Raw genomic sequence first — 46,502 nt, 5'->3', positions numbered from 1 at the left:
CTCTGGCTTCGACGGTTAGTCCGTTGCTTAAGTCGCCTTCGGCGAGGCGTTCGAGTTTTTCGCCTATGGTGTTGAGTGTTCCTACGAGGTCTTTTCCTACGGCTTCGAAGGCTTTTATGAGGGCTCCTATTTCGTCGTCTTCGATGTAGTGGATTTGGTTGAGTTGTTTGTTGACGTCGCTTAATCTTCCCTCGGCGAGGGCTTGCGCAACATTCCTAAGCTCCTCAAGCGGCCTGAGTGAGTTTGACACCATCTTGTACGAGACTCCTATGAGCGCCGCTGAGATTGCGAGAATGAGGATGCTGAGCATGAGGGCGGAATTCGCGGTGGTCTTCTTGGTGTCCTCTATGACTTTGATCACTCCGGCGCTTACCTCGCTGACCGGGACCTTGGCAAAGACGTACCACCCGGTGCTGGGTATCTTGACGCCGGCCGCAACAGCCTGGACCCCGTTGAATGTGTACGTCACGACGTCCCTGTCTTTGCCGCCCTTCACGATATCCGCGATCGGCTTGAGGCTCGGCTCGTTGAAGACGTTGAGGTTCATTATGTAGTCGTGATTCGGGTGCATGTATATGGTTCCGTCCGTTCCAACGACGTAGGCGTAGCCGGTGTCGCCGATGGTGACCCCGTCTATCCTCTTCGTCAGGGTATCGATGAAAACGTCCAGTCCGATGACACCGACGAGCCTGCCGTTGTAGTGAACGGGAATTGCGTAGGTAATAACCCACTTCCCACTTGAGGCGTCCTGGTACGGCTCGCTCCACGTCGGGCCGTTCCTCTTAACGGCCTCCTGGTACCACGGCCTGACCCTCGGGTCGTAACCCTCGGGAAGTTCCTGTTTGGGATATATGAACATGTTGCCATTCGCATCGCCAAAATATACTGCGCTGAGGGAGGACTCGGAGTCGGCTATGACCGCGAAGTGCTCCATGAGAAGCGGCCGGAGTTTGTCGGCGTAGCCGGGATCGCCGAAGTCTATTCCATCCAGCTGGAGCTGTTTCAGGGACAGCTCAACGGAGCCTTTAGTGACACTGCCGAGGGATTCCACGGTGCTGAAGAATCCCTGGAACTCCGTGGCTATGGCGGTGGCCTGGGCCATTACGGCCTCCTGGGCCTGTTCCTCCACAACCGGTGCCATCTTTGTTCCGATCAGTTTGGCTGTATTGTTGCCGGTGTACAGCATCATTCCTCCCGCTATCACTGTTACCAGCAAGAGCGCCACAACCACGATGCCTATTACCTTTTTCTTAAACTCCATCCGTAACCCTCCCGACGTTTCTCAGGTTGTCAGTACACCCTCTCAGTTATCTGTCCGTTGGAGACGCGCCTCATTCTAACCTTGCCAGTGGATAGGTCGAGATAAATCGTCCTTCCGCCTTTCCCGCCGGTATCCTCTGCCACTATCTTTATCCCGTGCCGTTTAAGCTCTCTTTTTGCGACTTCGACGTTTCTCTTGCCTATCATGAGTTTCTCCGTGGTGACGTTTGTGAACATGTGGGCGCCGCCGAATATCTTGGCCTCAGCGCGTCGGGGGTTCCCTCCCATCTTCCGGATGTCGGATATGAGGAGTTCAAGCCCGGTATCCACGTACTTCGCCGGATTTCCCTTGTTGCCGTAGTAGCTCGCCTCCGGCAGGAGGGCGTGGAGCAGACCGCCTACCTTCGTCAGGCGGTCGTAGAGGGTTATGCCAACGCAGCTACCCAGGCCGTAGGTGCTGATTATTCCGGCCTTTTTGCCCACGGCGTAATCTCCGATCCCAACCTTTCTCTCCCCCAAGACTCAACCCTCGCCGGAACCGTTTTCCTCGGGGTCGGTATTCATCCCCGCTTCCGCCCCCTCGCTCCCGGGGATGTCCCCCTTCGTTCCAATGCTTTCTATCTGGGCTTCGAGTCTGCTCACAAGCTTGTCAAAGGCATCTTTGGTTGGAACCAGGTAAAAGAAGCTCTCCACGTCGGTGTTGGCCTGGTAGAACCTTGTCTTGAACGCCAGCACCTCGGTGACATCCCTGAGGTCGGGTCTTGCCAGCTCCATCTCGGCATCGTACAGGCTCTCCACGGGTTTGGGCGGGCTGAGCGAGACGGGTTCTCCGATGAGCTGGGCGAGTATATCGGTGTAGACGGAGATAAGTATGTTGCCTATCTCCATGATGGCGGAGCGTCCCATCTCGTCCATGCCCTCGTCCTCCGGGTCCATTCCGAGCAGGAGCGATACCAGCGCCCTGACGCTCTTCTTCGGGAACTGGAGTATTGTGAGGCCGCTCAGTCCTTCCGTTATGTCGAACATCACGACGAAGCTGTCCCGAATACCCCTGCTGGCGATCATCGCCAGAAACTTTGCCCGCGGCAGTACCTCCACCGTTGGGGGTTCCATCTCAATCTCGCCTATCATGTTTGAGAGTGCCGTAAGCGCGTGGCTCATCGCTATGTTCGACGCTTCCCTAAATATGTCCTGATACCACTCCGACGACCAGCTCTTGTGCTCGCTCATGCAAATCCCCCCAGAAGGGTTTCGATAATCTTCTTCATGGAAGCGGGGTGGGGCAGTATCATGAAGTGCTCCTTGAATTGGACTGTTTCCATGTGGATGGTGGTCTTTAAGAGCATGGTGTAATCGCAGTACTGGCCGATATCTGCGAGTGCGAAGTCCAGTATCGCAGGGGTGAAGTCAACCGCTATATCTGGCGGTGTCTGGTCTATCCCCTCCCCGAGGAATTCACTGAGGGCGTTGGCGAAGGCGGAGATCAGGATGTTGCCTGCCTCCATGACTGCGGACCGCACCATCTCGTCGAACTCCGCCGTTGAACCCGGAGGCATTCCTGTCATTAAGTCAAACATCCTGAGTGCATCCTCAAAATCCAGAAAGAAGAAGGCGTGGCCATCAAAGCCACCGCTGAGTCCGATGTAGACAGCCACCTTTACGTCCTCTCCCACCCTTTCAGGCACGCTCTTGATGGATACTATCTCTATTTCCGGTACGGTAATGTTGACGGTTAGACCCGTCATCTCGCTGAGGACATCCGCGGCCTTGGAAGCACCTATGTTGAAGGTTTCGACCAGCGCGCTCTTGGCGAACTCATCGAGGTCTTTGATGTACTCCCCGTAGTTCTCAGAGTCCACCCCTACCACCACCGAGCAGTCCGTTTATCTCAATGATTAAAACAACACTACCGTCTCCGAGTATAGTGGCGCCGGCGAAGCCGCTGATGTGGGAGAGCATCTTTCCGAGGCTCTTGATGACTATGTCCTTCTTGTGGAGGAGCTTGTCAACGCCGACTGCGACCTTCTGTGCGCCGAGGTCTATTATTATCGCCGGGAACTCGTCCTTCTCAGGAACCGGCAGTCCAAAGAGTTCGTGGAGCATTATGACGGGTATTATCTCGCCGCGGAGCACTATTACCTCCTTGCCGCCTATGCTCCTCAGGTTCTCACGCCTGATCTCTATGCTCTCGAGTATGTTGTTTATCGGAACCGCGTAGACCTCTCCCCGGACCTCAATGAGCAGCGCCTGGATGATGGCCATGCTCACAGGCAGCTTTAGAACGAACGTACTCCCCTTCCCAACCTTGCTCTGGACGGATATGCTTCCGTTGAGGCTCTTGACGACGTCCTTGACGACGTCCATGCCAACGCCCCTTCCGGAGACGTCCGTTACCTGCTCTTTGGTGCTGAACCCTGGAAGGAATATCAGGTTTATTGCCTCCTCGTCGCTCATCTCCATGGCCTGCTCGGGGGTGATGAGGCCCTTCTCCAGCGCCTTCCTCTTTATCTTCTCGGGATCGATGCCACGACCGTCGTCCTTTACTATGATCTCAACGTGGCTTCTCTCACGCCTGGCAATGAGTTCGAGCCTGCCCGCGCGTGGCTTTCCAAGCTTTTCCCTCTCCTCCGGCGCCTCTATTCCGTGGTCTATGGCGTTCCTCAGGAGATGGACGAGAACATCACCGAGTTTGTCGAGTATCGTTCTGTCCACCTCTATATCCGCGCCCTCTATGACAAACTCGACCTCCTTGCCCATCTTTCTCGCCAGCTCGCGAACCATACGCGGGAACTTGTTGAAGACTTCCGCCACCGGCGTGAGGCGCATCTCCATGATCTCGTCCTGAAGCTCGGTGAGGAGCCTTGAGAGGGTTGAGAGGGTCTCCAGGAGTTCCCTGTCGCCGAGCCTCTCCGCTATCTGCTCCAGCCTGCCCTTCGTGATGACCAGCTCACCGACGAGGTTCATCAGCCTGTCCAGATGGCCGACGTCGACCTTGATTATCTTGGAGACCTTCACCTTGGGGGTCGAGGGAGGTTTCTTCTTTTTGGGGGTCTTGGTTTCCGTAGTGCTGGGAGCTTTTTCTTTTGATGGGCTCTCCTGGACGGGCCTTTGGGCATCGATGACATCGCCCTCGGTGATTTCAACGTCCTGAACATCGGGATGCTTGAGAACCGTCTTGGATATCTCCTCCTGAGAAACGTTCGAGACGAGCAGAACCCTGAAATAGTGCCCGTCGATTAGCTCTCCGTTCTGAATCGCAATGGGGTCGGGGATGGTTCTCTGAACGTCCCCTATCTTTTGAAGATCCTGGAGGACCAGATACGAGCGCACCCCTTTGAGGGGGGCGTCTTTCTGCACGTACACTGTGACCGTGTACGTTTTCGCACCCTCGCCTGCGGCCTGTCCCTGCACCTCGACCTCGGCATCCTTGACCTCGGGATGCCGGGTCACGATAGTTTTTATCTTCTCGGGGCTCTCTTCGGTCGCGATTACGAATTCAAGTACATCCACATCGGCTTTTCCGTCTTCAATGACGCTCCGATCGGGGGTGGTCTCGAGGACTTCGCCGATGCCTTCCAGGTCGGAGAGTATCAGGAATCCCCTGATGCCCCTCAGCTGGGCGTCTTTGTGGAAGTGGACTCTAACACGGTATACCCTGCCCGGGATGCTTCCCTCAGGGGCCTCACTCCCGGGGGCTTCGCCTCCTCCCTCGCTCTCCTCCCCTGTGGGAGGTTCCGCAGGGGGTGCCGCCTCCTCTGCGGGGCCACTCTCGCGTTTGGCACCTTCTCCTCCGCCAAAGAACCTCTCCGCCTTGGCGAACAGCTCCTCTACGTCAAAATCTCCCTCGTTGCCGTTCTCCTCTATGCTGTCGACCATTGCCTCAATGGCGTCGAGAAACTCCAGAAGTACGTCGATGAGTCCAGGCGTCGGCTCCACCTTTCCGCTCCTCACGAGGTCAAAGAGGTTCTCCATCTTGTGGGCAACCTCGCTGAGCTTCATGAAGCCCATCGTGGCGGCCGTGCCCTTTAGTGTGTGGGCATCGCGGAAAATCTGGTCTATCATGGCCTTCTTCTCTTCCTCGCTGCCCCCGTCCCTGACGATTTTCTCCAGCGTTAGTATGGCGTTGCTCAGGCTGTCTATCCTATCCCTCGCGTCGGCGAGGAACTCATCTAGATACTGCGAAAGATCTTCCACCGGCACCACCCCGGTTAACTTTGTTTACTGCCATCACCACAGTCTCGGCGATTTTATCCAGGGGGACGACATGGTCCACCATGCCGGTCTCTATGGCTGCCTTGGGCATTCCGAAGATTATTGAGGTTTCCCTGTCCTGCGCTATCGTGATGCCCCCTTTCTTCTTGATGGCAATGATTCCCTGGGCACCGTCCTTGCCCATTCCGGTCATGACGACACCGACCGTCCTGCGCCCGAACACCTCCGCGGCGGTTATCATCATGGGGTCGGCGGCAGGCCGCACGCCGTGTATTTTCGGTTTCTTGTTGAGCGTTATGACGGGCTTTCCTGCCCTCATCTGCACCTCCATGTGGTAATCCCCGGGCGCCACGTAGGCCTTCCCTTCCTCTATTGTATCCCCGTCCTCCGCCTCTTTGACGTCTATCCTGCTCAGACTGTCGAGTCTCTTCGCAAAGGACTTTGTGAATCCGGGTGGCATGTGCTGGACGAGCAGTATCGCGGCTTTCAGGTTCTCGGGGAATTTTGGAAAGATCCTCAGCAGAGATTGCGGGCCCCCTGTGGAGGACGCTATGGTGACAACGGTCTTTGCCGGGACACTGGGTTTTCTGGTTTTGACCTTCTGTGACCTGAGCAGTCTCATTCTTCTGAGCTCCAGGAACCGTCTTGGAACTCTGGCGGCCTCTTTGATCTTCGCCGTTATCTCGTCCCGCATCTCTTTCATGTTGATGGAGATGGAGGAGCTCGGCTTGGGAATGAAGTCTATCGCCCCGTACTCCAGGGCTTTGATGGTGGCCTCGGCGCCCTCCTGGGTCAGGGCGCTCACCATTATGACCGGGAGGGGGGTCTGCTTCATTATAACCCGGAGGGCGTCGAGGCCGTTCATCTTGGGCATTTCAATGTCAAGCGTCACGACGTCCGGCCTGTGGAGCTTTGCCAGACTGATGGCCTCAATACCGTCCCTGGCTTCGCAGCAGACCTCCAGCTCGGGATCCGAATTTATGATGTCCCGGAGTATCTTTCTCATGAACGCGGAGTCGTCGACGACCAGTACCCGGATTTTTCGAGAGGGGGAGCTCAGTGGCATCAAAATCCACCCTCAGCTGGACAGTACTCTGGCTATCTCCTCGAGCACCTTGGGGGCCTGGAACGGCTTGACTATGTACCCCGAAGCCCCTGCCTTGAGGGCCTCCATGACCTTTCCTTCCTGCCCCACCGCGGTGATCATTATTATCTTGGCGTTGGGGTCGAGCTTCTTTATCTCCTGAACCGCCGTAATGCCGTCCATCTCTGGCATGACAATGTCCATGGTGACCACGTCCGGCTTCAGTTCCTGGTACTTCTGGACCGCTTCCTTTCCGTTGCCTGCCTCCCCAACGACCTGGTGGCCGCCCTGGGTCAGTATCTTCTTCAGCAACATGCGCATGAAAGCGGCATCATCCACCACCAAAACCTTTGCCATGTTTTTTCACCTCCAGATTTTTGCGATAGATCCTTGCAACGAGGTCATACAACCTAAACATCCTGGCGGCATTGCCGAGGATCGTCTCGGTCTTGCCGAGTACGAGATACCCGTGATCCTCCAGCGAATCATAAAGTTTGGCAAATATCTCCTCTTGGGCGTCCCTTTTTATGTATATGAGCACGTTGCGGATGAATATAATATCGAACCCCTTCGGGTACGTGGTGCTGAAGAGGTTGAACTGCCGGAACTTGACCAGGCGTTTTATCTTCGGTGAGACCCTGTACCGCTCGTCGCTTACGCGGGTGAAGTACTTCGGTATCATGCTCCTGGGTATCTGCTTCTCAATGACATCCACGGGGTATTCTCCCTTCATGGCCACCGACAGGGCCTCCCTGTCTATGTCCGTCGCCAGTATGCTGACCCGGAATCCGTCGAGGTTTTCGCCCAGCGTCTCGTACAGTGTCATGGCGATCGAGTACGGCTCCTGTCCCGTTGAGCAGGCCGCACTCCATATCTTGAGGGAATTGCTGTGAATCTCCCGCTTGTACTCGACCAGCTCGGGCAGGATTTTCTTTTCGAGGGTTTTCCAGACCACCGGGTCTCTGAAGAACTCCGTGACGTTGATGGCCACGGTCAGCAGGAGCTCGTCGAGCTCGCTCCTGTTTGCCTTTATAAGTCTGTAGTACTCGGTGTAGCTTGCGATTCCCAGTTTCCTCATCCTTGCCCGTATGCGTCTCACGAGGTACGTGTCCTTGTAGGCGTCACTACTAACTTTGAGGTGGCGGAACAGCTCCCGCTTGATCCTTATATAGCCGGGATCCTTAACATCCATCATTTACCTCACGCATCCGTTGGGGGGTCTCCCAGGTGTTGGACTGGATATTGCAGACTCCACAAAAGCCTTGCGCTTTTGGCATAAAAAATCTTTGTGTGTAGATGGTTGTGTAGGTGCATAGGTATATTGTTACGACTTCCCCGGTTATTATTGTAACGCGTATTAAGGGTTATTACCTACATGCGAAACTCTTTTATCTCCCTGTCTCCATGGTTAAATAGTGCTGCTGGGAGGTGTGGCCAGTGAACCGCATCGTTGCCATAACGGCAGTTGGCTCAATCCCTCTGATAACCCTCGCCGGCACCCTGGTGGCTCCATCCGTGGGTCTCATTCTGGGTCTGGGTGCATCCGCAATCGTTGGCGCGTACGTCTCAAAAACGAGGGATAACTCCCTCCGGATTCTCGGGGCGGTTGAGGACATCCTGGAGGGAAGACATCCCGATGTAGGGGGCATCGATGAGGAAATTGCAGCCCGTCTCATCTCCATCGAACACAAGGCTGAGGCCCTAAGAAAACGCAGGGTGACTGTTTCACAGCCCTGTTCCTTCGAGGGGATGGATACCGCCCTGAAAAATCTTGAGAACGTCCGGGAAAAGATTTCCTCCCTCCTCCCCATGTTGGAGATGGATGCCTCGGCGGATCCCGATTCCCTGGCCAGTCTGGTGGAGAGGGAGCGCTCCAGCATCGCCGAGCTGGGGGACTACATCCAGACCCTCACCGCGGGGATAGAGGAGATGAACACGCAGGCCCAGGCGCTGACCGACTACGCCCTCGAAACTGCTGACATGGCCGAGAGGGGTAAGAAGATTTCCGACAACGTTGCCCTGAACGTGGCCAGCATAACAGAGGTTAACCAGGACATGGAGCGGGCGGTCTCCATTCTCGTCGAGCACTCCAAGCGCATCGGGGAGATAGTTGAGGTCATAGGGGGCATCGCTGACCAGACCAACCTTCTGGCACTCAACGCCGCCATTGAGGCCGCCAGGAGCGGGGAGCACGGCAGGGGCTTCGCGGTTGTTGCAGAGAACATCCGTGAGCTCGCCGACCAGTCCAAGAAGTCCACCGACCAGATAACCGAACTCATCAGGGATATGCAGGAGAGCATAGACACCGTCGTCAGCTCCATCAAACAGGAGTTCCGTGTCACGGAGGAAATAAAGGATGCCGTTCAGGAACTCATAGCCGCCTTTGACGACATCGCCAGGCGCGCCAATGAGACCGCGGGCATGATAAAAGACCTCTCGGACAGCATAGACGGACAGGCCCAGTCGGTGCAGATGCTCATGGACACCATAGACGGTGTTTACGCCATCCAGAACGACATCTCGGACGTGATGCTGCCCCTCGTGGACTTCCTCTCAACGCTCCAGCTGCGTTTGGATGAAATACGAAAGGGTCTTAAGGCCCTTGAGGAATCTATAGACGAATCCAGAACCCTGCTGGAAAACGTTAGGAGTGCCCGGAGGTGAGGTGAATGGCCGAAATTCAGGTAGTGGCTTTTATGGTTGGAAACGAGGAGTTCTGTCTGGATATCTCGAAGGTCAGGGAAATCAAGGAAATGATGCCCATAACGCGCGTGCCCAACTCCCCGGACTTCGTTGAGGGCGTCATAAACCTCCGCGGTCAGATCACCACCGTCGTCAACCTCAAGAAACTCCTCGGGTATTACGACATGGACGAGGACCTTTCCACGAAGAAGATAATCATCGCGGAGGTTAAGGACGAGATTATCGGCATTATAGTCGACTCCGTCTCGGACGTCATAACCCTGACCGACGACCAGATCGACCAGCCACCCAAGACCCTCACAAGCCGCGTGGACATCCGCTACATAAAGGGCATAGCGAAGATAAACGATGGAGAGAGGCTCCTCATAATGGTCGACCTTGACAAACTCCTGGGGGAGGAGTTCTAATCCCGGGACTCACAGCAGGTTCAGCTCTTTCAGCAGGTCTTCAACGTCCCGGTCTTTCGTGTCTTCCGTCTCCTCTTTCTCCGCGCCGAGCTTCAGCATGAGCCTCTGGACCTGTTCTTCCAGCTTCTGCAGCTCCTCGAACTGGTGCCGCAGCTTTTCGTAGAATTCCTTCTCAACCGGGGTTACCGGTATCGGCTCCTGGAGTCCCTCTGCTATCCTGTCCAGCTCCCCTGCCAGCTCGTAGACCGCCCGGTGGATGTAAATAAAGCTCTTCTCCGGGTTCAGCTCTTTCTCCTTGCCGTCCCTCACAACCCTCATTGGCAGATCGAGGCGCTTCACGCGAACCACTATCTCGTTGAAAGTGGAGTAAACGCTCTCATCCGGAACCGAGACAACCGCGAGTTTGCGGAGGTTCTTGAGGAGTTCTATGAGGTTCTCTTTCAACCCCCGGAACTCCCTCTGCCCCTGCCCGGTGAGCACGTAGACCTTGGCTATATCCCGCATTGAGAGGAGGGCCCGTTTCGCCTCGGCCATTCCATCCTTGAGCTTCTCCGGCTGAAGCGTCACGGCGGCCGTTATAATCTCCAGGAACTCCTCAACTTCGGACTGCTTCCGTCTCTCAATGACGTCCTCCAGGTGTTCTATCTCCTCCTCAAGCTCCGCCAGAATCTCCCTTTTAAGCTCCTCCTTAAGCTCGTCCTTTGTGGCCATCACCGCGTCTTCCAGCTCCTCCACCCTGCGCCCAGTTCTGTCCAGCTCCCTCTTCAGGCTGCCGATTTCGTAGTCCACCCTGGTTTCGAGCTTCTGGAGGTCCCTGAGCCCCTTTTCCACTCCCCTGAGCTTCTTCTGGAGTTCGTTCAGCTTCTGGATGAACTCCCCGCGTACGTCCTCCTCCCCGGAAGAAACGTTGGTTCGAACCTCCCGGATCTCCGATTCAAGCTCCTCTTTGAGCTTTGAGAATTTTGACTCCAGCTCCCCGAGTTCTTCCTTCAGCTCGAAGTGCCTGGCCAGAACTTTGCTGGTGACGTCTTTGACGTAATACGCCAGAACCACTGCGACCGCCGCGGTGATTGTCACTTCGACCAGCATTACTCTCACCTGACTTCAACGTACTCCAATTTGTTTCGATGGTATTTAAGATTTTATGAATGTTCTCCGGCTGGAGGGGGCGAAAACCTTTGTCCGGATTGCCGTCTGTTGGATAATTTTCAATCAATTGGATTCTTTGTCCGTTAGCCCGATTTATACAATTTTTGGGTGGGGATTCTACAAATGGGGCAAATTTATGCGGAATTATACCCAGGGATAAACCAAAAACGTTATATATTCTACAACTCACATCTAATATACGGGGCTACAACCATCCCCTGCACATGGAGGCATTGATATCCAGAGGGGTTTCAGTGGCTGCCTTGCTATAATCACAGTGATTGATCCTGGAACCACCGACTTTGGGAGGGGGGAGTATGGACACAGTAATCGTGGATCCGCAGGTGTTGCGCTCCCTTCATCGTAGCGAACTCAGGAAGAAGATACTGATGTACCTGAGCGAAATATATCCGTCAGCGACGTACCTTTCTGAGATCGCCAGGGTCGTCAGTTCTGATCCATCCAACGTTAGGGGGGCACTGGTTGGTTTGGGTAACAGGTACAACGGAGAGAGTTCCCTTGTTTACCTGGGTCTTGTGGAGGAAGTCTCAAACAATGGCTTTAAGTACTACCGTCTGACGGACTACGGTAAAAAGGTCGTGGATTATCTTAAGGAGTACTATCGCTACTACCGGAGGTTCATGTGAGGTGTGGTGCCATGAATCCCGCCGATATCGTCGATGCCAACATCGAGCAGATGGTCAAGTTTTCCGTGCTCCAGATAATCGGACTCGGAACAAAGCACGGCATATTTCCTCTGCTCTCCAGGGCCCCAACGGTGCAGGAGCTGGTTGACCACGTGGGCCTGCCCAACAGGCGCCTTCTTCTGGACTTTATCGACACGCTGGAGCGCCTGGGAATAGTGGCCGAAAAGGGCGGCAGGCTTCACCTCAACGGCTTTACGTACACCGTGCATGTCCCAGGTGAGAGGTACGACCTCCTGATTCATGACTGGGTGCCCGTTCTGGAGGAGATATACCGCATGGTTGACTACGCTTTCATAACCCCGGTCCATCCGCACGTTCTCATGGACTTCGATAAGGACGCCGACTTCTGGGACATGCGCATGAGCACCCGTTTCTCCGCGGTGTACCGCAACGCCATGGCCCAGGCCGCTGGCCTAAGGCCGGGTATGCACGTGCTCGACATCGGTTGCGGCTCGGTGTCTCCTGTCCAGTTCGCCGAGATGATAGGCTACAATGGCTTCTATCTGGGAATCGACTACTCTCCGGCGCTTCTGGAGATAGCGAGGGCCAGGGTGGAGATGAAAAACCTGCCCGTTGAGCTGAAGGAGATGGACGCAAAGCTCATCCGTCCGGTTAACGAGTACGACGTGGTCCTCATGAGCTTCGTCCTTGAGTACGCCAAGGATAGGGAGAGGGTTCTCAGGGGTGCCCTTGAGACGCTCAAGTCCGGTGGGAAGATGGTGGTGCTTGAGCCGTTCAGGGACGCCTTTGCCCACATTCAGGCCCTCGAGTTCTTTGAGAGCCTCAACAAGGACTTCATTGGCTTCCCCTCTGCGGCGGAGATCAGGGACGTTATCCTGGAGGAGGGCTTCGATGTCGAGATAACCCGGCCCGCCAGGAGCATAATGGTCATCAGAAAGAGATGAGAACTTTCCTTTTCTGTTTCTAATTTCCGATAGCTTCGGGTTCTAAGCCCTCAGGTTCTCAAAAATTTCGGAAAACCTGAAAAATTGGGGCTTGAGGCCCTCATCCGAGGGCCTCTTCCAGTATCCTGACGGCCTTCAGCATCTCCAGGTACGCCCTCCTGAGCGGGGCGAGTATCTGCGGGTTGTTGAGGTTCTGGAGCACCGGGCCGAACTCCTCCGCCTTTTCGTAGTACTCCTCGGCCAGCTTCCTGTGCTCCAGGGCCGCGGTTAGGGTCTCATTGTCCACGCCCTTCCGCAGGGACTCGTTGTACAGCTCCTCAAACCTCTTCGAAAGCATGTGGTAGTACATGTAGCCGATGTAGTTCATACGTGTGACCGCTGTGCCCTTGCTCACCTTCGGCGCGGGGGTGACCCGAACCTCAGCGGACAGTTCGTTGTTTGTCTCGTTGCTCTCGACGATGGCGTCATCTCCGTCTGCGGTGGCCCTGAGGATGTAGGTGCCGCTCTTGTCCGGCGTCCACGTGAACTTCACCGTCTTCTCCTCTCCGGCGCCGATCCCGCTGACCCTCTCGGTCTTCACGAGGGTGTCGTTTGCGTAGAGGGACACCGTGAACTCCCCATCAACGGCCCCGCCATTGTTGACCAGGGTCACGCTCACCTCTGTCTCCTTCCCGGCCACAGCGTTCTCCGCGCTTATCCCGACCACCCTCAGGTCCGGCAGCATGACGCCCAGGCTGTACTCGCTGAGGTGGCTCACGTTGGCCCAGGCGTAGTTGTGTACCGGGTCCCTTCCGAAGCCGAAGACCGTTATGTTGCCGTAGGGCGAGTTGTCAGGAATTGTCTCTCCGACGTGCTTGCTGAGGTCAATCCACTCGCTTCCGTTCCAGTAGAGGAGCGTCACGGCGTTCTCGCTTATGCCGAGCCTCCTGAGCATCTCGTCGCTGTAGGTCAGGTTGAGGATTACCCACGAGTACTCTACCGTCCCGTTGGTCTCGACCTTAACGTACTTGAGGTCTTCGTAGCCTTTGGCCGTCATCTTCACCCTCGCGCTCTCGTTCTCAACGGCCGAGGCGACGGTGATGTTCATGGCAACACTCTCGTTTTGGGCTGGGGCAACCACTATCCGGGTCTGGTTGGCCACGTTGAGCTCGTGGGTCTCGTTGGCGGTGAGGTTGAGCTCCCTCGTCTCGACGGCTTTGCCGTAGAAGTTGACCAGCCTGGTCGAGACGTGGCCGGCTTCATCAACCGCCGTAACGTTCAGGATGTAGTCTTCGAGGCCCCTTACGGTGAAGTTGAACCTGTGCACGAACCCGCTCGTCGATACGTTGAAGCTTTCCGCCCTGATGATGTCGGTCACGTTCGTTATCGTGAAGTTGACCTGCCTGAGCTTTCCATCGTCCCTCACGTCTATGTAAACCGTCACGTTCTTTCCTACCTCCTGAACCTCCGGCGTTACGTCCGCGGTAATCGCCGGCGGAAGGACGTCAGCCTCGTTTCTGACAATTAGGTTCCAGTTAATGTCAAAGAGGGATCCCCTGTCGCTCACAAAGCCGAACTTGATGATGAGCCATTCCGGTCCTCCCAGCGGGAGGTTCCCTACCTCTATCCTGGCGACTCCGCTTCCGTTCTCATCTGTGAACCCTACCCCGTAGTGCCTCTGGCCGTTTGAGTCGTAGGAGTAGTAGAACACGCCCCTTCCCGGGAGCTTTATCGGAACCTCGAGCTCCCCACCGCTGTAGGTCGCGCTGTCCGGGAGCTCAAGCCCGCCCGTCACGTAGTAAACCCTCTCGGTGCTGTGGCTTCCCGCCCCGCAGGAGGTCCCATGTGGCTCCTTGAGGCAGAGCCAGTGGTTGGGGAGGATCTTGAACATGTAAACCCCGGCGCTTATGTTGCCCGGAATCGTGGCGTTCGTCGAGTTGACGTAGACGGATGTGACGTTCCCGATGTAGTACCAGTCAAAGGACTGGCCGAACTCGACCACCGTTGGGGTCGTCAGGTTCGGGTAATACCTCCAGTCGCTGTCGGGTTCAACGTTTATCCTGACCCCGTCGGAGGTGATGTTGACGAAGACCCTGCCCCTTGGCGTGTCAACGGTCCTGTCCGCGTACGCTCCCGACCTGTGGATGACGAGAACCTCCGGGTGCCTGTCCCAGACCATGTCGGGCAGTCTCTCCGAAGGAACCGGAATGCTGGCGCTGAACCTGCCATCCTCCCCGGTCTTCACGGCCTTAACGCCCCAGGGGGTGAATATGTGCACGGTCTCGTTGACGAGACCCCTGTAAAACTCCTCCCACTCAAAGAACCAGTCCTTGGTCTTGTTCTTGAGGTCGCCACTGACCATTATGACGTCTCCTGTCTCGAGCCCTATCTCCGGGCTGTAGGTGAGGTTAACCCAGGCGTCGGCCCAGACGCTCGGCCTTAGGGTGTAAACTCTGGCCACTGCGTTTCCAATCCTGATTTCGCCGTAGTAGGCCCACTCAGGGACCTTTATCCTCTTGAGGACGCTCTTGGTGCCGTTGAAGGTCACGAGGGTGGTATTGGTTTCCCCGTCCCAGACGTCCCAGCTCGTGAACCTCCAGCCGTACCAGGTGACGGTCATGTTATAGGTTCCCTCTCTGGTCGTGTTGACGACGAATGAGATGCTCTGCCCGGGCTCGGCGAGCACCCTGTCTGGAGTTATCGTGAATATTAGCGGCGTCTCGTTGCCGTTGCCCCCATTCGTGGGTGCCTGAGCGGGCCTCTCGACCCATATTGTGTGGCTCGGCCCCCTGCCCAGCTCCACAGAGACAGTCAGATGGTCACATTCGGGGACGGTTACCGTGAAGTTACCGTAGCCGTTCTCGATTTCGATGGTGAATCTGTCAACGGTTTCCTCGGTGCCGTTGAAGGAGATAGTCTTAACCGTGACGTTTCCACTGTAGGGGGTGTTTCTTCCGGCGTCCAGGGCCAGGATGTGAACCGTCACGTTCTGGCCGACGTATGCCCTGTCCGGTGCCATGAGCTTGGCGAGGATTACCCTGCTGCGAACCTCAAAGTATGAAGCCGTCCTGCCGTCAAATAGTATCGAACCAGTTCCGGTCTCGTTGAACTGAAGGCTGAGCCTGAGCTTTCCACCGGTGACGTTGATGGGACGGCTCTCAACCGCTCTGTCGTTGAAGAGCACCGTCACGTTGACGGTTCCGCTGTAGGGCGTGAAAAGGTACGGAGTTACGAGGTTCCACTCGACGGTGTATGCCCTGTTGACCTGGAGCTCGAGGTCTTTCTCGATGAAAAGGTACTCGGGGACGGCTTTAACGTCAATCCACGTGCCCGTTGAGACCTCACCGTAGAGGGCCCTGACTTCATAGCCACCTTCCTCAGTGAACGTCAGGTTCAGGCTCGCGAAGCCGTCCCCGTTGGTGGTGACGTTGTAGAGCCTGTCCTCGACCTCGATGGTTACCGTTGCGTTCGCTACTCCACCCTCGCCGGGCTTCCAGAGCACGACCGCAATCGTCACCGTCTGGTTGGGGGCGACGAGTCTGCCTGACGGCCAGAGGAAGAGCTGGACGTTGCTGGCCTCGCTGTATGCGTAACTCACACCCATGACGGTGGGGATACCACTGCCGAGGAGCAACAGTATCAATCCCAGCACTATTGCCCTCTGCCTTCCTCCCATGGGAATCACCGTAACCTTATGCCCTTGTCCCCTTTATATACCTTGGCGATGGTTCGTCGGGGCCATCGTGGTCAGTACCTACACATGTACCTACACAACCACCTACACTACTAAGAACAAAAAAGGCCTTTATATTTACACAACGTAATCCCCAGCGCAAAGAACCCCCAGGGGGTGCATGGAGAATGAAAGCCAGGACAAGGAAAGGTGCGGTTGGTATTGGGACCTTGATAGTTTTCATTGCCATGGTGCTGGTTGCCGCTGTTGCGGCGGCCGTGCTGATCAACACGAGCGGCTTCCTGCAGCAGAAGGCTTCCAGCACGGGCAGGGAGACCACCCAGGAGGTTGCCAGCGGCATACAGGTCGAGAGGGTTGTTGGTAAGGCGAACGGTAGCCTTGAATACATCCAGCAGCTTGCCATCTACGTCAGCCCGAACGCCGGCAGCGCCGGAATTGACCTCAGTAGCACCAAGCTTGTTCTCAGCAACGGTGTTCTTGAGGCTGTTCTGAAGTACAAAGGTGGCCCCAGCGAGACTAACGACGCTTTCACCACAGGCCCTGTTGCGGACATCTTTGACACCACCCAAACCGCGTGGAGTAACATAGTAAACAACGCCACCGAGTTTGGTATCATAGTCCTCCAGGACTCCGACAGTAGCCTCAGCGACGACTACCCGACCCTCAGCCAGGGAGATCTCGTTGTCCTCACCGTCAAGGTTGGAACCGACCAGAATACCGGTGTCTTTGGCTACGGTATTAAGCCGGGAATCAAGATAACCGGTCAGGTCGTTCCGGAGTTCGGCGCTCCCGGTGTTATAGAGTTCACCACCCCGAGCACCTACACTGAGGCCGTTATGGAGCTCCAGTGATTTCCTTTCCAAATTTATTTGAGGAGGTGAGAGGCCATGTTTGGGAGACTGAAGAAGAGAGGTGCCGTGGGTATCGGTACCCTGATAGTTTTCATTGCCATGGTGCTGGTAGCTGCAGTGGCCGCTGCAGTGCTCATCAACACCAGCGGCTACCTGCAGCAGAAGGCTTCCAGCACGGGCAGGGAGACCACCCAGGAGGTTGCCAGTGGAATACAGGTTGCCAAGGTCGTCGGCTATGACCCATACGACCCGCCGGCCAGCGGCAGGATAACCAAGCTCGCCGTCTACGTCAGCCCGAACGCCGGCAGCGCCGGAATTGACCTCAGCAAGACCAAGATTGTCCTTAGTGACGGTGACTCCCAGGCTATATTCAACTACAGGACCGACGCCTTCAACTGGACCAGCTACATAGCCACGTACCTCCAGCTCAACGACACTAGCAAGTACATAACCTTCTATAATACTGCCAACAACAGGTGGGTCAAGGTCATCGCTAACTTCACGGGCGCCGTCAATGTTGTTTACGACGGCACCGCTGGTCTTTACAATGTGACACTCAGCAATGCAACGATAGCTGGTGGAACAATCGGTAACAACAATGTTACCATCTACTACGATCCTACCAGCAGTACCACCGTCACTATCCAGGTCGATCCTAACCTCAACGCCTTCGCCGGGTACGCACACGATGCTGGAGTTGTGGGCAACATCTTTAGTGCCACCCTCAACGCATGGAAGAACATAACTGCCCCGACCAGCTTTGGCCTTATCGCCCTTCAGGACAGTGACGGCTCTGTGAAGGCTGACTACCCGACCCTCAACAAGGGAGACCTCGTCGCCATGACCCTTTTCGTCGGCGACACGACCTACTTTGACGTGGGTACTGCGACTGTAACGATAACCGACGGTACCAATTCAGACAGTGCAGACAAGATAGGTGTTTCAGCGGTCTTCGGCAAGGGCTTCCAGCCGAGGCAGAAGATAACCGGCAAGGTCGTCCCGGAGTTCGGTGCCCCGGGCATCATCGAGTTCACCACTCCAACGAGCTTCACCAGCAACGTTATCAGCCTGCAGTGATGCCCTTTCCAAATTTATCTGAGGAGGTGGTGTGAATGTTCGGTAGGAAGAGGAAAGGTGCCGTTGGGATTGGTACCCTGATCGTGTTCATAGCCATGGTGCTGGTTGCAGCAGTGGCCGCCGCGGTGCTCATCAACACGAGCGGTTACCTCCAGCAGAAGAGCCAGGCCACTGGGAGGCAGACCACCAACGAGGTCGCGAGCGGAGTAAAGGTTGAAAGCGTCGTTGGCTACTCCCCGTACGACGGCACCACCTACAAAGACATAAGCAAGCTCGCCATCTACGTTTCCCCGAACGCCGGCAGCGCCGGCATCGACATGAAGAAGGTTCGCGTCGTCCTCAGCGACGGAACCAAGGAGGCAACGCTGAACTACGACCCCAACGCCGGTGACGTGTTCTCAGTTGGTATGCCCGACAACGTCTTTGCAGATGATACCGCCAATACCTATGACAGTGACCAGTACATCAACTGGGCAAACCTCAGCAGCACCAACTTCGGAATTATCGTCGTCCAGGATAGCGACGGCTCTCTCAAGCAGTCCACCCCGACCCTCACCAAGGGAGACCTCGCGATAATCGCGGTCAGGGTTGGAAACATAAAGAACGACGGAACTACCACTTACGCCACTAGCGGTGTGTTCGGAACCGGTATCCAGCCCAACACCAAGATTATCGGCCGTGTTGTCCCAGAGTTCGGCGCCCCCGGCGTCATCGAGTTCACCACTCCCAGCACCTACACCGAGAGCGTCATGGAGCTCCAGTGAAGCCCAGCGCTTCTCTTTCCCTTTCGTTCTTTGAGAATTTTCAGGAGGTGGTGCTATGCGGAGGGGAGCAATAGGCATCGGCACGCTCATAGTCTTCATCGCAATGGTCCTCGTGGCAGCGGTTGCAGCGGGTGTCATCATAGGAACAGCGGGCTACCTCGAGCAGAAGGCCCAGGCCGCCGGGAGGCAGACCACCCAGGAAGTTGCGAGCGGCCTTAAGGTCATCAACATCTACGGCTACACCAACGCGACCCCGCCGAGCAAGGGGACGATAAGCAGGATGGCGGTATTCATAGCCCCCAACTCCGGCAGTGAGGGAATCGACCTCAGCAACGTCAAAATAGTCCTGAGCGACGGCATCAAGCTCGTGGTCTACAACTACAGCGGCATACTCTACAAGGGTGTCGTCGATGACCTCTTCAACAGCACGGAGATAGCGAGCAAAATCTGGGACAACACCAGCTTTGCCGACACCAGCTTTGCCATAGTGGTCATCCACGACGGCGCGAGCGAGATGGACGTGAACCACCCGAACCTCGAGTGGGGCGACATGGTGGCGCTCCTCGTGAAGACCACAGTATTTAAGGCAGAGAACGGCGAGAAAGGTATAGGCCCCGCCACCAAGATGGTCGGAAAGGTCATACCCGAGGTTGGTGCCGCGGGAGTTATAGACTTCACGACCCCCGCGACGTATAACTACAACGTGATGGTGCTCCAGTGAGGTGAGAACATGAGGCGCGGTGCCATCGGTATTGGAACGCTCATCGTCTTCATTGCAATGGTGCTGGTAGCTGCAGTGGCCGCGGGAGTGCTCATCAGCACCAGCGGCTACCTCCAGCAGAAGGCCATGGCCACCGGAAGGCAGACCACCCAGGAGGTTGCCAGTGGCATAAAGGTGATGAACGTCTACGGCTACACCCCGGCCGACCCGCCCGGAAGCGGCAAGATAACCAGGATGGTCATCTACGTTTCCCCGAACGCGGGAAGCGGCGGCATAGACCTCGCCCACGTCAAGGTCGTCCTCAGCGACGGAAAGAGGATGGCGGTCTACAGGTACGTTGACCCGCAGGGGGACGGTATCAGTGCGAATTACTTCCTCTACTCCGGTGACGTCAGCAACGTGTTCCCAGAGGTTGAGAACTCTACAGGGGGCATCTCACCTACACCTTCACTTACCGAGCTGACTGGAACTAATAATGATCTAAACACCCTCTGGAAGAACCTCTACAACGCCACAGTCGGAGACAAGATGCTCTTCGGCATCGTCGTCGTCGCCGATGCCGACCAGAGCCTCAGCGGCAGCTGGCAGCACCCGACCCTCAGCTGGGGCGACATAGCGGGCATAGCCATCTGGACTATACCGTTCGACAGCGATAATACGCCTACCAACGGCTACGGCATCGGCCCCGGCACCAAGGTCACGGGCAAGGTCATACCCGAGAACGGTGCGGGTGGTGTCATAGACTTCACCTCGCCGAGCACGTACACCGACAACCTGATGGAGCTCCAGTGAGGGGGTGGCGTAGGTGGCGCTGGATTTCCTTTCATCATTATTCAAGAAAAAGCCCAAGGAGGAGGCCACCCCTGAGGCAGTGGAGCCCGTCTTTGAGGAGGAGCTTGAGGAGCGCGTGGAGAACAGGGAGGAGAACGAGCAGCTGACCCAGGTGCTGGAGCGCGTCAACGAGATCGAGAACGACATCCCGAGGATAAAGATAAGCATCGACACCCTCAAGAAGCAGATTCAGGAGCTCCGCGACGACATCGACAGGCTCGACAAGACCATCAAGGACGTCATGATGCTCTACGAGGTCATCAGCCAGGAGATAAACCCCTTCAAGGAGCAGATGGGTCAGGAGAACCCGCTCACCAGTGAGATTCAGGACCTCAGAAAGGAACTGGAAGACTTAAAGCTGGAGATAGCGCAGTTGAAGAACGACATTAAGGTGCTCGCCGGTTACGGTGTTGACCTTGACTCGATAATCTACGAGGTGCTCGCGGAGGTGTGAGGCGTGGAGATGACAAGGCTGGTCACGGAGGCCGACATAAACGCCAAGCTCGCGGAGCTCAAGGGCAGGGTTCCAACGGTGGTCATCAACGACCTCAGGGAGAAGCTCATCGCCAGGAAGGAGAATCTGACCTACGACCAGCTCGACAAGATCGTTCAGAAGGTGCTCGACACCTACGGAAGTCAGGCGACCAAATACGAGCAGCTCAACAAACGCGTCGATGAGCTGGGCAAGAGGCTCACCGACCTCGGCCTCCAGCTTGGAAGGCTCGTTGAGGCTCTGGAGTCGGCCAAGTTTGACGTCCAGGAGAAGAAGGCCGAAACGGTCTCCAGGAAGGTTGAGGAAGTCCACGAGAAGATCGAGAAGCTCGAGGGGCTCCTCGAAGAGGAGGAGAAGGAGGAGGTTCCGGAGGAGCTGACCCAGAAGCTCGACGAGCTTCAGGAGAAGGTGGAGGAGATAGCCGAGAAGGTGGAGGCACAGACCGCCGCCGAAAAACTCGAAGAAGCCCAGGAGAAGCTTGAGGAGCTTCAGGAGAAGATAGAGGCCGGGGAAGCCGTTTCGGAAGAGGAGCTCAGGGCCGCTGAGGAGGCCGTCGCGGAGGCCGAAACCGCCGCCGAGGAGGCCATCCTTGAAGTGCCGCCCGAGGAAGAGGCGGAGGAGGCAGTTGAGGAGGCACCGGTGGAAGAGGTTCCCGAGGTCACCGTTGAGGAAGAAATCGAGGAACTCCCCGAGGAGGGAGTCGAGACCATCGAGGTCGAAGAGGCCCCGATTGAGGAACTCCCGGAGGAGGCTCACGAGGAGCTTGAAGCGCCCGAAGGTGTTGAAGAGGCCGCCCCTGAGGCGGTGGAGACCGAAGAGGTTGAAGCCCTTGAAGAGGTTCCTGCTCACGAGATTGAAATTGAGGAAGAATCTGTTGAAAAGGAGGAAGGTGGTGTTAAGATGGCTGAGAAGTTCCAGATTCCGGAGGACATCGCAAGCCTGCTCTTCGAGGAGGAGCCGAGGAAGGCCAGGCTGGAGAAACTGCCCGATGACATCGTCTCCACAATGATTGCACTCAAGTGGCTCGGGTTCCTCATCGACAGGGTCGGCATCCAGAACCTCGAGCGCGTCCTTGAGTTCTACTACGAGATAGGCTGGATAAGCGAGGGGGTCCTCAACAACCTCCTGCACTACGCCAAGGGCACCAGGCCGCACCACAGGGATCCCGAGTGGAAGCCGGCGGAGAAGCTCACCGTTCAGGACCACCTCATAAGCCTTCTCTTCATCGAGAGGCTCAGGGGACTCAGGATAAACAGGAACGTCCTCGACAAGCTCGAAAGGGAAATCAAAATGCTGGAGAAGACCCTCGACGAGTTCTACGGCATCTGAAGCACTGAGAAGAATGGGGGGCGGCCTATGGGGTTCAGCGTATCGGCGAGCGCTGCGATCATCTTTATTTCCTTTTTAATAGCGGCCAGCACCCTCTACACGGCGTGGGACAGCAGCTACTCCAATGTTCAGGCCGCCCAGGAGGGTTGGTACGAGCTGAGCCTTTCCAGACTTCACTTCAATCTCAATAATGTCGGTGTCACTGCTTCCGGTACCTCCGATGTTAATGTCACCTTTAGATACCTCGGTCAGTCCATATCTGGTGGAATAACAATCCTCCATAATGGGGGTTATGTGTCGACTGTGGACCTGGGATATCTGATTCCCGGTAACGATTACACCGTAACGGTTGCCAGCGGTGCCGATACGAGCGGGAACCTCAACTACGTCCTGCTGGGCTTTGACAACGGGTGCACCCTGCTCGTGAGTTACCACTATGACACGACCAACTCGAACTACGTGGTGGATGGTTATGCAATCCAGTGCCCAACGGAGGTGAGCTGATGGCCGCAGGAGGGCCGGCGAGCGAGCTCATACTGTTCATAGTTGCAGTTATCGTCGCGGGCAGTGTCGCCGGCGGTCTCGCCTACGTGACCACCGACATAGCCCACGGCATGAACGACAGGGGTGCCATGCTGGCCGACCAGCTGAGGACGGACTTCGCTATAATAAACGACCCGAACAACATCCCGGTGAGTGGAACCGGGCCGTACACATACACGTTTTACATAAAAAACATTGGAAAGGAGCCCATTGCATTTACCCCCGACGCCGTCCAGGTGTTCATAGATGGATCGCTCATCCCTGCGGCCAACCTCACGTTCACCGACGTTAATGGGGCTTCGATAAGTTCACTCGACGCCTACGAGGTTGGTGTGATAAAGGTCACCCTGGGTACCGCCCTGACGTCGGGGGACTACTACACCGTTACCGTGGTCCTCGAGAACGGCAAGAAGCGCAGCCTGGTCTTCAAAGCCCCGTAAAAACTGTAGTATTCGCCGGATAAAATAACGCGAGACGGTGGTGGTCATCTTGGTCGAGGAACTCCTCAAGATCGAGCTCAAGGGCGATGAACTGCACCGGCGTCTCGGTGGCGGCATCCCCGCCGGGACGATTATGCTCATCGAGGGAGACAGGGGTAGCGGTAAGTCCATCTTCGTCCAGCGCCTCCTCTACGGCTTTCTCATGAACGGCTACACCGCCAGCTACATCTCCAGCCAGTACACCACGGTTGAGTACATCAAGCAGATGGAGTCCCTCGGCTACGATATAATCCCTTTTCTAATCAGGAAGAAGCTCATGTTTGTCTCCCTGTACCCCCTTCTCACCGGTGTCAGTGAGAAAAGGAAGTTCCTCAGCAGGTTGTTTGGCGAGCCCAGGCTGTGGGAGCCCGATGTAATGATAATTGATTCGTTCTCATCTCTCCTCTCCCGCGAGCAGGAGCCGAGTGCGGTTAGGGATTTTCTGCTGTACGTCAAGAAAATGGCCTCCCTGGATAAGGTCATCATCCTCACCGCGAACACGGAGGAGATAGACAGGGACTCACTCTTCGTCCTTGAGGAAGCTGCAAGCATGCTCGTCCGTCTGAGCGTCAAGGTGTTCGGTGGTGACCTGAAGAACTCGGCCACGATAGTCAAGTACAACAACGCCAAGGGACTGTTTCAGAAGATTATCCCGTTCCGTGTCGAGCCGAAGGTCGGGCTGATAGTAGAGATTGCGGCGGTGGTGTGACATGGCGCAGGTGGTCAGCGACACCCTTGAGGAGGCAATGGCGAGAAACCCCCACCTTAGAAAGTACGTTGATCAGTTCAGGAGGAAGTACGGAAAGCTTCCGGAGTTTCATCCTCAGCTCACCAGGGACATGAAGGACATAATGTACCCCAACATCCTCTACCCGGTAGGTGACCCCATCTTCATCCACATCTACGGGGACATGACGACCGACAAGAAGTACATCGTCATCGAGCCCCGCATCGAGAACCGCGAGGAAGAGCAGAAGTACAACCGGATCAGGGACAAAATCCTGGAGCTCGCGCCGACCAGGGATATTCCCGAGGAGCAGGAAGAGTTTGAGCGCTTTCTGGATGCCCTCTTTGATGAAGCCGTGCTCGCGCTGGTTAAATCGGGTAAGGGCGGTTTAATGGGCAGGGGTCAGAAGTTTCTGATCACCAAGGAGGAGATGGAGAAGTTCCGCTACCTAATCAAGCGCGACATCATCGGTATCGGCCCGCTTGAGCCCATCGCCCGCGACCCCTACATCGAGGATATCCACATCATCGGCGCCAACAACATCTCCCTCGTCCACAAGATATTCGAGATGATGCCGACCAACATAACCTTCGGCGACGATGTCAAGCTCGCGGACTACTTCAAGAACATTGCCGAGCGTATTGGAAGGCCGATCAGCGACAGGACGCCGATAGTTGACGGTGCCCTCCCCGACGGCTCGCGTATCAACATCATCTACTCCCCGGACATCTCCATCAAGGGTCCGAGCGCCACCATCCGTAAGTTCTCGGCAACCCCCATCAGCATCGTTCAGCTCATTTCATGGGGAACGCTGAGCGCCGAGGTTGCCGCCTATCTCTGGATAGCCCTTGAGTACGGTATGAGTGTTTTTGTCTGTGGTGAGACCGCTTCCGGTAAGACCACCCTGCTCAACTCAATAGTCCCGTTCATCAAGCCTGGATCCAAAATCTACACCGCGGAGGATACCCCCGAGGTTCAGGTGCCGCATCCCACATGGCAGAGACTCATAACCCGTGAGAGAGGTCCCGAGGAGAGCCGTGTTACTCTGTTCGACCTCCTGAAGGCGGCACTGCGTTCAAGGCCGAACTACATCATCGTTGGTGAGATTCGTGGTGCCGAGGGTGCCATCGCATTCCAGGCCATGCAGACCGGCCACCCCGTTATGAGCACCTTCCACGCCGGTGATATCAAGAAGATGATACAGCGTTTCACCGGGCATCCCATCAACGTCCCGATAACCTTCATTGACAACCTCAACATAGCGGTCTTCCAGCAGGCCGTCTACATCAAGGGTAAGTTCCTGAGGAGGACGGTCAACGTCGTCGAGATCGAAGGCTACTACGAGGAGCTCGGCGGTGTCGCTACGAGGAACGTCTTCGAGTGGGACCCCGTGTCGGACAGGCACGTGTTCCGCGGTTTCAACAACTCGTACATCCTTGAAAGGAAGATAGCCGAGATAGCCGGTTACGAGGATCCCAAGGAGATTTACAACGAGCTGTTCCTCCGCGCGAGGATCCTCCAGAGGATGGTCGAGCTGGGCATAACGAACTACTGGGACGTCTACCGCGAGATCAAGGCGTTCTACCAGCGTGGAATCGAGGGCCTGAGCTTCAGAATCTAACGGGGTGATGGCATGGCCGAGGAGGGCATCAGCATCTTCACGAAGGCTGACCTGGATATGGGCACGTACCTCAGGAAGGTTCTTCTGCCGTACATGGCTATCTCGGCGGTTCTGTTCCTCGCGGTGGGCGTAATCGGAAGAATTTTCTACCTCCCCAGCGCCCTCAAGGTTCTCATGTTCCTGATTCCCGTTGTTCTCCTGATTTACGCCGCGGTGTATCCATACGTGATAGCGGATACCAAGAAGATTTCGATAAACTCAAAAATGCCGTACTTCATCACGTACTTCGCGGTTCTCTCGACGAGTGAAATGCGGAGGAGCGACCTCATCAAAATCCTCGCCAACGACCCCAAGCTGGGTGCCATAGCGAGCGAGCTCAAAAAGGTCCACACCGTGGTCAACAGACTTCACCTCTCGATGCCAGAGGCCCTCCGATTTCTCGCGAGGAGGACGCCCAGTGTAATGTTCGCCGACTTCCTCGACAGGCTGGCTTACTCCCTCGACAGTGGTGTTGACCTCAAGGAGTACCTTTTCCAGGAGCAGCAGACGGTCATGGACGACTACCAGACCTTCTACGAGGGTGCGCTCTACGACCTCGATATATTCAAGGAGATATACGAGTCGATAATTATCTCGGTCGTGTTCATCGCCGCGTTCGTCATCATAGGCCCCCTCATCACCGGCATGGACATCGGCAAGATGGGGCTGTACGCGGTTGCGATGACTCTCGCCGCCGAGGTTGGTATACTGCTCGTTGTTAAGTTCAGGATGCCCGAGGATCCCCTCTGGGCCGAGAACAGGGGTATAGATGACGTGAGGCGGAAAAGGATAACGAGGGCCGCGGTCTACTCGGTTATGGGCGTTGTTATAGTTGCACTCCTTTACTTCACCGTCATCAGGGTGAGGTTTGATATACCGGAGCCCTTCGTTCTCGCCCTCATCCTGACGCCCCTCTTTTACCTCGGACACGTCGTCAACAGCGAGGAGAAGAAGATATTCAGGAAGGACGAGAATTTTCCCGCGTTCATAAGGAGTCTGAGCTCATCCCTTGCCGCCAGCGGCGCCTCCCTTGTGCTGGTTCTCAAATACCTCAGTGCCCACGACTTCGGTTCCCTCACTGAGGACATCAGGGCGCTCTACAGGAGGCTCGCCATCAGGGTTGACAGGGACAGGGCGTGGGACTTCTTTATAACAGGAACCGGGAGCTGGCTCATCGGTATATTCTCGGAGATATTCCGTGAAAGCCTCCGCATGGGTGCGGAACCTGACTACGTTGGCCTCATCATCAGCAGGAACTTTGAGCGGCTCGTTCGTCTCAGGAGGAAGAGGCAGCAGAGCATAGCGAGCTTCGTCGGAATAATCTACGGTCTGACGGGGGCGTTTGCGTTTTCCCTCGCCGCCTCATTCCAGGTCGCCGTTTCGATAAGCCAGATGTTCGCCCAGATGCAGATACCCACCGAGTACATAGGGGATATAATCCACGTCATCCCGCCGTCGGGAATGAGGTTCCTCCTGTACATAATGCTGGTGCTGATGGTGATGCACTCCTTCCTCTCCTCCCTCGTTATCAAGCTCGCGGACGGAGGTCACGTGCTCGGCACCACCAGGTACTTCGTCATAATGTCGTGGATATTCGCGGTTGGTATGTACCTGGGTCAGACACTCATGGAGAGGATGATGGGAATGGGAGGGGGCGGTGAAACCGCCCAGATGTTTCTCCACCTTATGGGGGTGATACCGTGAGACGGGCCATCGTGTTCGCGCTGGTACTCATGCTTCTGCTTCCGGCGGGTTTCGCCTCGGCGTCGTCCTTCAACGGATGGTTTCCCCTGCCGGGTTCGATTTCCCTCGGGAACGTGACCCTGGAGTTCAGGGACGTCTCGCTGGACGGTGTCCTGGTTGGCACCGCGTACGCACAGTCGTCATACTATGACTTCTCCCTCAGCCCTGGGGAGGGTTTCACCGCCGGGGACGTTGTGGTGAGGTACGTCAGGGTCACCGCGGCCGAGGGGCCCGTCGTATTCCTGAACGTGACGTTTCCCTACATCGTTGAGGGCGAGACCGTTAGGCTGGGGGACTACTCGATTGAGCTGCTCTCGGTGGGGAGCAAGGGCGCGAAGGTGCGCGTTTCCCGGGGAAACGAGTCCAGGGACTTCACCTCCGGCACGTTTACCTTCGGCAACCTTAAGATTGCCGTGAGCGCCTACCCGAAAGCCTTTGAGGGATACCTCCAGCGGGGCCAGAACGTGACGGTCTCGGACCACGTGCTAACCTTCACAAACGCCACCGTTGAGGAATCCGCCGACGGCTTTACTGAAACGCTTTACTTCGAATACGATGGAAATGAGTATTCCGTGGTCGTTGGGAAGGAGGCGGACATCGGCCCGTTCCACGTCAAGGCGGAGGATCTGGTCGGGGTTGAGTACGCCAAGGTGACGGTGTTCTTCAGGGGGGCGTCGCTCGACGTTGAGACGGTTCCGGATGCGGTGTTCTCACTCTCCCCAGGTCAGACCCGGAACGTTGGTCCATACGTGCTCCGCTACGACTACAAATTCGATGGTTCGATAAGGGCGTCCCTGCTCAACTCGTGCGGTGCGGTTCTTGCCACATCCAAACTCTCAAGCGGTGCCGTGGCGACGGGCCTGTATTACAGGGGGGCAACCGTAATCCTGGACGGCGTGGAGGACGACGGAAAGGCCACCTTTGAGGTCTTTCTCGACAGGTCCAAGATTCCCGACGTGGGAAAGGTGGCCAACCTTCTGATAGAGGGTACCGCCGGGGACGGGAAGAGGTACCTTCCGATGAGTATTGCCTTCCGGGTAAAGAACACCGGCACGGTGGCCCTTTCGAACGTCACGCTCCGCTTCGTTCCGGAGGGTGGAGTGCGGGTTATTTCTGGGGGTGCGCTGGAGATTGCCCTCCTGAAACCGGGTGAGGAAAAAACCTTCAAGGTAACCGTCATGCCGACGGACGACGGTAACGTTACGCTTGGAAGGGTGGTGGCGGATGTTGTTGCTCCCTTTGAACTGGCCTGTGGGGGCTACACCGGGCTCACGTTCTCATCCAACCCCGTTACCGCGTACGTGGAGCCGTCGAAGGTTGCCTACTTCCTCAACGCATCGTGGGAAGGGGACCCTGCGGTGTATCATCCCGTGACCCTGAGGTTCCACGTCAGGAACGCCGGAGACGTGTCTGTACCGGCCAACCTCACGGTGAGCGTCCCGGAGGGCGTGACCGTTGAGCCCGACGGGATCTTTGAGTCCTACGGGGGTGGATTGGTCGCCCCTCTGAGCCTGGCACCCGGTGAAAACGTGACCTTCAGCGTCATGGTAATCCCCTACTCCCCCGGGAAAAAGACGTTCAGGGTTGCCCTGAACACCATCGCGGGAACCGTCAACTCAAGCACAGTTGCGCTGGACATCGTGGCCCCAACCGGGAACGACACCGAGGTGATAACGAAGACCATCACCGTGACGACCACGGTACCTTCCAACGGAACCGTGACCGTCACCGAGACCAGTACAGAGACCACGTCCATCGAAAGCACTGTGACCGAAGTCCAAACGGTTCCGTACACACCAACAACCTCCAAGGTTGTGTGGATGGTAATCGGGATCGTTATCGGTGCCCTGGCCGTCATAATCTTCGCGTGGTATCAGGCCCACAGATCATGAGAAAGGTTGATACGCCCTTTTTCTTTTGTTTATCCGGTGGGCACCATGGAAAAACTGGATGGGTTGTGGCGCCGGAGGGTGGCTTCCCTTGTGGAGGGGGGCATCATCAGGAGCGAGGCCGTTAGGAGGGCTTTTCTCAGGTATCCACGGTACCTCTTCGTTGAAAAGCGCTACCGGGATTACGCCCACGTTGATGAGCCCCTTCCGATTCCCGCGGGGCAGACCATCTCGGCTCCCCACATGGTGGCGATAATGCTGGAGCTGGCCGAGCTTGAGCGGGGAATGAACGTCCTTGAGGTCGGAACTGGCAGCGGATGGAACGCGGCTCTGATCGCGGAGCTCGTGAAGAGCGATGTTTACACGGTCGAACGGATTCCCGAGCTGGTCGGGTTTGCGAGGAGAAACCTCGAGCGAGCGGGGGTGGAGAACGTTCACGTTTTCCTCGGCGACGGCACGAAGGGCTTTCCTCCCAAAGCTCCCTACGACAGGATAATCGTCACCGCGGGGGCACCGGGGGTTCCGGAACCCCTGATCGAACAGCTGAAGCCGGGCGGGAGGCTCGTCATCCCTGTTGGAAGCCGTCATCTCTGGCAGGAGCTGTATATTGTGACCAAGACCGGGGACGGGGAGATCCGGAAGAAAAGATGGGGCGAGGTTGCCTTCGTCCCCCTTATTGGTGAGCACGGCTGGCGGGCGTAGGCTTTTAAGTTTCCCCTCGCTCCCTTTTCAGGTGGTACGATGGTTAAGCTCATAGCCTTTGACCTTGAGGGAACTCTGGTCAAATCCATCTCCGGCTGGGTTGAACTTCACAAGCGCTTTGGAACCTGGGAGAAGGGGAAGGAATACGCCGAGCTCTTCTTTGCGGGAAAAATAGACTACGTGAAGTGGGCCGAACTCGACGCCTCCCTCTGGAGAGGTCACACGAGGGAGGAGATCATGGAATGGGCGAACTCGGTTGAGTACATGGATGGAGCTGAGGAGCTCATCGGGTTTCTCCGGGAGAACGACTTCAGGATAGCGATACTCAGCAGCGGTCTCATGTGCCTCGCCGGAAGGATAGCGAGGGAGCTCGGGGTTGACTACGTCTTCGCCAACGAACTGGTATTTGACGAAAACGGCGTCGTTACCGGGAAGGTCAATCCCCTTGTCGACTTCAGGAGCAAGGGGACCATACTCCGGGAGCTGAAGGCGGAGCTTGAACCTGAGGTAACAATAGCGGTCGGTGATGGATACAACGACCTGAGCATGTTTAAAGAAGCCGACGTCAGCATAGCGATAAACCCTCACGAGGGGGTGGAAGGCGACCACAACGTTGAGAGCCTCCACGAGGTGATGGAGATAATAGCGGGGCTGGTGGAGGACGGCGCTGAGCGGGGTCGGTGAAGGGCGTGCTCATCACGCCGCCCACGCGGGCGCCCTCAGCAAAGCAAAAGCTCCTCATTCCCCTGTCGGCCCGGCCGGAATCCCCGCCTCACTCCTCCGCGGGGTGGGCGGACGCCGGGCCGGCGGTGATTTCTCCGCGCAGGGCCTTAAAAGTCTAACCCTGGTTCAGAGCCCGGCGACCCTCAGAACGAGCCACCAGAAGATGTCCCCCCAGAAGTACGCCATCAGGAACCCTATGAAAAGCGCTGGGGCGAAGGGCATTGATTTTTTCCTGAGGAAGGAGTTTTCAAGCCTTCCCTCCTCCACGAGGCGCTTGAGCTCTTCTATCTGCTCTTTTCTGAGTCCCTCCGCTGTGGGGGAGGCTATGATCCGTCCCCGCCTGGGCTTCAGCGATCCCGGATCCCATGAGACTAGGGTGCGCTTAATGCGTTCAAGACCGTCCTCCCTGTCCCGCATTACCTCACCGTTAATCTCGTGGATGACCTCGCCGAGTATGTCCCACTCGTTCAGCTCCTCCACGGGGACCTCTTCCATCAGCACCTCCACACGCATGAACCTGACGGTGGAGAGGAGCACCTTTAGGAGGTAGATGAGGACAAAAACCCTCCCGGAGGTTAAGAGTGCGACCGTTGGGTCCAGGTACATGAGGTATCCGAGGGACAGAATTCCGGCGGCGTTGCCGAGGTGATGGAGCCTCATAAAGACGGGCAGCAGGACGAGCGCCACGAGGATTCCGGTTATGGGACTTGAGATTCCGGCGCTTCCCATGATTGCCTGAACGGTTATGACGGCAACTATCCACAGGGTGAACTCAACGGTGGTGCGCAGTCCTCCCACGAAGACCTCCCTCAGGGCGTGAAACCTCTTCCTGAGCACGAGGACGGCCAGGGAGTATACGAAGATGAAGGGAAACACCGCCAGGATGCTGTTGAAAAGCACTGCCAGGGGGTACAGGGGGTACGTCGTTCCGTAGGGGGGGACGACATCCGCGGCGGCTGGGGCGAGGGGCAGAAGGGCGGAGAACGCCGCCAGAACAACCACATCACCGCTGGCCCAGGCCCCGATGTAGTAGAGCAGGAGACCGAGGATAAAGCCCAGTATCAGTCCGATGAGTCCGGAGGCGGCCAGCAGGCCATCATGGGCCTGTATTCCCCGGTACAGATAGTACAGGACGCCGACTTCGGCGGCCGGAATCACGATCCTGCCAAGCCAGGTGGGAAGCTCGCTCTCCTCTTCCTCCTCTTCCTCCCACCCGAGGAGGCGTCCAATGAGAGTGAGGGTTGGAAAAGCGTGGTTGTCGAAGATGAACCCCGTCTTAATATCTGTGTAAGAGGTCAGTACTCCCGCTAAAAGACCCAGAATCAGGGGGACCGTCTCCATGATTTCACCTCACAGGTCTTCGAGTATCTGCTTCCGAACCTCCTCGGTGTAGTTGGAGACCGCACTGTTGAGATCGTGGACGCTACTCATGATGACCCGGATTGCCATCGTGACCAGTATCAGAACAGCAGCCAGCATGAAAAGGTACTCCAGCGCTCCCTGCCCCCTGTGCCTCATCGTTTACACCTGACTTTAATTCGGCGCTAAAGGATTTAAAAGTTTCCATCAGCCTTTTAAACGGGAAATGGAATCTGGGTCGTGATGAAGATGAGGGTGTACAGGTTGAGGGTTCGCGAGGAATACCTGGACCACATAAAGTCCGGCGAGAAGAGGATAGAGGTTAGGGTTGCCTACCCCCAGTTCCGGGGAATGAAGCCCGGTGACAAGATAATCTTCAACGATCAGGTTCCCGCCGTGATCACGGGCGTGAAGGAATACGAGACGTTCCGTCAGGTTCTGAGGGAAGAGCCCATAAAGAAGATCTTTCCGGATGAGCCGAGCTTTGAGAGGGCGGTGAAGCGGTTCCACGGCATGTACCCAAAGTGGAAGGAGAACCGCTACGGCGTCATCGCCATAAGGTTCAAGCTCGTGGGTGAGAAAAGCGGGCGGTGATCCCGGTGCGCCACCTGGAGTTCGACGGACGCTACGCCGATGCGATACTGAGCGGAAGGAAGAGGGCAACGGTGAGGCTCGGCAGGAGGCCGAATCTGGAGCCCGGCGACGAAGTCCTCCTGCACTCGGGCGGCTACGCGATAGGGAAGGCGGTTATCGAGAGGGTTGAGAGTAAAACGGTTGGCGAGCTCACCGACGAGGACGCCTTTTGGGACGGTTTTTCGAGCAGGGAGGAGCTTATAAGGGCCCTCAAAAGCCATTACAAACACGTGGACAACGACTCCATCGCCCACGTTATAGTCTTCCGTCTCGTGGAGAAGTTCGATAAGCCGGTCATGAGCTCGGATTACGCCTACGAGGGCAACCTCCCGGTGGAGATAGCCGAGAAGGCCCTCAAACATCTTGACCTCTCTGAAGAAGACAGAGAGCTCCTCGAACTCTTCCTCCAGGCGGGGAGTCTCAGAAAGGCCGCCCACCGGCTGGGGGGCATGAACAGGAGGTATCTGATCAGGGACGCCCTCAGGAGGGCTTACAGGGAGCTGAAAAGGAGGGGCATCATGGGGCCAAAGCTCTGATGCCCGTGAGCTGCCCTCTGGATTTTTCTCCCTGTGGCGTCCCGGAGCCATGGTTCAGCCATCCGGCACAGATTTGGACGGATGTTCAGAATTTCCGGCCGCCTCCTATCACTATCCCACCTCGAAAGCGGGAAGTCTTTTCTTAACGACGACCAACTTTCAGCGGTGGGAGAGCATGTGCCTTGTGGCGGGTGGACTCGGTTCAAATCTCAGGGACAGGTTCATCGTCATGATAAACGCCGGAAAGCACAGGGGAGAGGACAGCTTCGGCGTCTGGACGGACGAGGGCGTACTGAAATCGAGCGACTTCTCAAAGGTTCCCGAAATGCCCGACGGTAGGGTGGGCCTCATACAGTGCAGGCTCGCCATGACTGGCTCCCTGGGCTTTACCCAGCCCTTCGTCAATGAGCTGGCCCTCGTCCACAACGGCGAGATATACAACCACCGCGAGCTGAGGGCGTGGCTGGAGGGAAGGGGGGTATCCTTCGAGACGGACGTGGACAGCGAGGTAATCCTCAGGCTCATCGAGTTCTTCCTCGACCGCGGGCTGGACGCCTTCGGGGCGGTTCGGAAGGCGATGCTGATGATGGAGGGGGACTACGCCGTGGCCTTCTCAGACGGCGAGAGGATTCACCTCTTCCGCGACCCGCTGGGGGTAAGACCGCTGTACCGCTCCCGGGAGGGATTCTTCGCGAGCGAGAAAAAGGTGCTGTGGGCCATTGGGCAGGAGGCCATTCCGGTAGAACCCGGCGAGCTTGTCACGATTTCGAGGGATGGGGTTGAAGTCAGGAAAGTCCTCCGGCTGGAAGAACTGCGGAGAAAGCCCCTCGACCCGGAGAGGGCGGTTAAGGCCATCGGCAGGGCCCTGACCTGCTCCGTCCGCCACAGGGTGGGGAAGAAAACCGGGGTTCTCTTTTCCGGGGGGCTGGACAGCTCCCTCGTTGCCCTCCTCGCCTCTGAGTACTCCGACGTCGTCCTCTATACCGCGGGGGTGGAGGGAAGCCCCGACATCGAATGGGCCAGAAAAGCCGCGGACAGACTCGGCCTGAAGCTCAGGGAGTACGTTTTCAACCTGGACGATGTGAGGGAAGCGGTTCCAAGGGTTGCCTTCGCGATAGAGGAACCGAACCCCATGAATCTGGCCATCGGGATACCCCTGTACTTCGCCACTGGGCTCGCGAGGGACGACGGTGTCAGGGTTCTCCTGAGCGGCCAGGGGGCCGACGAGCTCTTCGGCGGCTACGCGAAGTACCTGGAGAGGCCCGAGCTTATGGAGGAAGATTTGAAGGGGCTGGGTGAGAGGAACCTCGCCAGGGACGACAAGATAGCCATGTTGAACTCGGTGGAGGGACGCTTCCCCTTCCTGAGCCTCTCCGTCGTCTCAGCGGCGATCAACACACCTCTGGACGCAAAGATATCCGGGGGTGTGAGAAAGGCCGTTCTGAGAAAAGCGGCGCTGGAGCTGGGTCTGCCGAAGGAGATTGCCATGAGGGAAAAGAAGGCGGCCCAGTACGGCAGCGGTTCCCAGAAGCTCCTGGAGAAACTCGCAAAGAGCGAGGGTCTGGGACTGAGGGAATACGCGGAGAAAGTCTTCAGGGAGATTTTTAAACGGGAATAAACGTTCCTGAACGTTCCTTAATGGTCCCGCCCCAAATGGGGCACCTCCACGTTTTTTCCTGCCAGCGGGGCTAACGCTGCCGAACGGTTTCGTGAAAAAGGCTTAAATAGGCCCTTTTCCAACGGTAGGCTGGTGAGAGAACGTGGAGTTGAAAAAACCCGCCGTCATTTTCATCGGACTCATCTTCATACTGGCCGTCATCCCCGGGGGGAGCGTCGGGTACGCCTCCGCCGCGGACCAGGGCATCGTTATCCTCGTGACGGACAACGAGGCTGACGCGGCGCTGGCGTACAGCGTGGCCGCCCTGCTGGATGCCAGGGTTATCGTAAGTCCCTGGGGAACGTACAGTCCGGAGGTCAGCGCGGAGATTCTCAGCGAGGAGCCGGGGAGGGTGATAATAATCGGCGGACCCGTCGCAATCCCCGAGGACTACACGGGCGACCTGGACGACTTCGGAATCCCCTACGAGCGCTGGTATGGGGAGACGAGGTACGAGACAAATCTGGCCGTGATAGATGGGCTGAAGAAGGAGTTTCCGGAGGCTTTCGAGGGCATCGAGACTGTGGTAATCGCCAACGGCAGGGACGGACTCGCGCTGAGGGAGTACACCAGGACGGTTAAAATCGGACCCTCCGGGACGCATGGAAGGCCCATCCTCATCCTGACGGACGGAGGAAAAGCCAACGAGACACTTGAGGCGCTGGCAAAGTTCAGCGGGCTGAAGGGAGTCGTGTACATGACAACGTCTGACGGGGGAGAGCCCCTGTTTCCCCTGAACCAGGCGGAAGTTCTGGGATTTGCCCGGGAGCGCTTTGGGAATGACATAGGCACCGAAGAGAAAGCGACCTCGCCGGGGCCAAGGGACACCCTCGAGGTTCTCACGGCAGTCCAGAACAAAACGGACAGGGCGGAGAAGCTGCTCGACGGCCTTCAGATACCCGCCGCCAGAAGAAAGCTCGAAGCCGCCAGGGGCCTGCTGGAGGAGGCGTGGAGTGCGTACAACGCGGGCGACTACTCCAGGGCATACCTGCTGGCCATACGTGCGGGGGGAGAGGCGGATTTTGTGATAGCGAGGACGTACGTGGAAATAAGGACCGTGTACCAGGGCTCGGCGGAGGTGAGGCTTCAGAGAAGGCTTTCACAGCTTGAGGTCATGGTGAACGTCCTCCGGGCAAAGGGTTACGATGTAGATGAGATAGAAAACCTGCTCCAGCAGGCGGAGGATGCCCTCCTGAAGGGGGATTACTCCGAGGTAATCAACGATCTCATACCCCGTATAAAGGAGATGCTGGCAGAGAAAACCGTGTGGAAGCACGGCGTTCCCCATCCACCCCGCCCCGGGGGAAGGGACAGGGGCAGACCATAAGTCTTTTTAACGCCTCTTCTCCATTCTTCCCGGTCAAAATGAGGATTCTAATGGTCGGTCACTACCCACCGCACGGTGGAGGCGTTGCGAACCACCTGGACAACCTCGTAAGGGAGCTCAGAAAACGCCACGAGGTTCACGTCCTGACCTACGGGCCGGTTGAGCCGAGGGAGTTCGAGCGGGAGTTCGTCCACCAGGTTAAGGTTCCGCAGGTTTACGGACTGAGGGGGACGAGCTTCGCATTTCTGGGCTCCAGGAAAATCGTCCGGCTCCACAGGAAACTGGGGTTCGATTTGATCCACGCCCACTTCATTGGAACGACCAGCTTCGCGGGCGTTCTTGCGAAGGAGAAAACCGGCCTTCCCCTCGTCGTCACGGCCCACGGAAGCGACCTGGAGCACACGGCAAAGCTGGCCCTCGGAAGGTTTTACGTGAAAAAAACCCTCGCCGAGGCGGACGCGGTAATAGCGGTTAGCCACTGGCTGGCAAGGAAGGCACTGGCCCTCGGGGCGGGAAGGGTGAGTGTCATACCCAACGGGGTGCGTGAACTCGAAGGGGCCGGGGAACCGGAGAACGGGAGGAGGTACATCACGTTCATCGGCGCCCTCCGCGAATACAAAAGCCCGGGAACCTTCATAGAGCTGGCGAGGGAATTTCCGGAGAAGGAATTCCTTGTGGTGGGTGACGGCCCGCTCAGGGGGAGTCTGGAAGCGAGTGCACCCGGAAACGTGAGGTTCCTTGGGTACAGGGGGGACGTTGGGAGGATCCTGGCGGAAAGCGTTCTCCTCGTCCTGCCCTCCAGGAGGGAGGGCTTTGGCCTTGTCGTCATAGAGGCCAACAGCCTGGGCGTCCCGGCAGTGGGAAGGCGCGTGAGCGCGGTTCCCGAGCTGATCAGAGCGGGGAAGAACGGACTCACCTTCGGGACGTTCGATGAGCTCGTTGAGGCTGTAGAGGTTCTTACCGAGCCGAAAAAGAACCGGAAAACCGGGGCCGTTGCGAGGAGGGTCGCGGCGCTCTACTCGTGGGAGGTCGTCGCGGCGGGAGTCGAGGGGGTGTACTCCTCGGTGATTGGGTAACGTTTTTAACGGCCCCGACTCCGTGAAGGCTGAGGGGTGAGAGCATGACGGTAGTAATCAACATGCGAGACGGAGTCGATGAGAGGGGCATAAAGATAGCCGCCAGGTTCATACTGGAGGGGAAGCTGGTCGCGTTCCCGACCGAGACCGTTTACGGCCTCGGTGCAGATGCCCTGAACGCCCTGGCCGTGAGGAGGATATTCGAGGCCAAGGGCAGGCCGGCGGACAATCCACTCATCGTTCACATAGCGGACTTCAGCGATCTGGGGCGGCTCGCGAGGGATGTTCCCCGTGAGGCAAGGCTCCTCGCCGAGAGGTTCTGGCCGGGCCCCCTGACGATGGTCCTGCCGAGGAATGAGAACGTCCCGGACGTCACCACCGGCGGCCTCGACACCGTGGCCGTCAGAATGCCGGCGCACCCGATAGCCCTCGCGCTTATAAGAGCGAGCACCCCCGTGGCGGCACCCTCAGCGAACATAAGCGGAAAGCCGAGCCCCACCCTGGCGGAGCACGTCATAGACGACTTCTACGGGAGGATAGAGTGCATAATCGACGGCGGCGAGACTAAGATAGGTGTAGAATCAACGGTGATAGACCTCAGCTCGGAGAGGCCGACCCTGCTGAGGCCCGGCGGCCTCCCGCTGGAAGAGATCGAAAAGGTCATCGGCGGGATTGAGATACATCCTGCGGTCAGGGGCAAGCTCGTGGACGTCGCCCGCTCCCCCGGGATGAAGTACAGGCACTACTCGCCGAACGCCCAGGTTATAGTGGTCGAGGGAAAGAGGGAGAACGTGAGGCGTAAGATAACCGAGCTGGTGCACGAGTACCGCGCGGATGGCCTCACCGTTGGAGTGATGGCCACGGAGGAGTACGACGCGGACGAGTTCTTCCACCTGGGGAGTACCGAGGAGGAAGTGGCGAGGAACCTCTTCAGGGCGCTCAGGGAGCTGGATAAACGCGGTGTGGACGTCATAATCGCGGAGGGAATCGAGGAGAGGGGACTGGGATTCGCGGTGATGAACAGACTGAGAAAGGCAGCGGGGTACAGAATAGTCTGGGCATAGACAACGCTTAAATATCTGGAGGGTCAAGATTTAGGCAACCGTCAGGGACTTGAATCATATGGGGTGAGAAATTTGGTGGGTAGCATGGGGCTGGAAGGGCCAGAGGACCTCGAACAGCTCGCCATCAAAAAAATCAACGGCGGTCAGGTGAAAGAGGGGCTCAAACTTATGCTGCGGGCCGCGAAGGGCTATGAGGAGGCCGGAATGAGTGAGGACGCGGCCAGGCTGTACAAATACCTCGGTTACGTTCTTCTGGAGAGAACGAAGTCCGTTGAAAAGGCCCGGCCCTCTCTTCTGAAGAGCGCCTACCTCTATCTTGACCTTATAGACGGTGAGATATCCAGACCCGAGGTTGACGTCGATGTTCTCGATGAGTACTGCTTCAGTGTCCTTGAGATATTCGCCACTCTGAATGACCGCAGGAGCCTGACAAAGTATGCGGAGGAGTTCGCCGGAATCTACGAGGACCTTGGGGCGTCCTATCAGGACAACGATGATATAGAGATGGCAATAAAGGCGTACGAGTCCGCCTACAGGTACTACAAGCTGGTGGACAACATCGAGGCGTACAAGAGGATAGCCGAGACAATGATAACCCTCTACGGCCAGGTCGCGGAAAGCAGGCTGGAAAGCGGGGATATCGAAAGGGCGGCGGAAGCGTTCTACCGCCTCGCGGCCTTTATACGGGCGCTGTTTGGCTACGACATCCATTTCATTGAGATGATGGACACCGCTGCAAAGAACTTTGAGAGGGCAAGCAAGATAGCCTACTCCGACGGTGACCTGGACGGCACCACCACCTGCCTCGTCAAGGCCCAGTACGCGTACATGCTGGCGAGGAACTTCAACAGGGCCAAGCTCATCGGCCTTAACGCCGCCAGAATACTGTACCAGGTGATAAGTGCCCACCGCTCAAAGGGCAACGACGAGATGGCGACGAATAAGCTCGTGGAGCTGACCGAGGCTCTAATGGGGATAGGGAAGCTTGATGAGGCTATGGAGACGTACAGGAGCGCCCTCGAGACCCGGAGCGGTATGGAGTTCAGGGTGCGGGTGAGGCTCGCCGCACTTAAACACTTCGCCGCGTTAAACAGCCGCGTGGATGTGCTGGAGGACATCGAGAACATGGAGTACTACACCGACAGGGGAAAACACACGAAGGCCCTGGAACTCGGAGAGAACGCCATGAAGAGGGAGGGACTCGTTGAGGTTCTGGAAAAAATCCATGAGGCCGAGGGAGTCTATCGCTCACTCTGAGAGAATTAAAAGAGATTAGGATGACCTGACCTCGACCCTTGGGAGGGGTACGTGGTACGGCAGGCGCATCTCCTTCGCGAGAAGCATCAGCATCGGGGAGACTTCTTTGGTTATGAAGTTGACGACCTCCGCGAAGGTGACGGGGTCTATCTTCTTCTCATCCTCCCAGAGGTTGAGTATCTCGTCCATCTTCTCCTTCCGCGGCGGAAGGTAGAGTATGACGCCATCGATCGCACCGTCGGCGATCTTGGGGTTGTACTCTATCTCGTATCTGAAGAGGATTTCTATGCCGTTCAGCTTGCCTGTTGGGGTCCTGATCTCCCCGAGGCGAATCTCCTCAATCTTCGGCGAGAGCCTGACCTCGATCTGGCCGGCTGGGACGGAAAAGGAAACCTTCTTCATTTCAACCTTGGTTATGTTGAACCCGAGCACTGGCATTTTTTTTCACCACCTCGAAGTCGATGGGTTTGTATAAAACGCTATCGGTAGGGCTTTAAACTTTCCCCCGAACTCCCTCAGATGCCGAGGGAAAAAGTCGTCAGGATATGGGATGAACGGGAAGTGACGTACCCCCCAAAGAGGTGGCGCTACCTCCGGGAGAAGCGCGAGAAGGCGCTCAAGATAATGGAACGCCTGGCCCAGTTCGACCCTCTCCTCTACGGCAGCGTCGCCCGGGGAGACGTCAGGCGGGACAGCGACGTGGACATCTTCATACCCTACAGGGTGCCGAGCTACCTCATCGAACTCGCCCTTGAGGGGCTCGTGGGGCAGAGGAAGATAGTCATGGCGACGCCCTGGCACCTCATCAAGGGGGTCATCGAGATAGACGGGGAAACAACCGTAACGTTCCCGTTAATCGACCCCACCGACAGGGAGCTTGAGTTTTACCGGTGGGGCGGGGCGGTTGATTTGTGGGGTGTGAAAACGAAGGAGCGCGTCCCCGGCGTGAATAAAAAGCTCATTCTGATAATTCCGACGGAGAAAGGCCACCTCGAGAGGGAAGTGGTCGGAAGGGAGAGTGAAGTTGCTAAAACCCTCGGCGTGAGCGTGGACATCGTCACCGAGCGCGTCCATGTGCTCACGAGGAGGGACGCGATAGGAAGAACCGGAATCTACATCAACGAGGAAGTTCCCGACTGGATGCCCTTCGAGGAGGCGCTGAAGCTCATCGCCGACCGCGACCCCAACGTGAGGAGGAAGGTGAGGGAGCGGGGAGGGGTTTAGCGGAGAAGCCACTCGTGGAGAGGCACGACCTCGATTTTTTTACCCTTCAGCTCAACCCTCTCCCGGTCGGCGAACGTAATCACTGTAAGCCTCTCCGCACCAATCCGCTCCGAGGCACTAACAAGGGCTTTAAGCTCGCGCTCCCGGTTGAGGGGATGGAACTCGTAGCTGACCTGAATCAGCTCATCTCCAGCAAGGAAATCTACCTCCCAGTCATCGCCGGGAACGTAGAACAGATCCTCTCCCGGCTCAAAGCCCCGCCTCAGAAGTTCAACCATGACGAGGTTTTCAAGCAGTCTCCCCTTGTCCTTTACCCCCGTAATCCTCAGCAGGCCGTTATCAACGAGGTAGGGCTTGAAGCCGAGCAGTTCCGCCTTCTTGTAGGACTTCACATAGGGGGGAAGCCGGTGCAGAATGAACGCATCGCTCAGGTATTCGAGGTAATCGGCGAGGGTTCCCTTGCCTATCGAAACTCCAAGGCTCTTCATCGTCGAGTAGGCCCTGGTGAGGGTGAGATGGCTTGAGCGGGCCAGGATCTTCAGGAGAAGCCTCAAAGCCGAGATGTTCCTGACCTGCCAGCGCTCCACGATGTCGCGGTAGATTGCGAGGTCGAGGATTCCCCTGAGGACTTCAATCCTCATGTGGGGGTTGAGCACAACCTCTGGATAGCCTCCCCATTCGAGGTACTCCCGCAGAAGACTTTTAAGCTCCGCTTTCTCAGCACTTGAGAGGTAGCGCTTAACCGCAAATCCCCTCGCCTTCAAAAACTCCCCGAAGGAAAAGGGAAAGACGCGAACCGATACCGAGCGCCCCCTCAACTGGGTCGCTATCTCCTTCGAGAGGAGCTTTGAGGAGGAGCCTGATACGAAGACCCTGTTACCCATATCGAGGAGGTAGCGGACGAAGCGCTCCCAGCCATCAACGACCTGAACCTCGTCGAGGAAGATATGAAGTCTCTCGCCACCCATCTCCCTCAGGACTTCCAGGAGTGTCATCAGATCCTCAAGGGAAGCCCCCACAAGCCTCGGGTCCTCAAGGTTCACGTAGGCGACCTTCTCCTCCGGAACACCCTCCGACCTGAGTTTCTCGATGATTTGGCGCATGAGGTAGGTCTTCCCAACTCTCCTCGGTCCGATTATCGCCAGTGCCATCTGGGTGCTGGGGATTCTCACCTCGATTTCCCGCTCCACCCCATCGAAGGGCAGTGAACGGTAATCGAGAACCACCTCGGCCCAGGTTCCCCTTTCAATCATGGCCCATCATGGACTACATACAGTACAACCCTTTATAAATCCTTGTACTCCGTACAGTACAAGATTGCAGAAAATGGAAAGGGCTTAATCCTGGCAGCAGCGCTCCTTCATGTGGGCCGGCAGAATCTCCCTGAAGCCCGTGTACTTCCAGAGGGCCTTCGGGAGCTTCACGACGCCCTCCTCGGTCTGGAAGTTCTCGAGGATGGCAACGATTGCCCTCGAGGTGGCTATGGCCGTCGAGTTGAGGGTGTGGAGGAACTTGGGCTTCTCGTGGGTCTTGTCGCGGTAGCGGATGTTCAGCCTTCTCGCCTGCCACTCGGTGCAGTTGCTCGCCGAAACAACCTCCCTGAACTTGCCCTGGCCCGCCATCCATGCCTCGATGTCGTACTTCTTGGCGGCGACATAGCCCAGATCGCCGGTGCAGATGTTCACGACCCTGTAGGGAATCTCAAGCTCCCGGAATATCTCCTCCGCATTCTGGATGAGCTTCTCGTGCCACTCCCAGCTCTCCTCGGGCCTCGAATAGACGAACTGCTCGACCTTGTGGAACTGGTGAACGCGGAAGATTCCCTTCGTGTCCTTGCCCGCCGTTCCGGCCTCCTTGCGGAAGCAGGGGCTCACGCCGGCGTAGAGGAGCGGCAGGTCTTTGCCCTCGATTATCTCGTTGGCGTGGAGTCCCGCCAGAGGGTGTTCCGCCGTTGGAATGAGGTAGAGGTCCTCACCCTCAACCTTGTATATGACGTCCTCGAAGTCACCGAAGCTCGTGACGCCCTCCTCAACAAAGCGGCGCACCATGTAGGGCGGTATGACCGGGACGAAGCCCTTCTCAATGAGCCTGTCGAGGGCGAAGCGGAGCAGCGCCAGGTCGAGGATGACCAGCTCGTTCATGAGGTAGTAGAACCTCGCGCCGCTGACCTTCGCGGCCCTCTCAATGTCCGCCCCCCTCAGGAGCTCCAGCATATCAACGTGGAGCCTCGGCCTCCAGTCGAGAACCTCGTAGTCCATCTTCCCGAGGCTCTGCTCCTTAAAGCTCTCGAGGAAGCCCTCCCAGACGCGAGCCTTGCCCCAGAACCTTATGGGGACGTTCTCGGTGTCGTCCTTGCCGACGGGAACGCTCTCGTGGGTGATGTTCGGCAGGCGCCAGAGGTAGTAGTCGATTTTCTTCCTCAGCTCCTCGACTTCTTTCTCGAGCTCCTCAATCTGCTTCACTATCTCGTTGCTCCTCGCAAGGAGGTCGTCTATCGGCTCTCCGGCCTTCTTGCGCTTGCCTATCTGAACCGCCAGCTGGTTGCGCTCCTTCCTGAGGGCGTTGATCTTCTTCAGGTTCTCGCGCCACCTGGCGTCGAGCTCCAGAATCTCGTCTATCCACTTGAGCTTCTCTATCTCCCCGCGCTTTATGAGGTCGCCCCTGACGATATCGGGATTTTCACGGATGAGCTTTATGTCCAGCATAGTCTTCCACCTGGGAAAAGAAGGTGGAGGAGTTTAAAAAAGGTTTTGATGGGAAATTTGGAAGAACGGCAGCCTCATCCGAAGAACGTAACTTCCACATCTTCACCCGCATCAAGTATCTCGACGTTCTCCGGCACCTCTATGAAGCCGTCGGCGTCGATGAAGCTCGTGACCGCTCCGCTTCCCTTGAGTATCGGCACCGCCTTTTCGTCCTCTATCCTGACCGGGAGGAACTGACGCCTGCCCTTGACCGAGAAGACCTTGTGGGCGAGCTTTTTCCTGACCTTCCTGACCTCGCTCTCCCTGCCAAGGAGCTTCCTGAGGAGCGGAGCAACGAGAAGGGTGAAGTTGGTGAGACAGCTGGTCGGGTAGCCAGGAAGGCCGAAGATTGGCTTCCCGTCTATGAGGCCTATTATCGTGGGCTTGCCCGGCTGTATCGCTATGCCGTGGATTTTCACCTCCCCGAGCTCCTCGATTATCGAGCTGGTGAGGTCCCTTATCCCACCGCTCGCGCCACCGCTGAGGATTACCATGTCGCAGCACTCGAGGCCTTTGAGGATTAGTTCCTTCAGGCTTTCACGGTCGTCCCTGGCTATTCCAAGGAAAAGGGCCTCGCCACCGAGCTCTCTAACCGCGTCCGCTATGGCGCGGCCGTTTATGTCGTATATCTGACCGTACCTCAGCTCAGTCCCTGGGAGAACCACTTCGTTTCCTGTGCTTATCACGGCAACCCTGGGCTTCCTGAAGACTTTGACTTTCGAGAAGCCGACCGCCGAGAGAAGTGCGGTGTCCTTGAAGGTCAGCCGGGTTCCACGTTTGAGAAGGGCCTTCCCCTTCGGGATGTCGGCTCCAGCCTTCATGACGCCGAGGCCAGGGTAGGCCGGTTTGTAGATGACCACCTCGTCGCCTTCCCTGTCCACATCCTCGAACTGTATCACCGCGTCGGCGCCCTTCGGCAGCGGTGCGCCCGTGGAGATGTAAACGCTCTCACCGGGCTTGAGCTCCACCGTCGGAGTGTCGCCTGCGTTTATCTCTCCGACAACCTTCAGCCTCACCGGCTCGCTCTCGCTCGCCATGAAGGTATCCTCGGCACGAACCGCGTAGCCGTCGACGGTTGCCCTGTCGAAGGGCGGAACGTCTGTGGGGGAGCTGATGTCCTCAGCGAGAACCCTGCCGAGTGCCTCCTCGAGCGGAACCTCTTCGACATTGGGTTCAAGGGGGAATGAATCAATAACCTCAAGCGCCTTTTCCAGAGGAACGACCTTCAGGAACGCCATTCTATCACCGGCAGAAAAGATGGCGGCTTGCTATAAATGGGTTGCGTAAAAGGAAACGTTTAACTCACCATTCCTCGTCCTCTTCCCAGTCTTCCTCCTCCCACTCGGATTCCCAGTCATTGTCCTCAAACTCGTCATCCTCCAGGTCCCACTCCTCCTCTTCCTCGAAAAGCTCTTCCCCTTCGAACTCCTCGACCTTCTTCTTTTTCTTAGGAGGCTGCATCCCGATCCCCGTTTCTACCTCCCGATAATGGCTTATAAACTTTTTTCTACCAATTTAAAGCGTTTCATGGCCAAATTCTGTGATTCGGCCGGTTAGAAAGGTTTTTAATTGATGAAACCAAGTGGGAATCATGAGAGTAGCCATCGTAACGAGCGACGCCCGCGTTTACTACACCGCCACCAAAGTGCTGAAGGAGTACGGCATACCCTTCCACAGCCTTCAGGTGGGTGAGGAGATTCCTTTCGATGTTGAAGTGGTCCTCACGGGGGAAAGAGACTACAAAAAAATCCGGTTTCCGGTTACGGTTATTGTCAGGGATGAAAACTTCATAGACGAACTCCTGGCGAAGCTCGAAGGCAGGGAGAGGTTTAAGAGGATTTACATCGCCATAGACCCCGGGGAGAGGCCCGGGCTGAGCGTTGTCGCGGATAACCGTGTGCTCGAGGTTCACCACCTGAAGAGCCCGCGCGACGTTGAGGTAATCCTCAACCTGCTGGACAAGTACCCCGGTGCTAAAATCAAAATCGGCCACGGCGCCAAGAGGCAGAGGGTGCTCATGCTCAGGGCCCTCGCGGACGTGCTCGGCTACGATTACCCCCTCGTAGTTGTGAATGAATCGAGGACCACCCCAAAGGTGGGCGGCATAGAGGTGTCCCAGGTGCAGGACATCGTGGCGGCCATAAACATAGGCCTGCGCGAGGGAAAGGAAGTCCCCATAGGCGACCTGCTTGAGGTTAAGGAGCCAACAAAGCGCGAGATAGAGGATATAAAGAGGCGGAGCCGCGAGCTGAGTGGAAACATCACGATATCTTCCAGACTGGCCCGCGAAGTCGCGCTGGGCAATCTAACGCTGGATGAGGCGATAGACAGGCAGAAGAGGAGGCGGTCAAGATGATCTTCGGTAAGGATGAGGAGAGGTACGAGAAGATTAAGCTCCGCGTTGCAGAGGCCCTTAAGAGGGACGTCGGCAGGGGAATAGTCCGCTTCGACAGGAAGTTCCAGAAGCAGCTTGGGGTGGAGCCGGGCGACATCGTGGAGCTGATAGGCGACCGCACAACCGCCGCGATAGTCGCAAACCCGCACCCGGACGACCGGGGACTGGACATCATCAGAATGGACGGCTACATCAGGAGGAACGCCGGGGTCAGCATAGGCGACTACGTGACGGTAGCGAAGGCCGAGGTGCAGGAGGCAAAGAAGGTCACCCTTGCCCCGGCCCAGAAGGGCGTCTTCATCCAGATACCCGGCGATATGGTGAAGCAGAACCTCCTGGGAAGGCCCGTGGTGAAGGGGGACCTGGTGGTCGCCAGCAGCAGGGGGGAGACCTACTACGGCGGCTCGCCCTTTGACGAGCTGCTCAGGGGGCTCTTCGAGACAATGCCCCTCGGGTTCGGGGAGCTGAAGTTCGTGGTGGTCAGCACCAACCCCAAGGGCGTCGTCCAGATAACCTACAACACCGAGGTTGAGGTCCTCCCGCAGGCGGTTGAGGTGCGCGAGGAGGCCATCCCAGAGGTCACCTACGAGGACATCGG

At 57.1% G+C, this 46,502-nt stretch carries 46 protein-coding genes (1 of these 46 running past the window's edge); 29 read left to right on the top strand and 17 right to left on the bottom strand.

From position 1 onward, the window contains the following. From E3E42_RS07060 to E3E42_RS07025, 8 genes are all read right to left on the bottom strand, one after another. Window positions 1-1,261, bottom strand: a 1,261-nt coding sequence (locus E3E42_RS07060) for a cache domain-containing protein (protein WP_167903594.1), incomplete at its 3' end; no start/stop codon positions are given. A 29-nt stretch (window positions 1,262-1,290) separates the two neighbouring features. Next, on the bottom strand, window positions 1,291-1,779 hold the full coding sequence (locus E3E42_RS07055; protein WP_167903593.1) for a chemotaxis protein CheD: 489 nt from the start codon (window positions 1,777-1,779) through the stop codon (window positions 1,291-1,293). Between the two features lie 3 nt (window positions 1,780-1,782). Continuing rightward, window positions 1,783-2,490: a chemotaxis protein CheC gene (locus E3E42_RS07050; RefSeq protein ID WP_167903592.1), complete on the bottom strand. Its 708-nt coding sequence runs from the start codon at window positions 2,488-2,490 to the stop codon at window positions 1,783-1,785. Beyond that, a complete protein-coding gene (locus tag E3E42_RS07045; protein WP_167903591.1) occupies window positions 2,487-3,119 on the bottom strand; it encodes a chemotaxis protein CheC in 633 nt (210 codons plus the stop codon). Before E3E42_RS07045 ends, E3E42_RS07050 begins: the two co-directional genes overlap by 4 nt. Next, on the bottom strand, window positions 3,109-5,454 hold the full coding sequence (locus E3E42_RS07040; protein WP_167903590.1) for a chemotaxis protein CheW: 2,346 nt from the start codon (window positions 5,452-5,454) through the stop codon (window positions 3,109-3,111). The genes E3E42_RS07045 and E3E42_RS07040 overlap by 11 nt, the downstream gene beginning before the upstream one ends. Then, window positions 5,426-6,538 (bottom strand): chemotaxis response regulator protein-glutamate methylesterase, encoded by a 1,113-nt coding sequence (locus E3E42_RS07035; protein ID WP_167903589.1) that lies wholly within the window; start codon window positions 6,536-6,538, stop codon window positions 5,426-5,428. Before E3E42_RS07035 ends, E3E42_RS07040 begins: the two co-directional genes overlap by 29 nt. A gap of 12 nt (window positions 6,539-6,550) precedes the next feature. Continuing rightward, window positions 6,551-6,913 (bottom strand): response regulator, encoded by a 363-nt coding sequence (locus tag E3E42_RS07030; RefSeq protein WP_167903588.1) that lies wholly within the window; start codon window positions 6,911-6,913, stop codon window positions 6,551-6,553. Further along, a complete protein-coding gene (locus tag E3E42_RS07025; RefSeq protein WP_167903587.1) occupies window positions 6,888-7,751 on the bottom strand; it encodes a protein-glutamate O-methyltransferase CheR in 864 nt (287 codons plus the stop codon). Before E3E42_RS07025 ends, E3E42_RS07030 begins: the two co-directional genes overlap by 26 nt. A gap of 242 nt (window positions 7,752-7,993) precedes the next feature. Between E3E42_RS07025 and E3E42_RS07020 the strand changes: the two genes are divergently transcribed. Beyond that, on the top strand, window positions 7,994-9,220 hold the full coding sequence (locus tag E3E42_RS07020) for a methyl-accepting chemotaxis protein (RefSeq protein ID WP_370519623.1): 1,227 nt from the start codon (window positions 7,994-7,996) through the stop codon (window positions 9,218-9,220). 5 nt (window positions 9,221-9,225) lie between these two features. After that, window positions 9,226-9,666, top strand: coding sequence for a chemotaxis protein CheW (locus tag E3E42_RS07015; protein WP_167903586.1), 441 nt, complete (start codon window positions 9,226-9,228; stop codon window positions 9,664-9,666). A 9-nt stretch (window positions 9,667-9,675) separates the two neighbouring features. Here the strand turns inward: E3E42_RS07015 and E3E42_RS07010 are convergent, their stop codons facing one another. Further along, window positions 9,676-10,755 (bottom strand): hypothetical protein, encoded by a 1,080-nt coding sequence (locus E3E42_RS07010; protein ID WP_167903585.1) that lies wholly within the window; start codon window positions 10,753-10,755, stop codon window positions 9,676-9,678. A gap of 377 nt (window positions 10,756-11,132) precedes the next feature. On the opposite strand from E3E42_RS07010, the gene E3E42_RS07005 reads away from it, so the two are divergent. Next, a complete protein-coding gene (locus E3E42_RS07005) occupies window positions 11,133-11,462 on the top strand; it encodes a helix-turn-helix domain-containing protein (RefSeq protein ID WP_058939671.1) in 330 nt (109 codons plus the stop codon). Between the two features lie 11 nt (window positions 11,463-11,473). Then, a complete protein-coding gene (locus tag E3E42_RS07000) occupies window positions 11,474-12,427 on the top strand; it encodes a class I SAM-dependent methyltransferase (protein WP_167903584.1) in 954 nt (317 codons plus the stop codon). Window positions 12,428-12,527: 100 nt separating this feature from the next. Here E3E42_RS07000 and E3E42_RS06995 read toward each other — a convergent pair whose 3' ends face one another. Then, entirely contained in the window at window positions 12,528-16,082 is a 3,555-nt protein-coding gene (locus tag E3E42_RS06995; protein ID WP_240913663.1) for a CARDB domain-containing protein, read from the bottom strand. A 185-nt stretch (window positions 16,083-16,267) separates the two neighbouring features. Here E3E42_RS06995 and E3E42_RS06990 point away from each other — a divergent pair, with 185 nt between their 5' ends. The 15 genes from E3E42_RS06990 to E3E42_RS06920 are packed head-to-tail and all read left to right on the top strand — an operon-like array spanning window position 16,268 to window position 30,593. Further along, window positions 16,268-16,951 (top strand): flagellin, encoded by a 684-nt coding sequence (locus E3E42_RS06990; protein ID WP_167903582.1) that lies wholly within the window; start codon window positions 16,268-16,270, stop codon window positions 16,949-16,951. A gap of 36 nt (window positions 16,952-16,987) precedes the next feature. Beyond that, window positions 16,988-18,028 carry an archaellin/type IV pilin N-terminal domain-containing protein gene (locus E3E42_RS12195; RefSeq protein WP_167903581.1) on the top strand — a complete coding sequence of 347 codons (1,041 nt, stop codon included), beginning with the start codon at window positions 16,988-16,990 and terminating at the stop codon, window positions 18,026-18,028. A gap of 35 nt (window positions 18,029-18,063) precedes the next feature. Next, a complete protein-coding gene (locus E3E42_RS06980; protein WP_167903580.1) occupies window positions 18,064-18,792 on the top strand; it encodes a flagellin in 729 nt (242 codons plus the stop codon). A gap of 55 nt (window positions 18,793-18,847) precedes the next feature. After that, the gene (locus E3E42_RS06975; protein ID WP_167903579.1) at window positions 18,848-19,513 is read left to right on the top strand and encodes a flagellin; all 666 of its coding nucleotides are present in this window, start codon (window positions 18,848-18,850) and stop codon (window positions 19,511-19,513) included. A 9-nt stretch (window positions 19,514-19,522) separates the two neighbouring features. Further along, on the top strand, window positions 19,523-20,305 hold the full coding sequence (locus E3E42_RS06970) for a flagellin (RefSeq protein ID WP_167903578.1): 783 nt from the start codon (window positions 19,523-19,525) through the stop codon (window positions 20,303-20,305). A 13-nt stretch (window positions 20,306-20,318) separates the two neighbouring features. Beyond that, complete coding sequence (locus E3E42_RS06965; protein ID WP_058939666.1) at window positions 20,319-20,798, top strand: flagella accessory protein C; 480 nt, start codon at window positions 20,319-20,321, stop codon at window positions 20,796-20,798. Window positions 20,799-20,801: 3 nt separating this feature from the next. Continuing rightward, window positions 20,802-22,166 (top strand): FlaD/FlaE family flagellar protein, encoded by a 1,365-nt coding sequence (locus E3E42_RS06960; RefSeq protein ID WP_370519622.1) that lies wholly within the window; start codon window positions 20,802-20,804, stop codon window positions 22,164-22,166. A gap of 27 nt (window positions 22,167-22,193) precedes the next feature. Further along, window positions 22,194-22,670: a flagellar protein gene (locus E3E42_RS06955; RefSeq protein WP_167903577.1), complete on the top strand. Its 477-nt coding sequence runs from the start codon at window positions 22,194-22,196 to the stop codon at window positions 22,668-22,670. Then, entirely contained in the window at window positions 22,670-23,149 is a 480-nt protein-coding gene (locus E3E42_RS06950; RefSeq protein ID WP_167903576.1) for a flagellar protein G, read from the top strand. The genes E3E42_RS06955 and E3E42_RS06950 overlap by 1 nt, the downstream gene beginning before the upstream one ends. Window positions 23,150-23,198: 49 nt before the next feature. Further along, window positions 23,199-23,897, top strand: coding sequence for an ATPase domain-containing protein (locus E3E42_RS06945; protein WP_167903683.1), 699 nt, complete (start codon window positions 23,199-23,201; stop codon window positions 23,895-23,897). A gap of 1 nt (window position 23,898) precedes the next feature. Beyond that, complete coding sequence (locus E3E42_RS06940; protein ID WP_167903575.1) at window positions 23,899-25,536, top strand: type II/IV secretion system ATPase subunit; 1,638 nt, start codon at window positions 23,899-23,901, stop codon at window positions 25,534-25,536. A 12-nt stretch (window positions 25,537-25,548) separates the two neighbouring features. Continuing rightward, window positions 25,549-27,279, top strand: a complete 1,731-nt coding sequence (flaJ, locus tag E3E42_RS06935; protein ID WP_167903574.1) for an archaellar assembly protein FlaJ — start codon at window positions 25,549-25,551, stop codon at window positions 27,277-27,279. Further along, window positions 27,276-29,210, top strand: coding sequence for a CARDB domain-containing protein (locus E3E42_RS06930; protein ID WP_167903573.1), 1,935 nt, complete (start codon window positions 27,276-27,278; stop codon window positions 29,208-29,210). Before flaJ ends, E3E42_RS06930 begins: the two co-directional genes overlap by 4 nt. Window positions 29,211-29,255: 45 nt before the next feature. Beyond that, complete coding sequence (locus E3E42_RS06925; RefSeq protein WP_167903572.1) at window positions 29,256-29,909, top strand: protein-L-isoaspartate(D-aspartate) O-methyltransferase; 654 nt, start codon at window positions 29,256-29,258, stop codon at window positions 29,907-29,909. Window positions 29,910-29,948: 39 nt separating this feature from the next. After that, on the top strand, window positions 29,949-30,593 hold the full coding sequence (locus E3E42_RS06920; RefSeq protein WP_167903571.1) for an HAD-IB family phosphatase: 645 nt from the start codon (window positions 29,949-29,951) through the stop codon (window positions 30,591-30,593). A 165-nt stretch (window positions 30,594-30,758) separates the two neighbouring features. On the opposite strand, the gene E3E42_RS06915 is transcribed toward E3E42_RS06920, so the two are convergent. Together E3E42_RS06915 and E3E42_RS06910 are read right to left on the bottom strand one after the other, a co-directional pair. Then, on the bottom strand, window positions 30,759-31,973 hold the full coding sequence (locus tag E3E42_RS06915; protein ID WP_167903570.1) for an A24 family peptidase C-terminal domain-containing protein: 1,215 nt from the start codon (window positions 31,971-31,973) through the stop codon (window positions 30,759-30,761). Window positions 31,974-31,982: 9 nt separating this feature from the next. After that, window positions 31,983-32,150 carry a class III signal peptide-containing protein gene (locus E3E42_RS06910; RefSeq protein WP_167903569.1) on the bottom strand — a complete coding sequence of 56 codons (168 nt, stop codon included), beginning with the start codon at window positions 32,148-32,150 and terminating at the stop codon, window positions 31,983-31,985. Window positions 32,151-32,240: 90 nt separating this feature from the next. On the opposite strand from E3E42_RS06910, the gene E3E42_RS06905 reads away from it, so the two are divergent. From E3E42_RS06905 to E3E42_RS06875, 7 genes are all read left to right on the top strand, one after another. Further along, window positions 32,241-32,585, top strand: a complete 345-nt coding sequence (locus E3E42_RS06905) for an ASCH domain-containing protein (protein WP_167903682.1) — start codon at window positions 32,241-32,243, stop codon at window positions 32,583-32,585. A 5-nt stretch (window positions 32,586-32,590) separates the two neighbouring features. Further along, a complete protein-coding gene (locus E3E42_RS06900) occupies window positions 32,591-33,160 on the top strand; it encodes an ASCH domain-containing protein (protein ID WP_167903568.1) in 570 nt (189 codons plus the stop codon). Window positions 33,161-33,335: 175 nt separating this feature from the next. Beyond that, entirely contained in the window at window positions 33,336-34,778 is a 1,443-nt protein-coding gene (gene asnB / locus E3E42_RS06895) for an asparagine synthase (glutamine-hydrolyzing) (protein ID WP_167903567.1), read from the top strand. 142 nt (window positions 34,779-34,920) lie between these two features. After that, window positions 34,921-36,144, top strand: a complete 1,224-nt coding sequence (locus tag E3E42_RS06890) for a hypothetical protein (RefSeq protein ID WP_167903566.1) — start codon at window positions 34,921-34,923, stop codon at window positions 36,142-36,144. A 38-nt stretch (window positions 36,145-36,182) separates the two neighbouring features. After that, window positions 36,183-37,220, top strand: a complete 1,038-nt coding sequence (locus E3E42_RS06885; RefSeq protein ID WP_167903565.1) for a glycosyltransferase family 4 protein — start codon at window positions 36,183-36,185, stop codon at window positions 37,218-37,220. A 44-nt stretch (window positions 37,221-37,264) separates the two neighbouring features. Beyond that, on the top strand, window positions 37,265-38,284 hold the full coding sequence (locus tag E3E42_RS06880; protein WP_167903564.1) for an L-threonylcarbamoyladenylate synthase: 1,020 nt from the start codon (window positions 37,265-37,267) through the stop codon (window positions 38,282-38,284). Between the two features lie 75 nt (window positions 38,285-38,359). Then, window positions 38,360-39,541, top strand: a complete 1,182-nt coding sequence (locus E3E42_RS06875) for a hypothetical protein (protein ID WP_370519627.1) — start codon at window positions 38,360-38,362, stop codon at window positions 39,539-39,541. Between the two features lie 15 nt (window positions 39,542-39,556). On the opposite strand, the gene E3E42_RS06870 is transcribed toward E3E42_RS06875, so the two are convergent. After that, a complete protein-coding gene (locus tag E3E42_RS06870) occupies window positions 39,557-39,979 on the bottom strand; it encodes a hypothetical protein (protein WP_167903563.1) in 423 nt (140 codons plus the stop codon). 81 nt (window positions 39,980-40,060) lie between these two features. On the opposite strand from E3E42_RS06870, the gene E3E42_RS06865 reads away from it, so the two are divergent. Continuing rightward, window positions 40,061-40,765, top strand: a complete 705-nt coding sequence (locus E3E42_RS06865) for a nucleotidyltransferase domain-containing protein (RefSeq protein WP_167903562.1) — start codon at window positions 40,061-40,063, stop codon at window positions 40,763-40,765. Here E3E42_RS06865 and E3E42_RS06860 read toward each other — a convergent pair. The 4 genes from E3E42_RS06860 to E3E42_RS06845 all read right to left on the bottom strand — a co-directional run bounded on the left by E3E42_RS06860 (window position 40,762) and on the right by E3E42_RS06845 (window position 44,970). Beyond that, window positions 40,762-42,018, bottom strand: a complete 1,257-nt coding sequence (locus tag E3E42_RS06860; RefSeq protein ID WP_167903561.1) for an ATP-binding protein — start codon at window positions 42,016-42,018, stop codon at window positions 40,762-40,764. The genes E3E42_RS06865 and E3E42_RS06860 overlap by 4 nt on opposite strands. Window positions 42,019-42,102: 84 nt before the next feature. Beyond that, a complete protein-coding gene (gene serS, locus E3E42_RS06855) occupies window positions 42,103-43,470 on the bottom strand; it encodes a serine--tRNA ligase (RefSeq protein WP_167903560.1) in 1,368 nt (455 codons plus the stop codon). A 74-nt stretch (window positions 43,471-43,544) separates the two neighbouring features. Then, entirely contained in the window at window positions 43,545-44,747 is a 1,203-nt protein-coding gene (gene glp, locus E3E42_RS06850) for a gephyrin-like molybdotransferase Glp (protein ID WP_167903559.1), read from the bottom strand. Between the two features lie 64 nt (window positions 44,748-44,811). Further along, window positions 44,812-44,970, bottom strand: a complete 159-nt coding sequence (locus E3E42_RS06845) for a hypothetical protein (protein ID WP_167903558.1) — start codon at window positions 44,968-44,970, stop codon at window positions 44,812-44,814. A gap of 130 nt (window positions 44,971-45,100) precedes the next feature. Between E3E42_RS06845 and E3E42_RS06840 the strand changes: the two genes are divergently transcribed. Both E3E42_RS06840 and E3E42_RS06835 read left to right on the top strand, forming a co-directional pair. Beyond that, window positions 45,101-45,865, top strand: coding sequence for a hypothetical protein (locus E3E42_RS06840; protein WP_167903557.1), 765 nt, complete (start codon window positions 45,101-45,103; stop codon window positions 45,863-45,865). Further along, window positions 45,862-46,502, top strand: the start of a protein-coding gene (locus E3E42_RS06835) for a CDC48 family AAA ATPase (protein ID WP_167903556.1). It continues 1,873 nt past the right edge of the window; the window shows 641 of its 2,514 coding nt (coding positions 1-641); it begins with the start codon at window positions 45,862-45,864; its stop codon lies beyond the right edge, outside the window. Before E3E42_RS06840 ends, E3E42_RS06835 begins: the two co-directional genes overlap by 4 nt.

Origin of the sequence: Thermococcus sp. JdF3 (genome assembly GCF_012027495.1) — an archaeon.
Lineage (GTDB): Archaea > Methanobacteriota_B > Thermococci > Thermococcales > Thermococcaceae > Thermococcus.
Note: the sequence above shows the minus strand (reverse complement) of the source record. Positions and strands in the feature narration are given on the sequence as shown.

Coding starts and splice junctions, on each gene's coding strand:
- E3E42_RS07015 (WP_167903586.1), top strand. CDS start 9,226: ATGGCCGAAATTCAGGTAGTGGCTTTTATGGTTGGAAACGAGGAGTTC.
- E3E42_RS06880 (WP_167903564.1), top strand. CDS start 37,265: ATGACGGTAGTAATCAACATGCGAGACGGAGTCGATGAGAGGGGCATA.
- asnB (WP_167903567.1), top strand. CDS start 33,336: ATGTGCCTTGTGGCGGGTGGACTCGGTTCAAATCTCAGGGACAGGTTC.
- glp (WP_167903559.1), bottom strand. CDS start 44,747: ATGGCGTTCCTGAAGGTCGTTCCTCTGGAAAAGGCGCTTGAGGTTATT.
- E3E42_RS06955 (WP_167903577.1), top strand. CDS start 22,194: ATGGGGTTCAGCGTATCGGCGAGCGCTGCGATCATCTTTATTTCCTTT.
- E3E42_RS06870 (WP_167903563.1), bottom strand. CDS start 39,979: ATGCCAGTGCTCGGGTTCAACATAACCAAGGTTGAAATGAAGAAGGTT.
- E3E42_RS06940 (WP_167903575.1), top strand. CDS start 23,899: ATGGCGCAGGTGGTCAGCGACACCCTTGAGGAGGCAATGGCGAGAAAC.
- E3E42_RS07010 (WP_167903585.1), bottom strand. CDS start 10,755: ATGCTGGTCGAAGTGACAATCACCGCGGCGGTCGCAGTGGTTCTGGCG.
- E3E42_RS06925 (WP_167903572.1), top strand. CDS start 29,256: ATGGAAAAACTGGATGGGTTGTGGCGCCGGAGGGTGGCTTCCCTTGTG.
- E3E42_RS06905 (WP_167903682.1), top strand. CDS start 32,241: ATGAGGGTGTACAGGTTGAGGGTTCGCGAGGAATACCTGGACCACATA.
- E3E42_RS06845 (WP_167903558.1), bottom strand. CDS start 44,970: ATGCAGCCTCCTAAGAAAAAGAAGAAGGTCGAGGAGTTCGAAGGGGAA.
- E3E42_RS12195 (WP_167903581.1), top strand. CDS start 16,988: ATGTTTGGGAGACTGAAGAAGAGAGGTGCCGTGGGTATCGGTACCCTG.
- serS (WP_167903560.1), bottom strand. CDS start 43,470: ATGCTGGACATAAAGCTCATCCGTGAAAATCCCGATATCGTCAGGGGC.
- E3E42_RS07005 (WP_058939671.1), top strand. CDS start 11,133: ATGGACACAGTAATCGTGGATCCGCAGGTGTTGCGCTCCCTTCATCGT.
- E3E42_RS07000 (WP_167903584.1), top strand. CDS start 11,474: ATGAATCCCGCCGATATCGTCGATGCCAACATCGAGCAGATGGTCAAG.
- E3E42_RS06860 (WP_167903561.1), bottom strand. CDS start 42,018: ATGATTGAAAGGGGAACCTGGGCCGAGGTGGTTCTCGATTACCGTTCA.
- E3E42_RS06920 (WP_167903571.1), top strand. CDS start 29,949: ATGGTTAAGCTCATAGCCTTTGACCTTGAGGGAACTCTGGTCAAATCC.
- E3E42_RS07050 (WP_167903592.1), bottom strand. CDS start 2,490: ATGAGCGAGCACAAGAGCTGGTCGTCGGAGTGGTATCAGGACATATTT.
- E3E42_RS06910 (WP_167903569.1), bottom strand. CDS start 32,150: ATGAGGCACAGGGGGCAGGGAGCGCTGGAGTACCTTTTCATGCTGGCT.
- E3E42_RS06865 (WP_167903562.1), top strand. CDS start 40,061: ATGCCGAGGGAAAAAGTCGTCAGGATATGGGATGAACGGGAAGTGACG.
- E3E42_RS06975 (WP_167903579.1), top strand. CDS start 18,848: ATGCGGAGGGGAGCAATAGGCATCGGCACGCTCATAGTCTTCATCGCA.
- E3E42_RS07035 (WP_167903589.1), bottom strand. CDS start 6,538: ATGCCACTGAGCTCCCCCTCTCGAAAAATCCGGGTACTGGTCGTCGAC.
- E3E42_RS07030 (WP_167903588.1), bottom strand. CDS start 6,913: ATGGCAAAGGTTTTGGTGGTGGATGATGCCGCTTTCATGCGCATGTTG.
- E3E42_RS06970 (WP_167903578.1), top strand. CDS start 19,523: ATGAGGCGCGGTGCCATCGGTATTGGAACGCTCATCGTCTTCATTGCA.
- E3E42_RS06915 (WP_167903570.1), bottom strand. CDS start 31,973: ATGGAGACGGTCCCCCTGATTCTGGGTCTTTTAGCGGGAGTACTGACC.
- flaJ (WP_167903574.1), top strand. CDS start 25,549: ATGGCCGAGGAGGGCATCAGCATCTTCACGAAGGCTGACCTGGATATG.
- E3E42_RS06885 (WP_167903565.1), top strand. CDS start 36,183: ATGAGGATTCTAATGGTCGGTCACTACCCACCGCACGGTGGAGGCGTT.
- E3E42_RS06950 (WP_167903576.1), top strand. CDS start 22,670: ATGGCCGCAGGAGGGCCGGCGAGCGAGCTCATACTGTTCATAGTTGCA.
- E3E42_RS06840 (WP_167903557.1), top strand. CDS start 45,101: ATGAGAGTAGCCATCGTAACGAGCGACGCCCGCGTTTACTACACCGCC.
- E3E42_RS06980 (WP_167903580.1), top strand. CDS start 18,064: ATGTTCGGTAGGAAGAGGAAAGGTGCCGTTGGGATTGGTACCCTGATC.
- E3E42_RS07025 (WP_167903587.1), bottom strand. CDS start 7,751: ATGATGGATGTTAAGGATCCCGGCTATATAAGGATCAAGCGGGAGCTG.
- E3E42_RS06990 (WP_167903582.1), top strand. CDS start 16,268: ATGAAAGCCAGGACAAGGAAAGGTGCGGTTGGTATTGGGACCTTGATA.
- E3E42_RS06995 (WP_240913663.1), bottom strand. CDS start 16,082: ATGGGAGGAAGGCAGAGGGCAATAGTGCTGGGATTGATACTGTTGCTC.